This is a genomic window from Maridesulfovibrio sp. (assembly GCF_963666665.1).
In the GTDB taxonomy this organism is placed as follows: Bacteria; Desulfobacterota; Desulfovibrionia; order Desulfovibrionales; family Desulfovibrionaceae; genus Maridesulfovibrio.
Genome location: NZ_OY762999.1, coordinates 47501 through 105171, shown reverse-complemented (window position 1 = coordinate 105171; position 57671 = coordinate 47501). Strand labels below are relative to the sequence as shown.

Annotated in this window: 48 protein-coding genes and 2 rRNA genes (1 of these 50 cut by a window edge); 16 read left to right on the top strand and 34 right to left on the bottom strand. The window is 47.2% G+C overall.

What is annotated here, in order from left to right; all coding sequences use genetic code 11:
• Positions 1–9: 9 nt before the first annotated feature.
• Genes folE2 through ACKU40_RS00430 form a run of 3 tightly spaced genes read right to left on the bottom strand, consistent with a single transcriptional unit; the run spans position 10 to position 1891 of the window.
• Positions 10–780, bottom strand: a complete 771-nt coding sequence (gene folE2 / locus ACKU40_RS00440) for a GTP cyclohydrolase FolE2 (RefSeq protein ID WP_320174575.1) — start codon at positions 778–780, stop codon at positions 10–12.
• A gap of 1 nt (position 781) precedes the next feature.
• Positions 782–1201, bottom strand: a complete 420-nt coding sequence (gene nikR, locus ACKU40_RS00435; protein ID WP_319778624.1) for a nickel-responsive transcriptional regulator NikR — start codon at positions 1199–1201, stop codon at positions 782–784.
• A gap of 18 nt (positions 1202–1219) precedes the next feature.
• Positions 1220–1891: a class I SAM-dependent methyltransferase gene (locus ACKU40_RS00430; protein WP_320174574.1), complete on the bottom strand. Its 672-nt coding sequence runs from the start codon at positions 1889–1891 to the stop codon at positions 1220–1222.
• A gap of 258 nt (positions 1892–2149) precedes the next feature.
• On the opposite strand from ACKU40_RS00430, the gene gcvH (ACKU40_RS00425) reads away from it, so the two are divergent.
• From gcvH (ACKU40_RS00425) to ACKU40_RS00405, 5 genes are all read left to right on the top strand, one after another.
• The gene (gcvH, locus tag ACKU40_RS00425) at positions 2150–2530 is read left to right on the top strand and encodes a glycine cleavage system protein GcvH (RefSeq protein WP_320174573.1); all 381 of its coding nucleotides are present in this window, start codon (positions 2150–2152) and stop codon (positions 2528–2530) included.
• 88 nt (positions 2531–2618) lie between these two features.
• On the top strand, positions 2619–3950 hold the full coding sequence (gene gcvPA, locus ACKU40_RS00420) for an aminomethyl-transferring glycine dehydrogenase subunit GcvPA (RefSeq protein WP_320174572.1): 1332 nt from the start codon (positions 2619–2621) through the stop codon (positions 3948–3950).
• A complete protein-coding gene (gcvPB, locus tag ACKU40_RS00415) occupies positions 3950–5395 on the top strand; it encodes an aminomethyl-transferring glycine dehydrogenase subunit GcvPB (RefSeq protein WP_320174571.1) in 1446 nt (481 codons plus the stop codon). Before gcvPA ends, gcvPB begins: the two co-directional genes overlap by 1 nt.
• Complete coding sequence (locus tag ACKU40_RS00410; RefSeq protein WP_320174570.1) at positions 5382–6770, top strand: FAD-dependent oxidoreductase; 1389 nt, start codon at positions 5382–5384, stop codon at positions 6768–6770. The genes gcvPB and ACKU40_RS00410 overlap by 14 nt, the downstream gene beginning before the upstream one ends.
• Positions 6771–6909: 139 nt before the next feature.
• The gene (locus ACKU40_RS00405; protein ID WP_320174569.1) at positions 6910–7665 is read left to right on the top strand and encodes a transporter substrate-binding domain-containing protein; all 756 of its coding nucleotides are present in this window, start codon (positions 6910–6912) and stop codon (positions 7663–7665) included.
• On the opposite strand, the gene ACKU40_RS00400 is transcribed toward ACKU40_RS00405, so the two are convergent.
• Entirely contained in the window at positions 7662–8840 is a 1179-nt protein-coding gene (locus ACKU40_RS00400) for an SGNH/GDSL hydrolase family protein (protein WP_320174568.1), read from the bottom strand. The two genes, ACKU40_RS00405 and ACKU40_RS00400, sit on opposite strands and share 4 nt — an antisense overlap.
• Positions 8841–8913: 73 nt before the next feature.
• Between ACKU40_RS00400 and ACKU40_RS00395 the strand changes: the two genes are divergently transcribed.
• Positions 8914–9537 carry an MBL fold metallo-hydrolase gene (locus ACKU40_RS00395; protein WP_320174567.1) on the top strand — a complete coding sequence of 208 codons (624 nt, stop codon included), beginning with the start codon at positions 8914–8916 and terminating at the stop codon, positions 9535–9537.
• Between the two features lie 152 nt (positions 9538–9689).
• Here ACKU40_RS00395 and ACKU40_RS00390 read toward each other — a convergent pair whose 3' ends face one another.
• Both ACKU40_RS00390 and ACKU40_RS00385 read right to left on the bottom strand, forming a co-directional pair.
• Positions 9690–10757, bottom strand: coding sequence for a phosphotransacetylase family protein (locus tag ACKU40_RS00390; protein WP_320174566.1), 1068 nt, complete (start codon positions 10755–10757; stop codon positions 9690–9692).
• A 16-nt stretch (positions 10758–10773) separates the two neighbouring features.
• On the bottom strand, positions 10774–12855 hold the full coding sequence (locus ACKU40_RS00385; RefSeq protein WP_320174565.1) for an acetate--CoA ligase family protein: 2082 nt from the start codon (positions 12853–12855) through the stop codon (positions 10774–10776).
• A gap of 55 nt (positions 12856–12910) precedes the next feature.
• On the opposite strand from ACKU40_RS00385, the gene rnc reads away from it, so the two are divergent.
• Positions 12911–13615, top strand: coding sequence for a ribonuclease III (rnc, locus tag ACKU40_RS00380; protein WP_320174564.1), 705 nt, complete (start codon positions 12911–12913; stop codon positions 13613–13615).
• A 217-nt stretch (positions 13616–13832) separates the two neighbouring features.
• On the opposite strand, the gene ACKU40_RS00375 is transcribed toward rnc, so the two are convergent.
• The 6 genes from ACKU40_RS00375 to fsa all read right to left on the bottom strand — a co-directional run bounded on the left by ACKU40_RS00375 (position 13833) and on the right by fsa (position 21780).
• The gene (locus ACKU40_RS00375) at positions 13833–14705 is read right to left on the bottom strand and encodes a flagellin (RefSeq protein ID WP_320174563.1); all 873 of its coding nucleotides are present in this window, start codon (positions 14703–14705) and stop codon (positions 13833–13835) included.
• Positions 14706–15221: 516 nt separating this feature from the next.
• Entirely contained in the window at positions 15222–16871 is a 1650-nt protein-coding gene (locus ACKU40_RS00370; protein WP_320174562.1) for a flagellar hook protein FlgE, read from the bottom strand.
• A 73-nt stretch (positions 16872–16944) separates the two neighbouring features.
• Complete coding sequence (locus ACKU40_RS00365) at positions 16945–17673, bottom strand: flagellar hook assembly protein FlgD (RefSeq protein ID WP_320174561.1); 729 nt, start codon at positions 17671–17673, stop codon at positions 16945–16947.
• A gap of 42 nt (positions 17674–17715) precedes the next feature.
• The gene (locus tag ACKU40_RS00360; protein WP_320174560.1) at positions 17716–19476 is read right to left on the bottom strand and encodes a flagellar hook-length control protein FliK; all 1761 of its coding nucleotides are present in this window, start codon (positions 19474–19476) and stop codon (positions 17716–17718) included.
• 136 nt (positions 19477–19612) lie between these two features.
• A complete protein-coding gene (locus tag ACKU40_RS00355; RefSeq protein ID WP_320174559.1) occupies positions 19613–21025 on the bottom strand; it encodes a glycosyltransferase family 9 protein in 1413 nt (470 codons plus the stop codon).
• A gap of 110 nt (positions 21026–21135) precedes the next feature.
• Positions 21136–21780: a fructose-6-phosphate aldolase gene (fsa, locus tag ACKU40_RS00350; protein WP_320174558.1), complete on the bottom strand. Its 645-nt coding sequence runs from the start codon at positions 21778–21780 to the stop codon at positions 21136–21138.
• A 402-nt stretch (positions 21781–22182) separates the two neighbouring features.
• Between fsa and trpB the strand changes: the two genes are divergently transcribed.
• Entirely contained in the window at positions 22183–23394 is a 1212-nt protein-coding gene (gene trpB / locus ACKU40_RS00345) for a tryptophan synthase subunit beta (protein ID WP_320174557.1), read from the top strand.
• Positions 23395–23541: 147 nt separating this feature from the next.
• Here trpB and ACKU40_RS00340 read toward each other — a convergent pair whose 3' ends face one another.
• Together ACKU40_RS00340 and ACKU40_RS00335 are read right to left on the bottom strand one after the other, a co-directional pair.
• Positions 23542–24300 (bottom strand): YkgJ family cysteine cluster protein, encoded by a 759-nt coding sequence (locus ACKU40_RS00340; protein ID WP_320174556.1) that lies wholly within the window; start codon positions 24298–24300, stop codon positions 23542–23544.
• Entirely contained in the window at positions 24284–25228 is a 945-nt protein-coding gene (locus tag ACKU40_RS00335) for a bile acid:sodium symporter family protein (protein ID WP_320174555.1), read from the bottom strand. Before ACKU40_RS00335 ends, ACKU40_RS00340 begins: the two co-directional genes overlap by 17 nt.
• 149 nt (positions 25229–25377) lie before the next feature.
• Between ACKU40_RS00335 and ACKU40_RS00330 the strand changes: the two genes are divergently transcribed.
• Positions 25378–26400, top strand: a complete 1023-nt coding sequence (locus ACKU40_RS00330; RefSeq protein WP_320174554.1) for a DUF2156 domain-containing protein — start codon at positions 25378–25380, stop codon at positions 26398–26400.
• 15 nt (positions 26401–26415) lie between these two features.
• Here the strand turns inward: ACKU40_RS00330 and ACKU40_RS00325 are convergent, their stop codons facing one another.
• The 5 genes from ACKU40_RS00325 to ACKU40_RS00305 form a co-directional block, all read right to left on the bottom strand.
• Complete coding sequence (locus tag ACKU40_RS00325; RefSeq protein WP_320174553.1) at positions 26416–26733, bottom strand: Hpt domain-containing protein; 318 nt, start codon at positions 26731–26733, stop codon at positions 26416–26418.
• A 3-nt stretch (positions 26734–26736) separates the two neighbouring features.
• Positions 26737–29103, bottom strand: a complete 2367-nt coding sequence (locus tag ACKU40_RS00320) for a response regulator (protein ID WP_320174552.1) — start codon at positions 29101–29103, stop codon at positions 26737–26739.
• A 16-nt stretch (positions 29104–29119) separates the two neighbouring features.
• The gene (locus ACKU40_RS00315) at positions 29120–30040 is read right to left on the bottom strand and encodes a BMP family ABC transporter substrate-binding protein (protein WP_320174551.1); all 921 of its coding nucleotides are present in this window, start codon (positions 30038–30040) and stop codon (positions 29120–29122) included.
• A gap of 109 nt (positions 30041–30149) precedes the next feature.
• Positions 30150–31655 carry a [FeFe] hydrogenase H-cluster maturation GTPase HydF gene (hydF, locus tag ACKU40_RS00310; protein WP_320174550.1) on the bottom strand — a complete coding sequence of 502 codons (1506 nt, stop codon included), beginning with the start codon at positions 31653–31655 and terminating at the stop codon, positions 30150–30152.
• A 215-nt stretch (positions 31656–31870) separates the two neighbouring features.
• Positions 31871–33562, bottom strand: a complete 1692-nt coding sequence (locus ACKU40_RS00305) for a glutamine--tRNA ligase/YqeY domain fusion protein (RefSeq protein WP_320174549.1) — start codon at positions 33560–33562, stop codon at positions 31871–31873.
• Between the two features lie 388 nt (positions 33563–33950).
• On the opposite strand from ACKU40_RS00305, the gene ACKU40_RS00300 reads away from it, so the two are divergent.
• Positions 33951–34409: a chemotaxis protein CheX gene (locus ACKU40_RS00300; protein ID WP_015852887.1), complete on the top strand. Its 459-nt coding sequence runs from the start codon at positions 33951–33953 to the stop codon at positions 34407–34409.
• A 38-nt stretch (positions 34410–34447) separates the two neighbouring features.
• On the opposite strand, the gene ACKU40_RS00295 is transcribed toward ACKU40_RS00300, so the two are convergent.
• Together ACKU40_RS00295 and ACKU40_RS00290 are read right to left on the bottom strand one after the other, a co-directional pair.
• The gene (locus ACKU40_RS00295) at positions 34448–36805 is read right to left on the bottom strand and encodes a diguanylate cyclase (protein ID WP_320174548.1); all 2358 of its coding nucleotides are present in this window, start codon (positions 36803–36805) and stop codon (positions 34448–34450) included.
• 90 nt (positions 36806–36895) lie between these two features.
• Entirely contained in the window at positions 36896–37213 is a 318-nt protein-coding gene (locus ACKU40_RS00290) for a helix-turn-helix domain-containing protein (RefSeq protein WP_320174547.1), read from the bottom strand.
• Positions 37214–37406: 193 nt separating this feature from the next.
• Between ACKU40_RS00290 and ACKU40_RS00285 the strand changes: the two genes are divergently transcribed.
• The 3 genes from ACKU40_RS00285 to groL all read left to right on the top strand — a co-directional run bounded on the left by ACKU40_RS00285 (position 37407) and on the right by groL (position 40280).
• Positions 37407–38051 carry a S24 family peptidase gene (locus ACKU40_RS00285; RefSeq protein WP_320174546.1) on the top strand — a complete coding sequence of 215 codons (645 nt, stop codon included), beginning with the start codon at positions 37407–37409 and terminating at the stop codon, positions 38049–38051.
• A gap of 185 nt (positions 38052–38236) precedes the next feature.
• Positions 38237–38524: a co-chaperone GroES gene (gene groES / locus ACKU40_RS00280; RefSeq protein WP_320174545.1), complete on the top strand. Its 288-nt coding sequence runs from the start codon at positions 38237–38239 to the stop codon at positions 38522–38524.
• An 85-nt stretch (positions 38525–38609) separates the two neighbouring features.
• A complete protein-coding gene (gene groL / locus ACKU40_RS00275) occupies positions 38610–40280 on the top strand; it encodes a chaperonin GroEL (protein WP_320174544.1) in 1671 nt (556 codons plus the stop codon).
• A gap of 102 nt (positions 40281–40382) precedes the next feature.
• Here groL and lipA read toward each other — a convergent pair whose 3' ends face one another.
• The 5 genes from lipA to ACKU40_RS00250 form a co-directional block, all read right to left on the bottom strand.
• Complete coding sequence (gene lipA, locus ACKU40_RS00270; RefSeq protein ID WP_320174543.1) at positions 40383–41258, bottom strand: lipoyl synthase; 876 nt, start codon at positions 41256–41258, stop codon at positions 40383–40385.
• Positions 41259–41368: 110 nt separating this feature from the next.
• Complete coding sequence (gene gcvH, locus ACKU40_RS00265) at positions 41369–41758, bottom strand: glycine cleavage system protein GcvH (RefSeq protein ID WP_320174542.1); 390 nt, start codon at positions 41756–41758, stop codon at positions 41369–41371.
• A 45-nt stretch (positions 41759–41803) separates the two neighbouring features.
• Entirely contained in the window at positions 41804–43228 is a 1425-nt protein-coding gene (gene lpdA / locus ACKU40_RS00260) for a dihydrolipoyl dehydrogenase (protein WP_320174541.1), read from the bottom strand.
• 24 nt (positions 43229–43252) lie between these two features.
• Positions 43253–43681, bottom strand: a complete 429-nt coding sequence (locus ACKU40_RS00255; RefSeq protein ID WP_320174540.1) for an OsmC family protein — start codon at positions 43679–43681, stop codon at positions 43253–43255.
• A 418-nt stretch (positions 43682–44099) separates the two neighbouring features.
• Complete coding sequence (locus tag ACKU40_RS00250; protein ID WP_320174539.1) at positions 44100–45092, bottom strand: hypothetical protein; 993 nt, start codon at positions 45090–45092, stop codon at positions 44100–44102.
• Positions 45093–45361: 269 nt separating this feature from the next.
• Here ACKU40_RS00250 and ACKU40_RS00245 point away from each other — a divergent pair, with 269 nt between their 5' ends.
• From ACKU40_RS00245 to ACKU40_RS00235, 3 genes are all read left to right on the top strand, one after another.
• Positions 45362–46597, top strand: coding sequence for a M48 family metallopeptidase (locus ACKU40_RS00245; protein ID WP_320174538.1), 1236 nt, complete (start codon positions 45362–45364; stop codon positions 46595–46597).
• A gap of 82 nt (positions 46598–46679) precedes the next feature.
• Positions 46680–47333 carry an L-fuculose-phosphate aldolase gene (locus ACKU40_RS00240; RefSeq protein ID WP_320174537.1) on the top strand — a complete coding sequence of 218 codons (654 nt, stop codon included), beginning with the start codon at positions 46680–46682 and terminating at the stop codon, positions 47331–47333.
• Positions 47334–47335: 2 nt separating this feature from the next.
• Positions 47336–47947, top strand: coding sequence for a MarC family protein (locus ACKU40_RS00235; RefSeq protein ID WP_320174536.1), 612 nt, complete (start codon positions 47336–47338; stop codon positions 47945–47947).
• Here the strand turns inward: ACKU40_RS00235 and ACKU40_RS00230 are convergent.
• From ACKU40_RS00230 to ACKU40_RS00195, 8 genes are all read right to left on the bottom strand, one after another.
• A complete protein-coding gene (locus tag ACKU40_RS00230; protein WP_320174535.1) occupies positions 47944–49929 on the bottom strand; it encodes a response regulator in 1986 nt (661 codons plus the stop codon). The two genes, ACKU40_RS00235 and ACKU40_RS00230, sit on opposite strands and share 4 nt — an antisense overlap.
• A 297-nt stretch (positions 49930–50226) precedes the next feature.
• Positions 50227–50775 (bottom strand): chemotaxis protein CheW, encoded by a 549-nt coding sequence (locus tag ACKU40_RS00225; RefSeq protein WP_320174534.1) that lies wholly within the window; start codon positions 50773–50775, stop codon positions 50227–50229.
• A gap of 92 nt (positions 50776–50867) precedes the next feature.
• Positions 50868–52892, bottom strand: coding sequence for a methyl-accepting chemotaxis protein (locus ACKU40_RS00220; RefSeq protein ID WP_320174533.1), 2025 nt, complete (start codon positions 52890–52892; stop codon positions 50868–50870).
• Between the two features lie 175 nt (positions 52893–53067).
• A complete protein-coding gene (locus tag ACKU40_RS00215) occupies positions 53068–53412 on the bottom strand; it encodes an Hpt domain-containing protein (protein WP_320174532.1) in 345 nt (114 codons plus the stop codon).
• 47 nt (positions 53413–53459) lie between these two features.
• Positions 53460–55256, bottom strand: a complete 1797-nt coding sequence (locus ACKU40_RS00210; RefSeq protein WP_320174531.1) for a glycosyltransferase — start codon at positions 55254–55256, stop codon at positions 53460–53462.
• 66 nt (positions 55257–55322) lie between these two features.
• Entirely contained in the window at positions 55323–56456 is a 1134-nt protein-coding gene (locus tag ACKU40_RS00205) for a diguanylate cyclase (protein ID WP_320174530.1), read from the bottom strand.
• Positions 56457–57049: 593 nt separating this feature from the next.
• Positions 57050–57164, bottom strand: a 5S ribosomal RNA gene (gene rrf, locus ACKU40_RS00200).
• Between the two features lie 83 nt (positions 57165–57247).
• Positions 57248–57671 (bottom strand): 23S ribosomal RNA (locus ACKU40_RS00195) (it continues 2512 nt past the right edge of the window).

Here is a 57671-nt window from a genome sequence, read left to right as displayed (position 1 = left end):
AGTAAGCACTTATTCAGGTTTGGCAATACTTGCAAAGGCACAATGATTGTGAATTGACTCAAAGCTTTCCACATCTACTTGATACCAATGAATTTTAGGATGTTTTTCCAGCCCCATAGCGGCATTGCGAACCACATCTTCAACGAAGGTTGGATTTGAAAAACTTTTTTCAGTTACGTGTTTTTCGTCCTCACGCTTAAGCAACGAGAACACTTCACACGACCCGGAAGCTTCTGCAATCTCCACCAGATCCTCAATCCAGACAAAACCCTTGGATTTTGTCCTGATGTGGACCACTGCCCTCTGGCTGTGAGCTCCTTCATCGCTGATGGCCTTGGAACAGGGACAGACAGTCATAACCGGAACTTTCACCCCGAGGGTGAATTCCAGATTATCACCGACCATTTCCCCTTCAACTGTGCATTCATAACTCATGATTCCCTTACGACCGCTGACCGGGGATTTTTTTTGCAGGCAGTAGGGAAAACTGAGTTCTGCATGAGCACGTTCAGCTTCAAGGCGGCGCAGGATATCACTGAGCAGATTGTAAAAGCTATGATAGTCCAACTCTTCGGACCAATCTTCGAGCGCTTCTACAAAACGGCTCATGTGGGTGCCCTTGAAATGCGCGGGCAGATCAACGGATAAAGCAACTTTAGCCATGGTGCTCTGGCTTCCGGATTCACGGTCACGCACCACAAGGGGGAGAGTCAAATCCCGCACACCGACCCTGTCGATGGACATAGCCACTTTCGCGGGACTGTTCTGTACATCTTCCATTTTAAACGAGTTCCTCACCGGTAGTGGTCAGGCCGAGCTTTCCGTGCTTTACGCCTTTGGTAGAAATAAGACGGTGAGCCAGTTCCTTGATCTGCTTGCCGTCTCCTTTGAGAACCATGACTTCAAGGCAGTTGTCGTGGTCAAGGTGCACATGCAGGGTGGACATGATCAGGTCATGACTGTCATGCTGCAGTTCGGTGAGCCGCTGGGAAAGACCGCTCTGGTGGTGATCGTAAACGAGAGAAAGGGTTCCGGCCATTTGACCTTCAGCCTCATCCCATTCCTTTTCCACAAGCATGTTGCGGATCAGGTCACGAATAGCCTCGGAACGGGTCTGATAACTTTTCTCGTCACAAAGCTTATCAAATTTCTCAAGAAGATCGGAATCAAGGGAAACCCCGAAACGTATAGTTTTACCCATTTCAAACCTCCGTAAAAATCATATGGATTTGCCGGGAACAACTTCCCGGATATTAACTGTCATTTCAGTATTACAACAGGCCGCCTTTTCAGTCAGGGGCAAAGCTGTTTTCCAACCTAAGGATTCAAGTTTTTCCCAGACCGGAACAGAAACATCGCGCCTTGGCTCGGCCATCCAGATGGTTCCGCCCGGTTTGAGCACCCGCCGGAACAACTTTTCCAACGGATCAAAAAATCTTTTTTCGTAGAGGATATCCCCGCCCCAGATAAAATCAAATGACTTCTCGGCAAGAGCAGGTTCCCGCCAGTCCATCTGCAGCCAGAGCGGCTGGGAGGTGTTATTGCAGACAGCGTTATCTTTTGCAAAATAGAGTGGTGGCAATTCATAATCAAAAGCCACAACATCAGCTCCAAGTGACTGCCCGATAACGGCTGTCAGCCCCAGTCCGCAACCGAGATCGAGGCACTTGCGTCCTTTGATCAAATTCGCATTGCGATAAAGCCATTCACCAAGTAAAACACTGGCCGGCCAAAGTTCCGCCCAGTAGGGAAGCCGTTCGTCATCACCGAATTCGTCTTCACCTATTTCATCCCAGAGGGTTTCAAGATCAGCTGTGCGCTCAATCTTCCAGACCCTTCCGGCGGTCTTCACTTCTATCAAGTCCCGTTCACCGGAAACATAATCTTTCAATGCAAAGCACTCCTGTTTGTTCTTCTGCGTATGCTTTTTTTCGCCAAAACACAACCTTGCGTAACACGCACTCATACCCTGCAAAATCATTAAATCATTCATTTTTAAGTTATGGATAATTTTACAGAATATTTTTCTGCAAATTAGCCTTGCAGAAGCCTTTTATTTCTTAAGCAGGAATGCTATCAGGAGCGAGTTATCCATAAAGACACGGTCTAACAACAAAACAACTCAGTCTATCCATAAAAAGGAGGCCCCATGATTCCGCAGGAACTTCTTTACGCCAAATCTCACGAATGGCTCAAGGTTGATGGTGAAAACGGTGTTATCGGTATCACCCATTTTGCTCAGGAACAGCTCGGCGACCTTACTTTCGTCGAACTCCCGCAGGAAGGCGACACTTTCGCTGCAGGCGACGAATTCGGTTCCATCGAATCCGTTAAAGCAGCCAGCGAAATCTACGCTCCGGTTGATTGTGAAGTAGTTGCAGTTAACGAAGCGCTGGAAGACGCACCCGAAAAAGTCAACGAAGCCCCTTACGGTGACGGCTGGCTCATCAAAGTAAAAATCACCGGTCCTACTGATGCTCTTCTTGATGCCGCAGCTTATGAAAAGGTAACTGAAGAAGAAGCTCACTAATCAGGAGCCGTTCTTTATTTAATAGTACACAAAATTCCCCGCCGACCGCTTAAGTCAGCGGGGATTTATTTTTATACCGGAGGACATAATGCCTTACGTACCCCATTCCCCGGAAGAAGTCCGGGAAATGCTTGATGTTATCGGCGTGAACTCCGTGGAAGACCTCTTTGCCGAAATTCCGGCCGAACTGCGCCCCAAAAGCTTTAACCTGCCCAAAGGTAAAAGCGAAATGGCGGTTCTGCAGCAGCTGGAAAAAATGGCCGCAAAGAACACCACGGACCTGACCAGCTTCCTCGGAGCAGGTTTCTACGACCATTTCATTCCCACAGCGGTTGATGCCCTTTCCTCCCGCAGTGAATTCTATACCGCCTACACTCCTTACCAACCCGAATCTTCCCAGGGAACCCTGCAGGCGATCTTCGAATACCAGACCGCCATGGCCAGACTTCTGGACATGGATTACGCCAACGCCTCTGTATACGACGGCGGCTCAGCGCTCTACGAAGCCTGCCTCATGGCTGTACGCAAGACCAGACGCAGGAAAATTATCGTAAGTGAAGCACTGAACCCGATCTACCGGGTTATGCTCGACTCTTACACCACCAACCTGAACATTGAACTTGTCACCGTGCCCCACAACCATGGCCGCACCAACGTCAAGTCCATCACCGCAGCAGTAGATAAAGACACCGCAGCGGTAATCGTGCAGAACCCCAACTTTTTCGGTTCAGTAAACGATTTCACTGAAATGTTTGCAGCAGTGCACGAACACAAGGCATTGGCAATCATGTCCACCTACCCGGTCATGCAGTCCGTGCTGAAGACTCCCGGACAGATGGGTGCTGACATTGCAGTTGCAGACGGACAGTCCATCGGTCAGCCCCTTTCCTTCGGCGGACCCTACCTCGGTATCATGACCTGCTCCAAAGAACTGGTCCGCCAGATGCCCGGACGTATTGCAGGCCGCACCGAAGACGAAGACGGCAAGACCGGTTACGTTCTGACCATTCAGGCCCGTGAGCAGCACATCCGCCGCCAGAAAGCGACTTCCAACATCTGCTCCAACCAGGCCCTCTGCGCCCTGCGCACCCTGATCCACCTCTGCCTGCTGGGAGAGGAAGGTCTGCGCCGCACAGCTGTCCTTTCAGTTGAACGCGCCCACTACGCCGCGGAACGCCTCACCGCCATTGACGGTGTTGAAATGTTTACTAAGGGTCCCTTCGGCAACGAGTTCGCAGTAACTCTTCCGGTTAACGCTTTCGAAGTCATCGACAAGCTCACCGAACGCGGCATCATCCCCGGTTTCCCTGTGGGACGTTACTACGAAGGACTGGAAAACGTACTGCTGGTGGCCTGCACAGAAAAGACCACTGAAGAACAGATCGGCATCTTTGCTGAAATTCTGCGGGGGACAATCTAATGAAGACAGTATTTGAAAAATCCGTTCCCGGCCGCGAAGGCTGCTGGCCTGAAGAACCCAAGTCCAAAATTGAGGATTTCATTCCCGCAGACCTCCTTCGTAAGGAAGCAGGAATGCCTTCCCTGTCTGAACTGGATGTGGTTCGCCACTTCACCCAGCTTTCCCAGAAAAACTTCGGTGTAGATTCCAACTTTTATCCCCTTGGTTCCTGCACCATGAAATACAACCCCAAGTTCACCGAACAGGTGGCAGCAATGCCCGGATTCGCCAAGCTGCATCCGGTCATTCCCCAGCTCAAGGGAGCAGGCCACCATTGTCAGGGCGCACTTGAGGTTATCCACGAAACCGAATCCCTGCTTTGCGAACTGACCGGTATGGCTGCATTCACCATGCACCCCATGGCCGGAGCTCACGGCGAGCTGACCGGGGTTATGCTCATGGCCGCTTACCACCGCGACAAGGGCAACAAGAAGACCAAGATAGTCTGCCCTGACTCCGCGCACGGCACCAACCCTGCATCCGCCGCAGTAGCCGGATACGATGTTGTTGCAGTTGAATCCAAGGACGGCATCATCACCCCTGAAGCGCTTGCCGAAGTTCTTGATGATGAAGTTGCAGGCGTAATGATGACCTGCCCCAACACTCTCGGTCTTTTCGAAACCCATCTGCCCGAACTGGTCAAGATGATCCACGAGAAAGACGCCCTGCTTTACTATGACGGCGCAAACATGAACGCCATCATGGGCAAGCTGCGTGTCGGCGATGCCGGATTCGATATCGTGCACCTCAACCTGCACAAGACACTCGCCACCCCGCACGGCGGCGGCGGTCCCGGTTCCGGTCCTGTAGGCGTAAGTGAAAGAGTTAAGCCCTTCCTGCCCATTTCCCGTGTGGAAAAACTGGAAGACGGCCAGTACTACCTTTCCTACGACGAACCCAAGTCCATCGGTTATGTTGCTCCCTTCTACGGCAACTTCGGCGTTTACCTGAAGGCATACGCATACATGCTCCGCCTCGGCGGTGAAGGTCTGACCCGCGCCACCGAAGGTGCAGTCCTCAGCGCGAACTACATGCGCAAACGTCTCGAAAACCATTACGAGATTCCCTACAACCGCATCTGCATGCACGAATTCGTTGCATCCGCAGTTGAGCAGGCCAAGAACGGCGTACGCGCTCTCGACGTAGCCAAAGCTCTGCTGGATAAGGGACACCATGCTCCGACCATTTACTTCCCGCTCATCGTGAAGGAATGCCTGATGATCGAGCCCACCGAAACTGAAAATAAAGAAACCATCGACCGTTTCATCGACGATCTCATTGAGATCGCGGAAATGGCGGAAAAGAACCCCGAAGCGCTGCAGGCTGCACCGGTTACCATGTCCGTAAAACGACTGGACGAAACCAAGGCTGCACGTTCCATGGTGATTACCGATGACGTTAAATAGTCTCCCGACAGAAACACGCTCCTACGACCTTGTGGTCGTAGGAGCCGGTCCGGGCGGTTTTGACGCGGCTCTCGAAGCTGCGGAAGAAGGCATAAAGGTCGCGCTGGTCGAAAAAGACCTGCTCGGCGGAACCTGCCTTAATGTGGGCTGTATTCCCACCAAGATGTACCTCGGCGCAACTTCCCCGGTGGAGGAGCTTGCCGCCCAATCCAAGGCGCGCGTTGCCAAGGGAGAAATCGAGATTGATTTCAAAGCCCTGTGCACCAAGAAAGATCGTTTTATTGCTGCGACCCGCAAGGCCATGGCCCAGAGAGCCAAAACTCTGGGTATCGACATTTACCCCGCAGTTGCCAAGGTAATTGAGCCGGGCAAAGTTGAAGTTTCCCACCCCGAAGAACAGTCTGTACTCGAGTATAAAAACCTGATCCTCGCTACGGGTTCCCACCCGACCGTTTTCCCCGGACTGGAGCCGGACAACGAAACCATTCTCGATAACACCGGATTCCTCGCTCTGGAAGAAATGCCCACCTCACTGCTGGTCATCGGAGCAGGATTCATCGGCCTCGAAATGGCGCAAATTGCCCACCGCACAGGATGTAAAATCACTGTTGTGGACGCCCTTGACCGCATTGCAGTTTACGAGGACCCGGAAGTTTCCAAAGCTTTGCAGGGTGTATTTAAACGTCATAAGTGGCAATTCAATCTCGGTGTAAAGGTTAAATCCGTTACCGCTGAGAACGGACAGGCTGTGCTGCGCACCGAAGACGGACAAGAGTTCACCGCCGAGAAAGCTCTCATTGCTATCGGGCGCCGTCCCAATTCTGCTGACCTCGGTCTGGAAGCACTGGGTGTGGAAATCGCAGGTCCCGGCTTCGTGAAGATTAATGAAAATCTTGAAGCCGCAGATAATGTTTACGCCATCGGCGACCTGAACGGCAAAATCCTGCTCGCCCACGCCGCCAGCCATCAGGCTGGATATGTGGTCCGCCGCATTGCTGGAAAAACAGACGGTCCATACGAACACGGACCTATCCCGTCCATTCTTTACGGTTCCCCGGAAACCATGCGTGTGGGACTTATGCCCGCCGACCTTGAAGATCAGGGTGATGTTAAAGTCTCCTCCTTCCAGTTGGTGGCCAATCCCATTGCTCAGGCCTATGCTGCTACACAGGGCTTTGTAAAAGTTGTCTGGCTTGACGGCAAAGTTGCCGGAATCACCGCTGTGGGACACCATGTCTCCGGTTTTACCACCGCTGCTGCCATGATAGTACAGGAATCGTGGACAAAGGATGACATCCACAAAGTGGTATTTCCCCATCCATCTCTGGATGAGGCTCTGCTCGGGGCTCTCAAAGCAGATCAAATTGATCCCTAGTAAGAAAAATATTAATAAAGTTAAGAAAGCCCCCCTGTTTATCCAAACAGGGGGGCTTTCTTATGCTCCATTTGCTACGTCTTCCTGCACATGCTAGTATACTCATAAATTCTCCTTTTTCCTGAAACACGGAGGGACAATGTCCAAATTGGCATCCATTTTAATCTTGCTGATTATTGCTATGTTTCCAAGCGATTCGGCAGCACGCATGGAAATTACTTTTGCCACTCAAGACTTCTTCCCCTTTTCATATCTGGAAGGCAAAACAGTTGCTGGCCCGGGAGCAGATATTATCCGGGAGGTATGCGAAGAGATTGAGGTAGAATATAATATCAAACTTTTTCCGTGGCGCAGATCACTGGCGATGTGCGACAAAGGGCAGGTTCAAGCTCTTTTTATGGTAGGAAAAAACAAAGATCGTGAACAGGAATTCCACTTCAGTCCACCTTTAATTGCAACCGAATACGGTTTCTTCGAATGTACGGAAAAACCGATAAATTATAATGGAGTCGAAAGCCTTCGCAACATGACAATCGGGACTTACGGCCCATCAAACACATCGTATAACCTTGAGAAATTTACCATCGATTTCAAAAGCAATATAAATATCGACATAACCCCTGATGACCTTACACAATTCAAAAAATTGTCTCGATGCAGGGTTGATGCGGTTTATTCGAACAGGGATGTCGGTCTAGCTGCAATTAAAAGATTAAAGCTAAACAACATATCCTACGCAGGGACAGAAAAAAACCTGAATTATTACATAGCATTTTCCAAAAAATACACACCATCCGTGCTTGTGAGAAAATTCAATCTTAGCCTGTCTCTGATGAAAGAATCAGGGCGCTTACAACAAATTCTGCTAAAGTATAACCTTAAAGCAGCCTATTAACCGCCGAGTACAAAGCGCTCGATCTCATCAATACGCTTTAAATAATCTTTTGTATAAAGCGGGCCATTGGCTGTAAATAAAACAGCTGCATTACGATGAACCTGACACCAGTGAGCTAAAACAGGATTAGGCCAGATACGGGAATATGTTTTGATCATATGCAATGTATTATGACAGACCGGGGTAAATTCTGCAGTACGTGCCAGCAGCTCAGTGTAATCCTTGCCCAAATCGAGGAAAAACGAGCCGACTGCCCGTGCGCACTGATAATTTGCTCCGGAGGACAGCATCTCGATAAGTTTGTCCTCGGGAAATTTTTCCGGCTGCCATGGACGCATCCATTCATCAGGAACAACCTCTTCATCCGAATATTCTATGCGCCCTTCTTTCAGAAACTGCTCTATTTTACCAGCCAGCACAGGCCACATGGAACCGATATGCTCCACATCACGGCTGGCATGCAGCCCGGTAATGGTATTATTCTCTTCGGTGAGCTTGAATTTGAGAAACGGGCAGTGTGCTTCGATCTTCTTCTCTGACCCTGACCATATCCCGGCAAAAATGCGATCCAACTCAACTACATTCAGATTATCAATTTCACTTTCCCAGCTATTAAGAACAGGTTTTGCCGTACGCCAAATATCCGACCAGCCATCAAGATAGGAGTAAGGATCGGGACCAAAAGCCGGATAATGAGAAAGCCGGGAAACAACAATGATAGGCACACTCGAAAAACGTTCACGAAGATTGCCGAGCATTTCCCGGTAACGCTTCAGGTAACTGCCAGGCCTTGCCTGCACCATACCGCAATTACCTTTCATCCATGATTCGAATTCCGGGTGCTCATTCCACGCCTCTGGGTTAACGAAAAAAATGTATTTGGATTCACCATGCACAAAGAGCGGACTGTTTTCATGAAACAGGTTCATCACTATAAGTTGCGGCTGAGGATCATCAGGAGCAATCATCTGGAACTGGTGAACCAGCTTCCGGTCATGGTAATATTTTTCCAGCCCGAATTTAGCATCCATGGCTGCCAGTTCCTCTGGGATAATTCCCGGCGAACTGTTATATGTAAATGGGGAAGCCAGAACCCGGTAGATACAGGGGTAACCATATTTTTCTACTGCCCTGCCGAGGAAATCCATTTGACAGTTCCCCAAAAAGTAAAGCATTCTGACTCCTTGATTATTATTGTTAACCATTGGATTTCACTCTATTGCAGACTTACAGTCAAGCCCCGGAAGAATGAAAGAAATACAGGTTGAAACATTTGTGCTCGGTCCCCTTGAGACCAATTCCTATCTGCTTACCGCCGGTTCTGAGGCAGTGGTTATTGACTGTGGAATGGAGCCGGCCCCCATGCTGCAGGCCATTCGAGAGCGGCAACAGAATGTTCACTCCATTTACCTGACCCATATGCATCTTGATCATGTCGGTGGTGTCGGAGCGCTGCAAAAACAGACCGGAGCCACGGTCTACGGCAACCACAAGGATCTGTACCTGAACGATATTCCAATTAAAAACGGCGGTTCCCTTGAGTTTAAGAAACTGCTCGGTTTTGAAATCACAGACTTGAAGCAGGGTCGCAAAACCATTCTCGATAATCCGGTAATGATCATCGAAACCCCGGGACACACTCCCGGAAGTCTGTCCTACTTCTTTCCTGCTATGGGCTGCATCTTTGTTGGCGACCTGCTGTTCATGATTTCAGTCGGACGCACCGACCTACCCGGAGGCAACAGCGACGAACTGCTAAGCTCCATCAGCAACAGAATTTTCATCCTGCCCGGTGAAACCAAAATATTTTCCGGACACGGTCCAATGACTACCGTCAAACACGAATTGCGAAACAACCCTTTATTTGTTTAGAGAAGCCTCCAGCGGCCCTCCGGGAGCCGGAGTAACTTTTTGAAAAAATTTCTCTAGAATCTTCAAAAACTTTTAATAAGCTTCGCTAAAAAAAGAGAAACAACCTTCAGGTCGTTTCTCTTTTTCATTCTAATTAATTCCTAGAGAAGAATCTAATATTTCAAACCAAGCTGCTTTTTCAGGTAAGTGAAGTCGATGTGTTTTTCCACCAACTCAACACCGTGTTTAATTTTGGCTGACTCACGCAGCTTATGACGGGAAAGAATATCTTCCATTTTCTTGGCAACGGTAAAAGTGTCGTCACGAACCACGATAATGGGTGTTTCCAGCACTTCTGAACGAGTCAGGATGATGTCATTCGGATAAAGGTTACCGGTCAGCACCAGACAGGGACATTCCCCTTCAAGGGCTACAAGCTGAACATCTGAACGGTCACCACCGACGATAACTGCAGAGTTACGGTGCCTGCGGAAGTGAGTCATGAAGTTTTCCACCTGCATGGTACCGATGAGAAAACTTTCCACGGGCTGATCTGTGCGGTTGTGGGCAGTGATAATCTTCCCGCCGAGACGGTCGGCAAGATCGCCTACTTTGATTGTTCCCATGAGCGGGTCCTTAGGAATTACGCCGAGAACTTTAACGCCCTTGCGCTCAAGAAACGGTTTGATCAGGGTAGTAATCTCGTCCATGAAGGTCGGTGGGATATCGTTAAGCACAACTCCCGCAAGATTATCGCCCAGAGCTTCCTTGAGCACGACCAGATAGTCGTAATTGAGTTCCTTCTGGAAACGGTCAATGACCACGCATTTGATGCCCAGCTTCTTAACCAGATGGATTCCGTCAACCCCGCAATATTTGCCGGAGTACATGGAACCGGACCCTGCAACCAGAGTCAGGTCTTTGCCTGCACTGATCTTGTCATAACTGTCGATAATGGGCTGAACATGGTCCTCAACCTTGCCGTTGAATGCCTGAACCTTGAAATCGTGGGTCACCACCACCGGGGTAACAACATTCGGGGGATTGGAAACGCCGAGAACATCCTGAATAAAGAAGGCATCTTCATCACCGAGTCTGCCATCAACCTCAGCAGGAATCGCTCCCACAGGCTTCATGTATCCAAGGCTGACGCCCTGTTTCTGAAAATGCAGCCCCAACCCCATGACAATCATGTTCTTACCGGAATACCCGCTAGTAGAACCAATATATAAACCGGACATAATGTCCTCCTTGTAACTAACTTACTGTCATCCTCATGTTGGCAACAACAGCACCATCCGGGCCGGCGATAACCGGATCAAACTCAGCTTCCTGAATCTCCGGAAGATCGGAGGCCATCTGGGAAACCATGAGCAGCACATCTTCCAACGCGCCGAGATTTACCGCCGTGCCGGAACGAACTCCCCGTAAAATAGGATAGGCCTTGATCTCGCGGATCATTTCCTGAGCATCATTAAGTGCCAGAGGAGCCAACCGTGATGATACATCACCAAGCAGGTCCACGTGAAGCCCCGCAAGGGAGAAATTTATAAGCGGACCGAACTGTGGGTCTCGCTTGAAAGTGACCACGATTTCATGGGCATCCTTCGGCCCCATAGCCTGAACCAGACACCCGGTAATGTAGGCATCTTTGCACCTTCTGGTCGCCCGGGTGGTGATCTCCAGAAAAGCTTTACGCAGATCCTGCGGAGTCTGGATATCAGTGATAACCAAGCCAAGTTCCTGCTTGCGGGAAATCTGGGGCGAAGCAACCTTAAGCGCCACAGGATACCCGATCCTCTTAGCGGCCTTGGCAGCCTGGTTTGAAGTGCGGGCCAAAACAGTTTCAGGAACCGGAAGCTCATAGGCGGAAGCCAATTGCTGAGCGTCCAATTCAACGAGTTCGGTCAACCCGGTCTTACGGCAGTTCTCTACAATGGACTTGGCCTTGGAATAATCACGCCTGAAACAGACATCAATGGGCCAATCTTTTTTCTGCCAACGGTAACAACGGGTCATGGCATCGAGAGACCGAACCGCTGTTTCGGGAAATTCATAACACGGAATTCCGGCTGCCCGAAGCATCCTGCGAGCTTTTCTGGTCGAATGATCACCCATAAAACAGGTAATGATCGGCTTATCACATGTTTTTTCCAGCTCAATAATATCTGCGGCAGCTTTTTCCACATCCTTAAGGATATTCGCCGCCGGAGTCAGAATTACCAGAATGGAATGGAAAACATCATCCTCGGCAACGGCTCTCAGTACTTTGTGATACGTATCAGCATTTGCATCCCCAAGCATATCAATAGGGTTGTACAGAGAAGCATAACGAGGAAGAATTTCCTTCATCTTCTCAAGAGTCGCCGTAGAAGGACGGGAAATATTCAAAGTGCCCTTCTCTGCCATATCGGTGGCGAGAATTCCGGGCCCGCCGGAATTGGTAACAATTGCTACATTGGAGCCGCTGGGCAGAGGCTGGCAGGAAAATGCATGGGCAAGGTTGAACATATCTTCAATGTCCACAGCCTGCATTACACCGGTCTGATTGAATGCTGCATTATATGCGGTGGTAGCCCCGGTCAAATGTCCGGCATGCGCTGAGGCGGCTCTTGCACCGGAAGGGGTTTCCCCTGCCCGCAGCAAAATGAGAGGCTTTTTGAAAGTGGTATCGTATGCCGTGCGGAGGAAATCCTGTCCGTCCTTGAGTGTTTCGCAATAGCCGACAATAACTTTGGTATCTTCATCGTTAGCAAGATAATTAAGCATGGTGGCTTCGCCAAGCACAGCCTTATTGCCGAGACTGATAAATTTCGAAAACCCAACCCCTTCGCTGTTGGCCCAGTCTAAGGCAGTGCTACACATGGCACCGGACTGGGAAAGAAAAGCTATATTGCCCTTAAGGGTAAAATCCGGATCAAGACTGGCGTTCATCCCCAGGGCAGTATTCATTAGGCCCATACAATTGGGACCGAGAATAATCATATCGTGATTTTTAGCTGTCCTTGCCAATTCCCTCTCCAGACGATAACCTTCCCGTCCGGTCTCGCCAAAACCGCCACTGGTGACTACGGCAGCCCGGACAAGAATTTCTGAAAGATCGTCGACAGCCTGGATAGATTCAGCTGGCGGCAGGCATATCAATGCCAAATCGATCCCACGGGGTAATTGGGAAACCGAAGAGAACGCGCCAAGTCCGTGAACTTCGGCTCCTTCCCCATTGACGGGGAATATTTTTCCCTTATATCCAGAGGCAAGGAGGTTGGCAGTAATTCTGCTGGCCTTATCCTGAGGATCGGCAGAAATTCCGATTACGGCAATCGCTTTGGGCTCAAACAAGGCCTTTAAACATGAATATGAGTACATTCGTTAATATAAATTCAAGCAGGTTTGTATGGTAGAAGATTTTTCTCGCCTCCAGCAAGGTATCCACTATCGATTTTCTCAAGTCAAGCATTTAGCCACAGCACTTACTCACAGTTCATGGGCAAATGAACAGCCTGAGCCTGTTGAAGACAACGAAAGACTGGAATTTCTGGGTGACGCAGTGTTGGAACTCTGCGTTACAGAAGAGCTGTATAAAAGGTTTAAGGGAGCCCATGAAGGGCAGCTGACCAAGATCAGGTCAAAACTGGTCAAAGAAAAAAGCCTTGCCACAATTGCCCGTGAACTGGATATCAACGATTTTTTAAAACTCGGACGCGGAGAGGAAGCACAAGGCGGCCGCAACCGTTCCTCCCTGCTGGCAGATGCCATGGAAGCAGTTATCGGGGCCGTATTTCTTGACGGTGGCTATGCCGAAGCCCAGAAATTCATAATGCGGATATTTGAAGACAAATGGCCTGAAACTTTCAAGATAGAAAGTTCCAAGGACTTCAAAAGCAAATTGCAGGAAGTGACACAGGCCAGATTCAAAGAACGCCCGACCTACGTGCTGACCGGAACCAAAGGCCCGGAACATGAAAAAATATTTATGGTAAACCTGAATCTCCCGGACGGGAAATCATTTGATTCGGAAGGATCAAGCCTGAAAAAAGCCGAACAAACCGCTGCGGCCAAGGCTCTTGATTATCTCACTGAAAACGATAGCCCATCTTAAATAATCCATTCTATTCAGGGTGGCGAGAAAGTGCCAGATGCGAGGCGCAAAAAAAAGGCTGGAACGATGCGTATACAAACATACGTGAGTTTCAGCTTTTTTTGCAGCAACGAAGCAGATGGTGCTTTCTCGACAGTCTGAAAATGTTCAAGGACTGGGAGGCGGTGATCAATCGCCTCCACAGTCCTTAATCTTCACCCGATTATCTCAAGCGGTTTTAGCCGCCAATGAGCTGCATTGCCATCTTCGGCAGTGAGTTAGCCTGCGAGAGCATCGCTACCGCGGACTGAGTGAGAATCTGGTTACGTACGAATTCGGTCATTTCAGTTGCTACGTCCACGTCTGAGATACGGGATTCAGCAGCCTGAACGTTTTCTGCCTGAATAGAGAGGTTGGTAATGGTATTTTCCAACCTGTTCTGCATGGCACCGAGGTTCGCACGAATCTTATCTTTTGAAATAATTGCCTGCTGGAGCTTATCCAGAGCAGCCTGTGCCAGAGCCTGAGTGGAGATTGAAGTCTGCACACCAAGGGCTGAAGCGGTGGATTCACCGATTGCGATGTAATAGTAGTCTTCTGCGGAATCGTTACCTGTTCCGAAGTGTACCTTCAGCGGACCGGTGGAGTGGAGTCCGTTACCGTTATGAGTGCCGGTGGCCCCTGAAAGGTTACCGTTAAGCAGGTGGATACCGTTGAAGTCGGTAGCATTTGCGATACGGGTAATTTCCGAGGCCATAGCCTGAAATTCAGAATCGATGATAAGACGCTGGTCAGAGTTGTAGGTACCGGTGGATGCCTGAGTTGCCAGCTCTTTCATACGGATGAGCTTTTCATCGATTACCTGCAGCGCACCGTCTGCGGTCTGAATCATGGAGATAGCGTCGTTGGCGTTTCTCATACCCTGGTTGAGGGACTTAACGTCAGCGCGCATAAGTTCACGAATTGCGAGACCGGCAGCATCGTCAGCTGCGGTGCCGACTCTCAAACCGGAGGAGAGGCGACGAGTTGAAGTGCCGAGGTTGCCGTACGCTTCCTGCAGGTTGCGCGAGGCATGCATTGCCATAAGGTTGTGGTTGATGACTAAGGACATATCTGAACCTCCTTGTAGTTCACAAAATTCCGTTTTTGTTAACCAACCTTAAGCAGAGCACGTGCCAAAATATTTTTTTCATTAAAATTCAGTATATTACTTATATATATAAAGTCTAGACTTCTTTATATTCGGCTGAAGAGTCAATTTTTTCCCGCCCTTTCAGCTCATTGACCGTCATTTTTCAGAACAAAGGGAAAAGCCATCCCTTTTCTACATAAGCATCTGTTATTTAATGCTTTAAAATCAAACACCCCATGTCAACTAGGCATTTACTGCCGCAGCACCCACAAACTGCATCAAAAAGAAATATCAAGAAACACAAACGGATTAATGAAAGGAAAAATCTTTCTTAAGAGAAACCGGAAACAAAAAATGAAAACCCCACTTCCGAAACGGCATATTCGGCAGCGGGGTTTCCGGGTACCTGTGCAGTCGGGGGAGTCAATCCCGACTGCGGAGGTTGTAGAAGGAGTTTTCCTATATATTCAGCATCATTAGGACACCTTATTCACGTTAGCGCTTGAGCTGGATGAGCTCGCCCATCATGGAGTCGGTTGTTGTGATAACCTTGGAGTTAGCCTGAAAACCACGCTGGGTTGTGATCATGCTTACGAACTCGACCGCAAGGTCCACGTTGGACATTTCAAGAGAGTTCGAGGCGATAGAACCCTTACCGCTACTGTTTGGCAAGCCGGTCAAAGCGTCTCCCGATTCTCTTGTCTGAGTAAAAAGGTTACCGCCTTCACGCCTCAGCCCCCAATCATTATTGAATGAAGCGATGGTCAATACGTAGAGTTCCTGAATCTGACCGTTGGAATAACGTCCGGTCAGAACTCCGTCCCTGCTGACAGAAGTACTCTGCAGGAAACCTGCGGTGTAACCGTCCTGAGACTGGAACAAAGTGGTGGAACCGGAGCTGTAACTGGTAGTAGCAAGTGCGCTCTTCTCAGCATCACCGAAGTTGGGGATATTACTGATGTCAGTAATGTTGGTGCCGAGCAGGCTCGCGTTTGAGACAGTTGCCCCACCCCAACCTTTAGTTGTTCCGGTACCTGAGAGATCTTTGTTGTTTAATCCGAAATTCATCTCAATAGTTACCGGATCATTGCTGGCATCAGTAAAACTTGCATTGGACCGTGACAGGAAGTTGGCTGTCAGAACCGGTAAGCCGTCTTGTGAGAATTCGGCCAGAGTCCATTCATCAGCATTCCTGAGGTCAGCTGCTGCGGTACCGCCGTTACTCTTAAGGGTAAAGGCCGATACACCGGTCAGGTCACCGGCTGCGTTGAAAGTCATGGTACCGGTCATGAGCAGTCCTGCTGCAGAAGTTCCGGCAAAGTTTACACCGTCATCGGAGATACGACCGTCTTCTTCCGGGTCGCAGGTTACGATAAATTCCCAGACCTTCTTACCGCCGGCGTTACTAAGGGTAACCTGGTCGAAATAAGTGGTCACGTTATGGGCAGAACCGTTAGCGTCATAAACCTTGATAGTGGACTGGTAGCCGTACAAGGAATCACCAAGAGGCGGCTCCGCAGCTCCGTCCCATGAATTAAAGAGGGAAAGATAGGGAGCGGTGCTGTCAGTTGAGCGGCTGGCTTCCTGTGAATCAAGGTTGGTGATCATATTAATGGTAGTGGTAGCCTTCGGTGCGGACTGAAAATTCTCCAGCCTGATATCGGTAGGCACACCAACGGTACGTACAGCATTACTAGTACTTACACTGGCGCCGGTGGCTACCTGTGAATTACTTTCATCCTGTACCTGCCAGCCTTGCAGCACATAACCGTGCGGGTCGGTAAGGTAACCGTCTTTGTCGAAACGGAAGTTACCGGCTCTGGTGTAGTAGGAAGTCTCTTCATCTTTGGGAGAGACTATGAAAAATCCGTCACCACCGATTGCGAGGTCGGTGGACTCAGAGGTTGTTTCAAAGGACCCCTGAGCGAAGTCGGCATAAATTGCCCCAACCTGCACGCCTCGACCTACCTGTGCAACACCGGTAGCTGTGGACATGTCCTGACTGATGGCGTCTTCAAAGTGCATTTTGGCACTTTTAAAACCGACTGTGTTTACGTTTGCGATGTTGTTACCAAGCACGGACATCTTGTCGCCGTGGGCCTGTAAACCTGTGATTCCTGAGAATAATGATGCTGATAAACCCATAAGAACCTCCTAAAGTCCTGTTGACTCGCGAATGTTTTCCTATCTCTTAAGCCGGGCCATGCCGTTGGCCTGATTAGCTTGAAGATGATTCGGATGATTCACTTGATGAATCAGAGACATCCGTCGGACTTACTACTTCTCTGATGTTGAGGAAGTTGATGTAGCGACCGTCTTTAAGGTGCAGGTATTGCTGCCCGCTCTCGGAAACAACTCCGGTGACTTCACCACTGACTTCCGTCTTTACCATTACCGGACTGCCCTCAGCGTCTTCCGCTGCCATGGCGATGGTGTAAACACCGTCCGGAACATCCTTGCCAGCCCAGTTCTTACCGTCCCATTCGAACTCAAAAGTCCCTTCAGCCTTTGAGCCGAGCTGAACAGTGCGGACAAGGTTTTTATCGTTATCGTAAATATTGATGAACGCATTTGCCACAGGCTCACCGAGACCGTAGAAGACCTTACTGATCTTTCCGTTATCGCGACTGATGGAATAACCTTCCGCTTTTACTTCTTTGCCGATGAAGCCAACTGCGGAAACCATCTGGTCCTGAGCATTGTTATCGATCATTGTCTTGATGTTGCTGTTCACCTGAGTAAGCTGTTCAAGACTGGAGAACTGTGCCATCTGCGCCATGTACTCTTTATCTTCCATGGGGTTTGCAGGATCCTGGTTCTGCATCTGGGTAAGGAGAAGCTTCAGAAAGTCGTCCTGTCCCAGCTGATTTTTATGCGTTGGCTGGTTGCTTGCTGCCAAGTCGGCTTCCGCCCTGCCAAGTATGTTACTGAACCCTACGTATCCCATGACTACACCTCTTAATTTTTGCTAAGCGGGGCTAAATTTATGTTAAGCCACTATATAAAGCCCGCTCTGGGAAATTTGTGCCTTCTGAGCTACAGTTTGCATTTCCCGGGCCAAAGAGGTTCCTTCTTGTCTCAAAGTATGCCAACGCTTACGCATTTCGGACATCATTTCCTGATATTGCGCAGCGTTATGATCCTCAGCATTTTTCCATGAAGAGTCCGTCTGGCTATCTGAAATACCGGTCTGGACTTCAAGTTTTTCCACTTTGAGGCCCTGCTCTTCCAATGCCTGCTTCACAACTTCAAGCTGCTCGGCAATAACTTTCGCCGTGTCAGGATTTTCCGCTCTGATGGTAGCCTGAACATCCTTGTTCTTTACCTGCAACATTACGTTTACAGTGCCGAGATTGTGAGGATTGAGCTGCAATGTGAGCTGCTTGCGACCCTGACCTAGATTCTTGAAAACACCTTCCTGAACCTGCTCCAATATGTTGGAGCGGGCAGTTTTTTCCCACATGGTATCAGTCTTACCGGCCTGAGCTGACTTGACTGCACTCTGCAGGGCACCAAATCCGTTACCGAAGATATTGCCGTTGAGATTTCCTTCGCCCTTCACAAAGGATTCATCAGAAAGCTTGCCGAAGAAATCATTCCAGCTATCCTGATCATCGGAATCTGAAAGAAGCTGCTCCAGCCAGTGACGGTTGGAATTCTTATTTTCAGTCTGTCCGGCATTCTGTTTACCGGCATTGGCATCGCCCTTAAAAGAGGCACCATTCTTGGAAGGATTGTTATCTTTCTGGGCAGGATTTTCTTCGTTCTGTCCGTTCTGTCCGTTCTGCCCATCCTGCTTAACACTCTCACTGACATCCTTTGCCGCTCCCATGGAGTTGCTAATCACCTCAGCCGAAGCCATGCGCATAGTACTCGGAGACTGATCGGAAGCTTTTTCCATGGCAGAATGCAGGGATTCAGCTACAGTCTTGACCAACTTGAGATCCTTTCCGTCCTGCTCGGCCTGCTGCTGAGCAAGAGCCGACTTAAGAACAGAAAAACCTTTTTTGAAATCACCGGCGGTAGCACCTTCTGCGGTTAACAGCTGGGTGATCTTCTTACCTGCATCGCCTTTCAGCTTGAACAGGTCGGTCAAGGTCTTGGTTTCATCTTCAGAAAGTTGAAGCTTTTCGGAGTCAGGCATAGCTGCCAGCTTGGCCTGCATTTTCTCAACTACATCACCAAGCTTACCCTGACGGATAGTAGCCAAGAGCCCCTTGGATTCATCCGGGGTAAAACCGAGCTGGGAAAATATTGAATTCAGGTTCTGTTCTTGGACCGGACTAAGCGTGATACCCTTCATGCCTTTCATCATGCCTGAAATTTCAGACACCAACTGGCCGTAGGTAATGCCGTTCTCGCTCATCACTTTTTGTTCAAGGTCGGCGATATCTTTCTTATCGAGACCGTACTCTTCAAGCTCTTCCTTAATTTCATTCCAGTCTTCGCGGCTGACCTTGAGATCCTGCGGCTGTTCTTCAACAGACTGCATGGCAACATTTTCCGCGGCTTCATCAATACACTTGGCTGCGTCTTCAGACTTAGTACGGGAAGTCGCGTCCTCATAAACGGATGCGGCTTCATTAACAATATTCTGAACAGGCTGGTATGCTGCCTGAGCCTCGGCCTGACTGGAATAAAGGAAATTGTCGAACATAGATGAGCGAAAAGTCTCCTCAGACAGTGATGTTCTGTCCAGAAGACTGCTCAAGCCCTGATTAGTTTGTTCGTGATGTGGAAGTATTTTCATATTCTGACTCCTCGACCTTTCTTTATTCACGAGGCGTGCCAAAAATAAAAATACATTATTTCAGAATATTAGGAGATAACAATCCCCTAACATGGTGGAAGATTCTTCCCTTTTAAGGAAAATTATTCAGTGCTGTTCAGTTTTTGCTAAGAATCGCAGCAAGCTGTTCATAATAAGAGAGAACTCTGATCCACGATTCGCGGCTGTAGTCATTGTTTTGCAGAAAAAGTTGAATAAAACCTGTATATTGCCTCAAGATCAAAGGACATGAATTCCAAAAGGAATCATCCAGCGGAGCACTTCGGGCCAGCCCGCGGCTGAACTCTTTACCCAGACGCGGCAGATGTGCCCCCATCTTAGCGGCAAGCTCCGGTTTCTGTGCAGCAAATTCAGCCCAGACCTGCTCTGAGCCATCAGCAGGCCACAAGCCGAACACAGCACCGAAATACTGCTGCCAGAACTGCCCCAGTAAATCTCCGGCCTGCGCCTTGCTACCGCTCAACTGGTTCAACCGATATAATCCATCGGCATTGCGCGCAGTTAAAAACATACGCAATCCGGGCATATTGATCTTCTGTAAACTGGCCCGGTCCTCTACAATCATACGCTTGGCAGCCACAGCTATACGGGAAGGCGTAAACGGGGAATGGCAATACAATTGATCGCGGGTGCAGGACCAGCACCCAAGGGCACAACTCATAGTGGAACGCAGGATAAAATGATCGTTCTGATACGGCCCGGTCTCCCACGGATTAACATTGCCCATGGAAAGGTTGAGTACCTTCAAACCCGACCATGCCGCCAGATGCATGGGGCCGGTATCCGGGGTAATTAAAAGTTGTAAAGACTGCCCCACGGCAATCAATTCCCCAAGCTTAAGTTTACCGGACATATCCAGAACAGGACCTTTACACAATCTGGCGACTTCCTGCCCCATTCCCTGCTCCATAGGCCCGCCGAACAATACAGGCCGAAGCCCCCTGCCCAGCAACTCCGAACATAAATCAGCCCAGAACTTGACCGAAGGCCGCTTGGCTTCTTCGCTGGCTCCCAGAAAAAGACCGATTCGATTGGAATCCTTATGCAAAGTGCGCGGAAGAGGCCATTTAGTGCTGGCTAGAGAGCTAAGAGGAACACAATCCAAAGCATTCAAATCAGCCCAATGAAAAAGATTATGGCGATTATTCTCGACCACGCTGGCCCGGTAAAGCTGCCAGTTCCCCAAGATGTGGGTTACCCCTCCCTTGAATGCCACCGGACCGAGTTTGGCTTCAGCCTGCAACTCCCCGGCAAGGGTTGCAGCTTGACTTCGGATACTAAGGTTAACAATCAACTCATACTTATTCTGACGCAGGACCTGAACACCTTCCCAAGGGAAATAGGTGACTCTCGGACTGATCGTCATGAGAGGACGGAAAAATTTTTCCTCGGCAACCACCCAGATAGGATGGCCGGGATAGGTTCTCTCCAACCAAAGAAAAAGCGGAAAAGAGAGGATTAAATCCCCCATGCGCTGCATTTGAAGAACAAGTATAGGACGTTTGGACATGGACGCAGTTTACAGTAATATTTTATAAAATTCTATGGTGAGACAGGTAGCAAAAAACCCCGGTCCTTTGTGTAAAGGACCGGGGTTGAAGTCAAAGATACTTACCAAAATTACTTGGTAAGCTTTTCCCAGTCAGCATTAAAAGCCGCCAGCCCCTTATCAGTCAGGGGATGGGCGGCCAGCTGGCTGATTACATTATATGGGATGGTGGCGACATCAGCACCGATCAGTGCAGAATCGAGCACATGCATGGGGTGGCGGATTGATGCCACCAGAATCTTGGTTGGAAAATCATAATTATCAAAGATAGTACGAATCTGACGAATAAGCTCCATGCCGTCATGGGCTATCCCGTCAAGACGCCCTACAAAAGGACTTACGTAAGTGGCCCCGGCCTTGGCTGCCAGAAGAGCCTGCAAAGGGGAGAACACAAGGGTCACGTTGGTATTTACACCCTTACGATAAAGGCTTTCCGTAGCCACCAGACCTTCGTTGGTCATGGGCACCTTGATAACCACGTTATCGCCGAACGCTGCAAGCTCCTCGGCCTCGCGGATCATTTCCTCGGCACTTTCGCCAACAACCTCAAGACTGACCGGACCTTCAACTTCCGCACAGATTGCTTCAGCCTGCTTCCGCCAGTCTCCGCCTTCTCGTGAAAGCAATGTCGGGTTGGTAGTTACACCATCCATCAAACCCTGAGCCTTAGCCTTCCTGATCTCCTCAAGATTCGCTGTGTCCAAAAAGAACTCCATGCACACCTCACAATTAACTTCTGATATTAATAGTACTTATCCATCAAAAAAACATTTTTTTACAACACGTATTGTCTTCAGCATAGCCCATTTTTAATCTGATAAAAAGAGCTATATTTAAAAATAACCGCGGTTTAACAGAGATAAATATAAAATAAGCTTCACAAAAGACTCCCTGTTGACAACTCTTCTGGTGCGGGGTAAATACTTTCTCACTATGAACGTTTCTTACTCCAACTTTACCCTTTATTTTTGGTGGTGGCGCAGCTAATGCGTCGCGGTTGGTTACGTTCAAAAAACAGGTAACGAATAAAAAATTTCATAGAACCGCGACAGTGAAAACTGATCGCGGTTTTTTTATGCCTGCACAGCACTGTCGTAGAAAAAATTCAGGAGAGAAAAATGACTGACAACGCAACTATCAATGCAGACGGCTTTTTTGGTGAATACGGCGGACAGTACGTTCCCGAACAGCTTCTTCCTATCCTGAACGAGCTGGCGGAAACATATGAAAAATTCAGAAAAGATCCTGAATTCATCAGAGAATTTCAGTACTATCTGGCAAAATATTCCGGACGTCCTACTCCCCTCTACCTCTGTTCCAACCTTACCGAAGAACTCGGCGGTGCTAAAATTTACCTCAAGCGCGAAGACCTCAACCATCTCGGCGCTCATAAAGTAAACAACACCATCGGTCAGATCCTTCTGGCAAAACGCATGGGCAAGAAAAAAATCATCGCTGAAACCGGAGCCGGACAACACGGCGTAGCTACTGCCGCAACCTGCGCGCTCATGGGCATGAAATGTACCATCGTCATGGGTGAAGTAGACATGGAACGCCAGAAGCTTAACGTTTTCCGCATGCGTATGATGGGTGCGGATGTTGTTGCCGCAAAATCCGGCCAGAAGACTCTCAAGGAAGCCGTTGACGAAGCACTTGCCGCATGGATCGGTGATGCAGAAAACACCTTCTACCTGCTCGGTTCCGCTGTGGGCCCCCACCCTTATCCGGTTATGGTCCGTGACTTCCAGTCCGTGATCAGTAAGGAAGCCAGACAGCAGTGCCTTGAAGACGAAGGACGCCTGCCCGATTACTGCATCGCCTGCGTAGGCGGCGGTTCCAACGCAATCGGAATGTTTGCAGAGTTTATCGCGGATGAATCCGTCAATCTTATCGGTGTCGAACCTTCCGGACGCGGACTTGAACCGGGTGACCATGCTGCCACCCTCTGCCTCGGAGAACCCGGCGTAATGCACGGCTTTAACTCCTACATGCTCAAGGATGAAAAAGGCGAACCTGCTCCGGTTTACTCCATTTCCGCAGGTCTCGATTACCCCAGCGTAGGCCCCGAGCATTCCCATCTTAAGGACCTCGGTCGCGCTGAATACGTCCATGCCTCCGACAAAGAAGCAACCGACGCATTCTTCAGACTTTCCCAGACCGAAGGCATCATCCCCGCACTCGAGTCCTCCCACGCTCTGGCCCACGCCTTCAAGCTGGCACCGCAGCTCGACAAGGACAAAATCATCATCGTCAACCTTTCCGGTCGCGGCGATAAAGACGTGGCTCAAATCGAAGACATGATCAGCAGAGGCGAACTTGAATTGCCTTAAACGACATGCCTCCGGCGGCTTAAACCCTTTTGCAAAAGGGTTTAAGAATCCCAAAAACTTTCATTAAGGCTTCGCCACCACATAATAACAAAGCGGCCTGTTTTTTTATGAAAACAGGCCGCTTTTATTGATATAGCTCTATATTACTCACATTTGCCCATTCAACTTTTCGCCTGTCAGCCATTTAGCGTATGAACCTTCGAAATCGGTCAAAATCTGAGCCATCATAGGCAGAAATGATCCAATACCGCCTTCAATGCCGAATCCTGCCAGATAAGCCGCCTGCCCGGTGAAGACCAAGTCCTTCTGGACCATGATCAAAGCATTCTGCGGAACTGTGACTTTATTTTTTGTATTGAAACTTTTTTTGCAGGCCTCAAGATCATTTGAAATCCAATTACGGCAAAGGATAGGTCGCACTTCATAAATGAAACACTGGCCTTCTTTTAAAAATGGGCAAGGCTGAAAATATTCTTGGGCAAATTCCTTAAGCTGACCGGAAACAAAATCACCGGCAGCGGCCAGACATTCCTCGCTAAGCCTTACAAATTCATCTTCAGGACAATTCTCCGCCAGATGGAGAGCAATACGAAAGGCTTCCTGCGGGGTCACTGTGATGTGGGAGGAACAGCAATAAGAGCATCCAGCTGTACAGGCTACCTTGAATTCAGAGTCCAGACTCTGGACCTGCCCCAACACGGCACTGAAATTTGCACCGAACAGGCTAAGCCCTTTTTCTGCCAGCAAAACAGGAAATTGCAGCATTTCGGGAGTAATACTTGCGCAATCAGCGCACACCGCCATACTCATATCCCGCAACAGTTTGATCATTTCCGGGTGCTCTTCAAAAAAGGGAAAGGTATGAGCAAGACCGCTGTCGATGATTTCATCAAGACTGTTTTTCATTCTTCTCTCCTGAAGAAATTACTCGGTTACGGTTCGCGAGCAATATCCCCGAAATATTGTGCCAGAGGCTGAACAAAGCCCCGGGCAAGGCACTCGCAATACCAAAATATTTAGTCGCCAAAGCCACACCAAGACCGGAATTCTGCATCCCCACTTCAATAGCGAGAGTAACGCTTTCGCGATGACTGAATCCGGCAAGCCTGCCGACCCCGTATCCGGCTCCCAATCCTCCGGCATTGTGCAGGATAACCGCAACGAAAACAAGAAGCGGAAAAGAAGCCAGCATACTCTGATTCAAACCGATAATGCAGGCGATCAACATGGAAATAACAATGATGGAGATGGAAGGGAAAATATGCAGCAGCGGATCCAGCCGGCTGCGCAAAAGTCTGCGCAACACTAAACCGTCTACCAGCGGGAAAATGACAATCCAGAATACGGATTTAACCATGGGCAGAAATGGAATTTCAATCTGCTGGTTAAGAAGAACATAGATAATTAGCGGAGTCAGGATCGGCGCAAGGCAAGTTGAGGCGAGGGTCATGGTCACCGAAAGAGCCACATCAGCCTTTGCCAGATGAGCAATTACATTTGATGCAGTCCCCCCGGGACAGGCCCCGACCACTATCATTCCGATCAAAGCTTCCTGCGGCAATCCGCATAGAGCTGAAATCCCCACCGCCAGGGCAGGCATGACTGTATACTGCAGCAGGATGCCGAGTCCTACCGCTTTATAATTCCGAATCGCCGCAGCAAAATCGCTGAAATCAAGGGTAAGCCCCATACCAAACATGATTATGCCCAGACTGAGGGCGATATGCGGCTTAAGCCATGTAAACAGAGCCGGCTCCAGAAAAGCAAGGCAGCTCAAAAGCACTGCCAGTAAAAGAAAATGTTTTTCTATAGCTCGACATAAAAAAAAAATCATCCCTACTCCCGCGAATCCTTAATTGAAAACTTTACCTTGCTGTAGAGCATAATCCAGCACCCCGCAAGCAAGTGCATGCACACCTCTTGAATATGATTCTAATTTTGATATATAATAAGATGAAAACCTTTAGCTTTATTTAGTTAGCCATGAATTTATACAAATCAGCACAATTTCGTTTCTTGCGCAGTGATGATCCGGGATGTGTCCAGACGCTACTGCCTTATCTGAAGATGTACGGCAACAGGTGCATGTCCTATTCGACGACCCAACCGGGACTTAAGCATGCACTGTATGAATCCATCGGCTATATTTCATGGCTGGAGGTAAGAAATTTCCTGCAGGGACGCAGTGCAGTGGTATTGTCGGACCCCGTAGCAGACTCAACCCACCAATTATTCCTGATAAAAAAACTTGAAGAACGTCTGGGACAAATAACTCTGGTGCAAATCAGTAAGACTTTGGCCGAAAAACTTTTTAATGAAAGGTACAGTGTTTACCAGATCGGGGTGGAAACCGAACTGGACATACAGACATACTCATTAAGCGGAAAAGCCAAAAGTTCGCTTCGCCAATGGAACAACAAAGGACAAAAATCAGGACTTATCGTAGAGGAAAAAGAACTATCAGAAGTGAACCGGAAAGAAATAAACAGACTTTGTCAGGACTGGCTCAGCAACAGAGGAGGAAAAGAATTTTCATTTCTGACCCGTCCCCTGCCTGAAAGCAATGAAGAGGGTGTTCGTTTTTTCTGGTCCAGAATAAACGGAAAACTACAGGCTCTCGCCGGATTCGATCCCATATACTCTGGAGGAAAGACCGTTGGATATTACCATAACTTCGACAGGTTATGTTCGGGAGCGGTAAACGGGACATCTGCATTCACCCTCCTGCAAGCCATGGAAAAATTCCGTTTAGAAGGCAAAGAATTCATAAGCCTTGGACTTTCCCCGCTGGCAGGTATGGAGCAAGGGTATAACCTATACGGGCCTTTGCAAAAACTTGCACGAATCTTCTACGAATTCGGGGAAAAAGTATATCCGTTCAAAGGAAATGACAGGCACAAATCGAAATTCTGCGGCAGAAGACAAAAAGTCTATGTAGCAAGCAATGCTGGCTGGTTCAGAACAATGATAGCGGCAACGACTGCGTGCGGACTGGAGCTGCAGTAATTAATGCAGAAGAGATCAGCTGACTTGAATTTTCAGTTCATCAAGGTAGAAACGGTACTTCTTTACCAAAGGCTCAAGAGCATCTTCCAAACCAAGCTTGGAAACATCCTGAATTGCCGTCCCCAGCCGGGAAAGTGGATCAAGGCAAAAATTGGCGGCTGCACCCTTCAGACTGTGTCCGAGACGCCCTACTTCTTTCAGATCTCCAGCCTCAAGACTGCTTTCCATCTGTTCCAACTCATCAAACTGATGGACTACAAAATGCGGGATCAATTCTCTGAGATCATCATTGATGATAAACAAGTCTTGTCCTGCGTTTTCTCCAGAAATCATTTTCTACTCCAGAATAATATCTTCAGGGAGATCCCCTTTAGCAGCAACCGCCGACACCGTGGACCTTATGGTATCCCATTTAACCGGCTTGGATATAAATCCGTCACAGCCAGCCTGCGCTGAATCCTTCCGGTTGGAACTGTATGCTCTGGCGGCAAGAGCTACAATTATAGATTTTGGTCTTTCACTGCCTAATTCAAACTCACGCATCCGCTTTACTGCCGAAATTCCATCCAGCACCGGCAGCTCCAGATCCATAAATACAAGGTCGTAGCTATTATCGTTAAAAAGCTGCACTGCCTGCAGGCCGTCCACAGCAACAGTTATCTCCGCACCGGTATCAAGAATAAAAAGTTCAAGAATCTTACGGTGGTTTTCATTATCTTCCACCAGCAGGACATTCAGTCCTTTTCCGGCTCTATGCCTGTCCTTGGAAGAGTCACCCACAGAAGCAAGGCAGCGGATCAGATCAGCATCAAAAACAGGCTTGATCAGTGTATAATCCGCTCCGACAAGACGGGCTTCCTGCCTGTCTTCTTCTGTACACCCGGCTGAAAACATCATTGCCACGCGTCCGGGAAGCAACCCTTTCTGCTGTGCTTTTGAAAGGAAGTCAACCCCCGTCATATCGGGCATATCACTATCTACGAACAATAAATCGTAAGCTTTATCGGTGGTCGCCGCAGCTGCAAGATACTCCAGCCCCTCAGGTCCACTTGAAGCCATAACAGCCTCAATTCCGAAGGATTGCATCCTCCTGGCCAGCACCTCGCGCACAGTATAATTATCGTCTACAAGAAGCACACGCGTGCCGGAAAAATCAGCTACGCTGCGTAATGGTTCGTACAAAGATTTTTTAAACGGGATAGAAAAATAAAAAATACTGCCTTTGCCGCTTTCGCTTTCAAAACGAATCTCACCATCCATAAGGACCGCCAGACGTGAAGCAGCCGCCAGCCCCAGCCCTACACCGCCGAACTCACGGGGAGTTAAACCGTCGGCCTGCACAAAACTTTCATAAATACTTTCCTTCCGGCCTTCTGGTATTCCGATCCCGGTATCACGGACAGTAAAAAGCAACCGTTCAAAGTCTTCCCCGGACTCTTCTGCACTAAGACGGACCTCAACCTCACCACTGGAGGTAAACTTCACGGCATTGGAAACAATATTCAGCAAGATTTGACGAACTCGAACCGGGTCACCCACAACCTGTGCAGGAACTCCCTGATCCACGTCACAGATAACTTCAATATCTCTTGCATGTGCGGAATGGGCCACACTTTTACATACGCTTTGCACATCACGGGAAGGATCAAATGGAACTGGGACCAACTCAATCTGGCCGGATTCAATCTGTACAAAATCAAGGATATCATTGATGATCTTGAGCAGCAGTTCTCCAGAACCCCTGAAAATTTCAACATAGCCCAACTGTTCAGGGTCAAGTTCAGTCCCAAGAAGCAAATCTCCCATGCCGAGTATGGCATTCATAGGAGTCCTGATCTCATGACTGATCATGGCCAGAAACTGGCTTTTAAACTGGCTGGCTTTTTCAGATTTCTCCTTTGATTTCTCCAGCTCCCGCACAGTAAAAGAAAGCTCCTCCAGAGCAGCATTTAAATCTTTTTCAGTACTGCGGCGAATTTCCACTTCATCTCGAAGCTTATGATTAATTTTACTAATATCGTCAGTACGTTCTCTGACCTTTTGATCTATTTCAGATTGGATTTGGATAAGTTTGAAATTAAGCTGTTCAAGAGAAGTGCTGAGAATTCCTATCTCATCATCTCTATCCTGCCCCTCAAAAACAACCGTCTCCCCATTTTCAGCACGTTTTGCCTGTTCCGAAAGCCTGATCACAGGAGAAACAACAGTCCTGCTGATAAACAGACGCAGGCATACCGCTCCGAGCAGTGCCGCTCCGAAAAGCAAAGGCAGCAAATAAGTCAGTGCAAAAGAAATATTTTTGGCGTGACTGTTATTCAAAGCACCAACACGTACATACCCCAAATATTCGCCATCTTTCAGAATACGTTTTTCAATATAAAAAATGTTCTTTGCTTCATCCATTTCCTGAAACTGACTGAGAACTGCACCGGACTGACTGTACACAGTGCAGGACACAATACTCTCCCCAGCACAGGCACTTTTAACCAACTCTTCAAGCTTATAATTCTGAAAGTTCAGTATTGCCTCACTGCTTGAAAAAGCAACCAGAGAAGCCACTGAACGCCCCTTGGACTCAATGGCACTTTTAATTTCCATCTGGTAAAGTTCGCTGAAGACATAACCGAGCGGCAATAAAATTGCTGCCAGCACTCCAACAAGACCCAAGGTAATTCTACGCTTTATCCTGAAAAAAATAGCCATCAAAAAACATCCCGCTTTACTGAGCTGAAGGTTCCACCTTGATTTTACCCGAAACAAGATCCTTCCTCAAATTTTCAAGAAGACGAAGAACATCATGAGAAATCAAATTCTTACTATATTTCATTTCAGTCAATCCGACAGCGCCGTCTGCAAGACCATATGCTTTACGCCCCGGAGTAAAGTTACCGTTCAAAACAGCAAGACATTCCTTGTATACGGCCACATCTAGCCTCTTCATCATACTGGTCAGGACAGTACCCTTAGCCAGGTGATCCTGATCGGAATCCACGCCCACAACCAGATTACCAGTCTCGCGAGCAGCCTGAATTATGCCGTTACCGGAAAGACCGGCTACAGCATAAATGATATCTGTCCCAGAACCATACATCTTCAAAGCCAAAGCATTAGCCTGCTGCGGATCTTCAAACCCTTTCTCGGAACTACCCCGGCGCACGAACTTGACATCAACTTCGACTTCCTTGCCGGAAAGTTCCACACCACGCTGAAACCCTTTCAAAAATTCCGTAATGACGGGCAGCTCATTTCCACCGATAAATCCTATTTTACCTGTTTTTGTCTGCCAAGCACATAAAGCCCCAACCAGACACGATCCCGAACCATGCGCGTAATTGATTGAAACAACATTCGAATATCCATCAATTGTAGAATCATTAAAAATGAAAACAACCTCAGGATGATCAAGAACTATTTCCCCGAAACGATTTCCGACAGGCATACTGTTGACCACAACAATTTCAGCTCCCTCGCTAATCGCGGATTCGACAGCCTCAGTAACGGAATCTACAGTAAACCCTCCTCTACGGACCACTAATTCAACATGTCTCTCTTTTTGAAGTCGCCGCAAACCAGCCGCGACCATCTCGTTGAAAGAATTATCATTAATGGTATCGCCGGAAGCTACAAACCCGATTTTCATGGTTTCAGCATGGCAAATAGAGATACTTCTTAAAGTGAAAACAGATATAAAAAGGAATAAAACCATTCCAATATATACTTTTGCCCTGCTCATGAACTTCACCTAATTATCAAGCTTCGTCATCGTCTGAATCAAGAAGTCCGCCAAGATCAGCGCCCAAGACACGTCCGGGCCATTTGTAAAAACAATATCCATGTTCTTCGACAAACTTTTTGATCTTCTGCTGGCCTCCTCGGGCAAAGGGCAAGGAGGCAAAACCGATGTGCTCCTTTGTAACCTCGATATCTCCGAACAAATACATCAGGTTAAACGGGACAGCTTTCTCAGGATGTATCTCAGCAGGAACAACCAGATGCATAGCCTGCGAATTGCTCCCCCTGAACACATTGATCTTGCCGGTCAACTCCTTACGCTCTTCAACTTCATCCTTATAAAAAGGTTCGATCAGACGCTTAAGTGTTCCATCCACCTTGGCAACGGCAAGCCCGTAGTTGGTAATGGGAACCTGCTGGCGATCACAATCCCTGATCCTTCTAAGCATGTCAGCCCTTTCAGCCATGCAGGCCCCGCAATGAACGACAAGCTTGTACTCAGAAAGATCAATGGGTAAACCGCACCCGGTCTTTGATTCAAAAATAATATTACGGTTTGTATACCCGGCAATTCTTGCGGGGATCATTTCTTTGCCAAGGTCCTCGGCTTTAGGGTGGTGAGGGCAGGCCTCAACAATGAGGACCTTATCTCCATCCTGAAGATGGTCTATCGCATTAGCGCCCTGTACCAACTGCTCCAGATTACCCTTATGGCGGGCAAAAAGAATCGGGAAAGTTGTCAAAGAGACATCGCGCGGAATCAAATCCATGACCTTCTTAATGGGTTCGGAATCGGCTATAACAAGGGCCGGACGCCTCTTATGACCGGAAATAGTCTGGTAAAGCTCTCCTTCCTTGACGATAACCGCAATGCCCCCGGCATCAAGAATTTCCCGCAGCACCTGCGACTTGGGCAGCCCCAGCCGGCCTTTGGGCGAGACAGGATCTTCAGAGACCACGCAGACCACAAAATCCCCCCGGCCCATAAGGTCACGGGCCAGCACGGGATCAAGCATATTCTCTTCCGGCGCAAGAGCCATGATCGACTTCTTGAGTCGTTCAATGCCCCGGCCATCAATAGTGGAAGTAGCAACAAAACGTACCCCGCGCGAACCGCAGAATTCCATATCAGCAAGGCTGGGCCTCCTGATGTCGGCCTTATTAAAAACCATCACACAGGGAATTCCGCGATCACGTAACAGATTGGTCAGCTCACGTTCTTCATCAAGAATACCTGAATCATCGGTAACAATTACTGCAACATCAACACTATACAATGCATCTTTGATGGCCCGGGCCCGGTCATCACCGGGAACATGTGCGTCGGTATCATAAATGGTTACCGGGCCCAGCGGATGAATTTCCGCTCTTGTAAGGGGATACATTTCATCTTCACTGGCCACAGGACTGACTTCGTCACTCTCAATCCCTGAAAGGGCACGTATTATGGAAGATTTACCTACATTACTTCTTCCGGCAATGGCTATGGCAAGCTTGGAACCGCTCTCTATTTCAGCAGTCATTCTTCGACCTCCGGTTCATATCTCGATCAATCAAAATAACAATTCGAAATTCAGTATTATTAGTTACTCAAGAAATAGCACTTTATACAAAACATTTCATCCCAATTATCCCGCACATATTTTTATGGGTGGGAAGTATACAGCGACGAAAAAAAAATGCGGGACCCCTAAGGACCCCGCAAAATTTTATCCGTACCCGTTAAGGTACGGTAATACTATTTCTGATTATTGGCAATTTTCTTCCAAGAGTCACGCAAGGTGACTGTTCTGTTGAATACCGGCTTTTCAGGAGTATAGTCAGTATCGGCACAGAAGTAGCCGATCCTCTCAAACTGGCAGCGGAAACCGGGTTCCACACTTGCAAGGGAAGGCTCGACATAAGCTGTACGAACTTCAAGGGAATCAGGGTTGATATGATCCTTGAAGTCGGAACCGTCTTTATTGTCCATGGGATTCTCTTTGGTGAAGAGATGTTCGTAAAGGCGGACCTCAGCCTCAACAGCATGGTCCACAGAAACCCAATGAATAGTTCCCTTAACCTTGCGCCCGTCATTGGACCAGCCACCGCGTGTTTCCGGATCATAAGTACAGCGGAGTTCAACTACTTCACCGTTCTCATCTTTAATCACATCAGTACAGGTCACGTAATATGCAGCACGCAGGCGAACCTCACGTCCCACTGAAAGCCTGAAGTACTTCTTGGGAGCATCTTCCATGAAGTCATCACGCTCAATATACAGGGTCTTGGAGAAAGGAATCTTACGGCTTCCGGCAGATTCGTCTTCTGGGTTGTTCTGAACTTCGAACTCCTCAACCTGACCTTCGGGATAGTTATCTATAACCAGCTTGATGGGATCAACGACGCCCATCACCCTGTTGGAGTGGGCATTAAGATCTTCACGTACGGAGAACTCAAGCAGGGCAAAATCCACCATGTTGGCAGCCTTTGCCACACCGATGCGTTCACAGAAATTTCGAATGGAAGCAGGAGAATAACCACGCCTTCTCATACCGGAAATTGTCGGCATGCGCGGATCATCCCAAGCTGAAACGTGGCCTTCTTCCACCAACTGAATAAGACGGCGCTTACTCATTACAGTATAGCTCAGGTTAAGCCTTGCGAACTCAATCTGCTGCGGACGGTAGACGCCCAGATTCTCAAGGGTCCAGTCGTAAAGCGCACGGTTGTTTTCGAACTCAAGGGTGCAGATGGAATGGGTAATCTTCTCCAATGAATCGGAAATACAATGGGTAAAATCGTACATGGGATAGATGCACCATTTATCACCGGTACGGTGATGGTGGGCCTTCCTGATACGATAGATGGTGGGATCACGCAGGATCACATTTGGAGAAGCCATGTCGATCTTAGCGCGAAGAACGTGTGTACCGTCTTCGAATTCACCGTTTTTCATACGTTCGAAAAGATCAAGGTTTTCTTCGACGGAGCGGTCACGGTAAGGGCTGTTCTTGCCCGGCTCAGTGAGGGTACCCCGGTATTCACGAATTTCCTCGGCACTGAGGCTATCCACATAAGCTTTACCTTCTTTGATCAACTGGACGGCAAAACCATAAAGCTTGTCAAAATAGTCAGAGGAATAGTGCAGCCTGTCCTCCCAGTCGAAACCAAGCCAGCGGACATCCTTCTCGATGGACTCCACATATTCAGTATCTTCCTTGACCGGGTTGGTATCGTCAAAACGCAGGTTGCAGGTACCCTTGTAATCCTTGGCAAGCCCGAAGTTCAGGCAGATGGACTTGGCATGGCCGATATGCAGGTAACCGTTGGGCTCGGGAGGGAAACGGGTCGCCACCCTGCCTTCGTATTTTCCTGTTTCATTATCTTTATCAATAATCGCGGTAATAAAGTTCTTACCTACATTGGACTCGGTGTTATTATCTGACATCTATCTGTAATCCTTGATTTTTATCTTCCAACTGCCCGGACAATAAATCAGCAGGCAAGCATCATTAACTAAGAATCTTATCTAAATACGAGAATTTATGCCTGTGGTCAAACATCATATAAGGCCCGGCAAGCCTGTTTTTACCTTTAACTGCGATTTCTCCATACGCCGACTGAAACAACCCAAAAAATAATGTCAAAACATTGAAAGCACTCTTAAAAAAATTGTTCATGATCTATTTTTCTGTTAAGGTGCTGAAAGCGCAACTGCATTGGAATAATTCATGACCTAAAACATGAAATAAAGGTAAGCCCGGAACAACAGGGGAGAATTTCTTCCGGATTACCACGCAAACATATATGCCAACTTTTTTTAAGGAGTCGCTATAATGAATGTAGAATTGGCAAAACCTTTTATCAAGGCCACCTCGGACATCCTGACAATGATGGCCATGATTACGCCTACAGCGGGTAAACCGTTTGTGAAAAAAGGTAATGTCGCCAACGGGGATGTAACGGGCATAGTCGGCTTTACAGGGTCAGTAAACGGAAGCATCTCAATTACTTTTGAAAAAGCCTGTGCCGCTCAGATCGTAAAAAACATGCTCGGAGATGACATTCAGGACATCATTCAGGATGTAAAAGATGCTGTCGGAGAAATAACTAACATGGTTTCCGGTCAGGCCAGGGCAGGATTGACTGAAATGGGATACAAGCTTCAAGGCTCCACCCCAACAGTCATTATGGGGGACAACCACACCATTGCCCATGTTACAGCCGGTCCGGTAATGGCGATTCCATTCACCACAGACCACGGCAAATTTACAATTGAATTCGGCTTCGATTAAAAAACAGGCCCGGAAGAAAAAACTTCCGGGCTTCTTCTTTAGCTACTCTGAACACCCTCTTCTTCTGATGAACCTTCCAAGGTTAACTGCACCTTGACCTGATTACGTCCAGCCTCCTTAGCCGCATACAAACCAATATCCGCCGCCTTGAGCAACTGCTCCAATGTCTTGGTATGTTCGCTGTATGTTGCCACGCCGATGCTTACAGTAATCTTTAATCCTCCGGAACGGGTATTCATTTTAGTGGATTCTATTTCTGCCCGCAGCCTTTCAGCAACCTGCATGGCACCATCAAGTCCTGTATCAGGAAGAAGAATGGAAAATTCCTCGCCGCCGATCCTTCCGAAGACGTCGATATTACGTAAAATTTTAAGACCTGTTTTTGAAAGACCTTTCAAGACATCGTCACCGGCATCATGGCCGTACATATCATTTACCGTCTTGAAATAATCAATATCCATCATCAATAATGACAGTTCACGCCCGTACCTGCGTGTCCGCTCCAAGGCATCCTCTGCACTTTCCATAAAAAAGCGGCGATTGCTGAGTCCGGTCAGGGAGTCGGTCGTTGCTAGCTTACGCAACTTATCCTCTGCTTCCTTACGCTCGGTGACATCCCTGAAGGTTCCTACCACCCACCACTGATCATCCTTGCGTAAAGGAGACAGAAGTACTTCAGCCGGAAAAACATCCCCTCCTTTGCGGCGGACGTTCACGGTAAATGAACCGTAACTTGAAAGCAGGCCTTCAATATAATTTTCGCCATTTCCTGAAGTTTCCGGTGACAGATTGTCCTCTGCATGAAAACAGCATTGCAGACTTTCACCGAGCATTTCATCTGCCCTGTAACCGAAAATTTTCTCTGCGGCCGGATTCCAAAAATGCACCAAACCTTTCTCATCCATAAGGACTAAAGCATCCTGAACAGAATCACTTATGCTCTGGAGCATATCTTCACGGTCCTGCAAGTCCTGCAAGGCTTTTTTCTGTGTGCTGATATCGGAAGTGGCACCGCGAAATCCGGTCACAACCCCTTCAGCGTCAAAGACCGGAACTCCGTTAAATTCGAGCCAGATCTTACGACCATCGCGGTTGACGAATCTAAAGACCAGCCCATTAAAAGTGTGACCGAACTGGGCAGCATCCAAAAATTCCTTGCGCACATCCCATGAAAATTCCTCATCCACAAAATCAAATGGAGAACGCCCGATAAGCTCCTCAGCACTATACCCAAGGACATCCTCAGCCCTACCGGTAACAAATACAAAACTCCCGTCCGGACCGGTCTCCCAGATAAATTCTCCGGCAGCATCAGCCACGTCCATGAATCTCTTCTCACTATCCTCCAGCGCCAGACGCATATCTTCGCTGGCAACGGTCACAGAAGCTTGCCTCCAGAACAGGTAACCAAGCATAAATACGAGAAAAGCCAACAAGATAAGCATTATATTACGACGCGGAACCACTAAGGAATCATTGGGAACCCGAGAAATAACTTTCCAGCCCTCACAAAACACGACATCTTGACGCAAGATATAATGAAAAGAATTGCTGCTTAAAGAATCAAAGGTATATAAACCGTCCGGACCAATAAATTGGCCATCATTCTTGTTATTTATATTATTCCAGATTTCAGGAAATTCCTGTTCAAGAAGGCCTTCCTTCGGTTTGAAAAGAAATTTCCAGCTATATGTTTCGTCCGGACCGACAATCCACCCCCCACTATCATTAACAAGGAACAAATCACCAAACGATTCAACTCCAGCTTCATTAAAAATCTTGAAAAGCTTATCGCCGGAAAAATTGATAACGAGAAACCCAGGTGCCATACCATCCGCATAAACTTTTTTTACTATCCTGATTACAGGGGTATAGGGAACAACGACTTTCCCGAATTCCATATTCAAGTCAAAACTGGATATATAAACTTCATCTTTGAGCTTTGCTGCATTCATTATATATGGGCGTCCGCTTTTGTCCTGAAGATAGTTTCCCGCAACCCTAAGCGGCCTTCCGGCATCGAAGTTAACCCTGACCAACTCCATCCCTTGTGACGAAAGATAGCGAAGCTGAACGCACCCCTTACACTTGGATCCGAATACGGAAAACAATTCCGCAATACGTTCACGTTTAACAGATGGTTCACCCGGAGCGTCAAGATGCTCCTCTACCAAGCCAGCGAGAATAGCGGTATATTCTATGTCGGATTCCAGCCATGAATTAAAAGCAGAAATATTACTTTTGACCAGATCAACCTCGTGATTCTCAACTATCTTAAGATATTGGGTCCGTTGAGTAAGCAAGGCCCACGCTGAAACCGCAAAAATGAGCACAGCGACTAAAGAAAATCGCTTGATAAAATATAAGAGAACACTGCTTGTTTTTTTTGTTTTCATAAAAATAGGTATCCGGACGAAAGTTCACTGCGAGAATAACATAAGCCGAGCAGGTATTTCTCAATAAAAATGCATTACCTCGACAAAATATTACATTATTTCGGAATCACGTTCAACGTAATTGGCAAAACTACGAATCCTTTGAGCAGTGCGCACTGAAACACCAAATCTCTCAGCCACTTGCGCAGTGGTAGCACCCCGATCATAAGCCTTGAGAATGCGCTCCCGCAATTTAAGTCTTTGCAGCTCATCCAAATCCGGAACTGATACCCTCGTTCCACCCCAACAATACATCAACCTCTCGGCAGCTTCCCTGCCCAGCACATTGATCAGGCCTTCCACTGACATTGCACGCCTTCCTTCCAAGTCAGGAAACAATACAGCACCTGAAAGATTCTCCCCCTCCATCAGCATACTCCTCTCTACGTTTTGATATTTACGATAAAAGAACCAATGAGGGACAGTTTCTATTACCAAAAAAATCTATTTGCAAGCCATTTTATAAATTTATAATACCAATTGGTAAATTATGATAAAAAATAGAAACTTATTAGGGACAATTACTTAAATTAAGTATACTAATTAGTACCAAGGAGGACATATGGGTTTCTACAATGATTTAGTCGAAGGACTGCGGAACATGATTGGCCAGAATCGCAAGTACGCCAATCCGACACAAATGGCCAAGGCATGCGGAGTGGCTCCAAACCAGATAATTAGATACATAAAACAAGAGCGGGGAAAGCACATTCAAGTACTGGCGAGAGTTCTTGATGAAGTCGGTGCCCGTATTGTTTTTCCGGAAGACAAGACCGCAAGCGGAGATAATTTCCGCACTCCCCAAACAGCCCTTGCCCGCGCAGACCGGGACGGCGAAAAGCTGAATATTGATAACAATGCACAAAGCATGCTGGCATTCAACACCGGCTGGATGGCAGAAAAAGGGAACGCTGATTCTATGAAACTGCTAACAGTCACCGGAGATGCCATGGCCCCGCGCATTGAAGACGGCAACTACGTACTAGTCGACGAATCACAGAAAGATTTTTTTGAGGGCCGCATCTATGCTGTCCGTATTGATGAAGAAATTCTTGTACGAAGAGTTGCACGGGAACCGGGAAAGATCCTGCTTCTTTCTGAAAATCAAGACATTTCCCCCGGACCGATAGTCCTTGAAAGCAATAATCCGGCTCACAACTGGGCCCCCATAGGCAGGGTCGTTTTTGTAGCCAAAGATCTGCTTTAAAAGTCACAATTTCATGATTTTCAAAAAAAAAGCAATCACGCTGTTGACAGTTTTTAATAATGACTTACTTTCATTCAATCCCTGCGGCAGGATTCTTTTTCCTACTTACTTATTAAAGACCGCAGCGGCCCACAGGCCTAGAGCCTGAAAGTAAAAAATAGTATCGAAATATTGGAGGAAAACTGATGAAACTTAAGCCGTTAGCAGACCGTGTACTGGTCAGACGCCTTGAAGTGGAAGAAAAAACCGTTGGCGGAATCATTATCCCCGACTCCGCAAAAGAAAAGCCCCTCAAAGGTGAAATCATCGCAGCAGGCCCCGGCAAGCTTGATGACAATGGCTCCAGAGTTACTCTGGGCGTAAAAGAAGGCGACGCTGTTCTTTTCGCTAAATACGCAGGGACTGAAATCAGCATCGAAGGTGTAGACTACCTGATCATGCGTGAAGACGACATCCTTGCTGTTGTCGAATAGTCAGACTGCTCCAGCAATCGCACTACGAACAACCCTAAGGCTGCATAATTGTATACATTTCTTTATCATAAGGAGATAACACCAAATGGCTAAACAGATTCTCTTCGACGCCAAAGCTCGTGAAAAACTGAAAATCGGCGTAGACAAACTCGCCAACGCTGTAAAAGTAACCCTCGGACCCAAAGGCCGTAACGTTGTTATGGACAAATCCTTCGGTTCCCCGGTCATCACCAAAGACGGTGTTTCCGTAGCCAAGGAAATCGAACTGGAAGACAAGTTCGAAAACATGGGCGCACAGATGGTTAAGGAAGTTGCTTCCAAAACCTCCGACATCGCAGGTGACGGTACCACCACCGCTACCATCCTTGCTCAGGCTGTTTTCACCGAAGGTGTTAAACTCGTTGCAGCAGGCCGTAACCCCATGGCTATCAAACGCGGTATCGACAAAGCTGTTGAAGCAATTATCGATCACCTCGAAACCCTTGCCAAACCCACCCGCGACCAGAAAGAAATCGCTCAGGTTGGTACCATCTCCGCAAACAACGATGTAACCATTGGTAACATCATTGCCGAAGCCATGAACAAGGTCGGTAAAGAAGGCGTTATCACCGTTGAAGAAGCAAAAGGCCTCGACACAACTCTTGATGTTGTTGAAGGTATGCAGTTCGACCGCGGTTACCTCTCCCCCTATTTCGTATCCAACGCAGAAAAAATGATCTGCGAAATGGATGAGCCCCTGATCCTGATCAGCGAAAAGAAAGTAACCAGCATGAAAGAACTCCTGCCCGTTCTCGAGCAGGTTGCTAAGATGGGCAAACCCCTGGTTATCATCGCTGAAGACATCGAAGGTGAAGCTCTGGCTACCCTCGTAGTTAACAAACTGCGCGGCACCCTCAACGTTGTTGCTGTTAAGGCTCCCGGTTTCGGTGACCGCCGCAAGGCAATGCTCGCAGACATCGCAGCACTCACCGGTGGCGCAGTTGTTTCCGACGACATCGGCCTCAACCTCGAAGCTGTTTCCCTCGAACACCTCGGTTCCGCAAAACGCGTTGTAATCGACAAGGAAAACACCACCATCGTAGACGGTGCAGGCGAAGGCGAACTGATCAAAGCCCGTATCGGCCAGATCCGCAACGAAATCGAACTTTCCACTTCCGACTACGACCGTGAGAAACTTCAGGAACGCCTCGCCAAGATCGTTGGCGGTGTAGCAGTTATCAACGTTGGTGCTGCAACTGAAACTGAAATGAAAGAAAAGAAAGCACGCGTGGAAGATGCACTCAACGCTACCCGCGCTGCTGTTGAAGAAGGTATCGTTCCCGGCGGTGGTACTGCACTCATCCGCTGCATCCCTGCTCTGGAAAACGTAACCTCCTCCGACGATGACGAATCCGCAGGTATCGACATCATCCGTCGCGCCATCGAAGAGCCCCTCCGCCAGATCGCTGGCAACGCAGGACTCGAAGGTTCCATCGTTGTTGAGAAAGTAAAAGAAGCAAAAGACGGTAACGGCTTCAACGCTGCTATCGGCGAATACGAAGACCTGATCAAGGCCGGTGTTATCGACCCCAAAAAGGTTACCCGTATCGCTATCCAGAACGCAGCTTCCGTTGCAGGCCTCCTGCTGACCACCGAATGCGCTATCGCTGAAAAGCCCCAGAAAGCAGCTGAAATGCCCGGCATGCCTGGCGGCATGGGCGGCATGGGCGGTATGGGTGGCATGGGCGGCATGGGTGGCATGGGCGGCATGTACTAAGCCAGCCTTTCCATCCGGATCACAAAGCCAATTAAAAATCCCCGGCAACCACAACGGTTACCGGGGATTTTTTGGTGCTCTCTATTTAGGAGGTAATGAGAACTATCTTTTCAACCCCGCAAACAGGGCTGCATTGTAGGAGGAACGCACAAGGGGCGCGCTGTACATATGCGGCACACCTTTCGCTATGCCGTAGCAGGCATATTCTTCAAAAACATCAGGATGGACATAGCGCAGCACTTCGGGATGCTTAAGTGAAGGTCGCATATACTGCCCGATAGTAACAATGTCACAACCGATGTTCGCAAGGTCATCTATTACCCCTTGCACTTCCTCATCATTTTCACCCAATCCGACCATTAACCCGGACTTGGCTATGGCTCCTGCCGACTTGACTCGCTTAATAAGCTCAAGACTCTGCTTGTAATCGGCCTGCGGGCGGATATCACTGTAATGAATAGGAGGAGTTTCCACATTGTGGTTGATGATATCCGGACGGGCTTCAATGACCAAATTCAATGCATCCTCATCGCCCTGAAAATCGGGGATAAGCACTTCAATGGAAGACTTCGGCAACTGTTCCCTAACCGCACGAATTGTAGCGGCAAAATGAGCGGCCCCGCCGTCATTGAGATCATCACGGGTAACGAAGGTAATTACCACGTGCTTGAGCCCAAGTCGTATGGCTGCTTCAGCTACCCGTGACGGTTCCGTGGGGTCTAGTGGCAGGATATCACCGCTCTCAATATTGCAGAATGCGCAGTTGCGGGTACAGGTGTCACCCATAATCAGGAATGTAGCCGTATGTTCAGAAAAACATTCAAACATATTCGGACACTTGGCACTCTGGCAGACAGTGTTCAGGCTAAGATCCTTAACCAGCTCCCGTGTGGCACTGTAAGTTTTGTTGCAGGGAATCTTGACCCGAAGCCACGGCGGAATGCGCAGATACGGCTTGGAAGGATCTTTAGAACACATGGCTTGCCTCCTGATATTTATAGAGCGGCCTGCAAAATAGCAGACCGCTCTTAGGTATAAGCTCCGTCTAAGGAGTGGATGTCCCGGGTATGGGGGCCGGGACAGGTGGCTTACTTAATTTTTTCTGCGTAATCTTCGTGATTCAGCAACTGGCTCTTATCTGCGTCAGCATCAAGTGTGATACGCAGCATCCAGCCGTCTTTGTACGGAGAAGTGTTTACATCTTCAGGAGCATCCTCAAGACCTTCGTTAATCTCTTCAACAGTGCCGGAAATGGGCATGTACAGGCTGCTCACAGCCTTAATGGATTCAACGGTACCGAACTCTTCACCGGCGTCGAAATGATCACCGGCGGAAGGCAGATCAACAAAAGCTACTTCGCCGAGCTGATCCTGAGCAAAGTCAGTGATACCGACAACAGCTGTGTTGTCATCATTGATGAGAACCCAAGTATGCTCGGGATGATAAAGGACTTCTGCGGGAAAAGTAAGTTCACTCATGATTATCTCCAAAAAGTTTATTGTTCTGAAAAGTTAATACCGGGATTAGCAACCGCGAAGCCAAGCTTCACAACACTCATAAAAACCTTCAGCAAGGGTCGGGTGGGCATGGATGGTATGGGCGACATCAGCAGCAGTAAACCCTTTCTTAATGGCCAGAGCGGCTTCGGCAATGAGGTCGGTAGCATGGGCTCCGGCAATATGAGCTCCAAGAATCTTTCCGCTCTCTTTTTCACAAATGATCTTGAACATACCTGCAAGTTCACCCATGGCCTGCGCCTTACCCAGTTCACGGAACTGAAATACCTGTGAACGGACTTCAATACCCTTGGAAATTGCTTCTTCCTCGGAAAGGCCGACAGTGCCGATCTCAGGGGAGGTAAAAATTCCGGAAGGAATTACAGAATAATCGAGAGCACGTTCTTTACCTAAACAGTTGTCCACCGCGCAAAGGCCCTCATGTGATGCAACATGAGCCAGCATAATCCGGGAAGGACCAAGAATATCACCGATAGCATAAATACCTTCAACGGAAGTCCGCATATTCAGGTCAGCTTTAATCCAACCGCGTCCATCTGTCTCAACCCCGGCTTCCGCCAGCTTAAGACCTTCAGTATTGGGAGTACGACCAACAGCAACCAGAACCACGTCGGCTTCAATGGTGGTATCATCACCTTTTGCGCCTTCAACAAAGGGAGAAGGTCCGAGTATGCACTGAACTTTGCCATCAACAACTTCAGCACTTTTCACTGTCTTAGCCAGCTGCACCTTAATACGGTGCTTCTTGGCTTCGCGCTGCAGAAGCTTACTCATATCCATATCAACAGAAGGAACGGGCAGAAGGCGATCCATGCCTTCCACAACAGTCACATCAGAACCGAAAGCACGGTAAATGAAGGCCAGTTCGCAACCGATAACCCCGCCGCCGACGATAACCATTTTCGCAGGCACATGGTCCAGATTAAGGGCATCATCGCTATTGATGATGTGCTTATGATCCACAGGCAGGGAAGGCAGGTCCAGAATACTTGAACCGGTAGCGATAATCACCTTATCACTTTTGATTTCCTCGGTACCTTCTGCTGTATGTACAAGGACAGTACGGTCTGCTGCCAGCTCTGCTGAACCACGCACAACACGGATATTCATAGAGGAACAAGTCTTTTCAAGACCGCCGCAAAGAACCTTGCGTACCCTTTCCTTACGGGCCACGACAGCTTCCATGTCAGCCTTGAATTCTACACCCTCAGCTCCACTCTCAACAGCGATACCGAATGCGTTAAGATTTCCTGCAGTCTCAAGGGCTTCAGCGGAAGATTTAATGGTCTTGGTAGGAATACAACCGGTATTCAGGCAGGTTCCGCCGATATCAGCTTTTTCAACCAGAGTAACCTCAGCTCCTCTGCGTGCAGCTTCAAAAGCAGCGATATGGCCGCCCGGACCTGATCCTATTATGATGATGGATGGCATGCTTAGCTCCTGTTTTGAAAAATCTTACAGTTCTTCGAGATGAAGATTGTAGGTCATGGGAAAAGCTTCATGAAGGGAGGCAGTAATCAGGCAGCCCTTACGCATGATCTTTTCAACACGATCAAATATAAATCCGTAATCTTCATCCATGTGTACGGTCACATCAAGGGTGATGCCGGTTACACGGGCACGCTTCTTATCATCGACACCGGTTTCAAGAGTAGCGGTTCCGGTAATGCGTTCGTACTCCGCACCACGGGTCTCCAATGCTTTGGCAAGAGAACCGCAAAAACAGTGCAGTGTAGAAGCTGCAAGAAGCTGCTTGGCAGTTCCGCCACGCTGATCAGCCGGAATCTCTGAGTAATCAATAGCGATTTCGCCGAGAACCTTGGAATTTGTATCAATAACCTGTTTATCGCCTGCGCGATCGTATGAAACAGTAAGTTGAGCCATCTATATTCTCCTTTGTGATTTTTCAGACAAACTTATTTCTCGCCCCCTAAGCTCCATTCATGCCAACCCCAATTAATCTAATATTTTCATAGATATAACCACACAGCAGCAGCTTTAACGACACAAATTGCTATTAAAATCACAAAAATTTACGACATGGATGTCGTATTGATTCAGCAAACAATCTATGCATTGCCTTAAATTCAACAACTTCATAAAAACGACAACTATGTCGTGCGACAACGTATAAACCCGGCAAGTTTCCTTATATCCCTGTAAAACCGGAAACTATACTGTCAAAGTATATTTTTCAGAAGCAACGACACATTTGTCGCTCAAACTCTTTTAGTAAAAATTTGCAAATAAAAAAGGCCGCGTAAGCGGCCTAGTAAAAAACTGGGAATAAAATAAATTAGCCTTAAAAATCAAGCTTGATTGCTTTGGAAGCTGCTGGCTTTTTAGCGGGAGCTTTTTTCTTTGCAGCTTTTTCTTTTTTACCAGCAGAGGAACTGCCGTCGAGGTTAAAAGACACACTCTCTTTGTTACTTTTGGCACCACCGCCCGAAGATTTAGCCTTCATATCACTGACGGTAGCTCCCGGAGTGTATCCACGCCCGAAAATCTTGGGACCCAACTTATCCGAGATCTTCTTAGCCTCACGGTTAAGGGGGTTGACCTTGAGAGCTGCGGCAGCCGCATCATAGGCTTCCGTATACATGCGCTTTCCTAAAAACAGTTTAGCCTGACGGATAAAAATGCTCTCATTGGCTCCAAACCGGCGAACAATATCCTTAATGACTTCAAGAGCCTTGTCCTGCTCAGTCATCATTTCATAAGCCAAGAGAAGCGAAATATAAGGCCTGCTATCCGATGGAGTCTTTTCAATCGCCCGCTCAAGATACTCTACGCCGTCAGCCGCAAAACCTGATTTAACAAGCCTGCTGCCAACATCCTGCAGCAACCCCCTTTCTTCTGGAAAAGCATCGGTAATTTTGCGGAAATATTTTTTGGCTTCCTTGACGTTCTTCTCCATTAAGAACTTCTGTCCGGCCAGTACAAATTTATCGATCTGATTTTTCTGTTTACGGACCTTCTCAACGGCAGCCTTTTCAAGTGCATTTTTGATGGTGTTATGAATCTTCATCAACATGGCAGCAAGTTTTTTCTCCTGCCCTTTGACATATTTCAAACCACGGGGAAGTACTCGTTTAAGCTCTTCCATGGCTAAAAGCTGTCGGAAAACTTCATCAATGAGAATACCTATTTCAAATTTCTCACGCCCGAAAACCTGACTTGATGCAAGCTCATCAAGGGAAAGGCTCAGCGCATGTAAACAACGCATGTAATCCTTACGCTGTCCGTAAGACTTTGCGCGGGCAATATTTTCTTTAATGCTCTTTGGCGAACTCATTCAGTAAAACTCCCTCTCGAACCATCATCAGCATAAAAAGCACATATCCGACAAACCTAGAAACTAATTTCTTTATTTTAATATATAATTGTTGACTCTATACCATTTATTGTCAAGTTCAGAGCTCTTTTTGAATATGGCAATAAATTAATCCATAGATGCCTGCATTGACGAGGTTAAGACCAAGAGGTAGTTATACGCCGTAACATGTTAATGCCCCGCGCCCCCAGCGTCATTCAATTTAAACAATCCAAAACCACCATATTTAAATGAACATCTACCTATTCATTATCATATTTTCCCTCGCCGGTGCCTGCCTGCTGGGCATATTTGCCCGCCAGCTCAACCGCAAGGCTCTCTCCCCCGAGCTTCCTGCTGAATTCAATACCACTTTTGATGCAGACGACTACCGTAAATCTCAAGATTACACCAAAGCAGGAATCGGCTTCGAAAACATCTCAAGTTCAATCAGTACGCTGATCACTATCCTGTTCATTGTCCTAGGCGGATTCAACACAGTAGACCTTTGGGCCAATGGTTTCGGCTACGGGGAGATTGTCACCGGGCTGATTTTCTATGCCGGATTAGCGATACTCAGCGACCTTGTATCCCTGCCATTTTCCCTCTACAGCACTTTTGTCATTGAAGAAAAATTCGGGTTCAACAAAACAACCCTCAAAACTTTTTTCATGGATAAACTTAAAGGCTATTTGATTGGCGGTATCATCGGCGGAGCAATTCTCGGTGGCGTTCTCCTTTTCTTCAATGCTGCCGGATCGCTTGCATGGCTCTGGTGTTGGCTTTTTACCGTGCTGGTCACCCTTGGTGTGCAGTACATTGCCCCCACATGGATTCTGCCCCTGTTCAACAAATTCACCCCGCTTGAAGATAGCGAACTGAAAGAAAAAATCGAACAATTCGCAGCTGAAAACGGATTTGAACTTTCCGGCATTTTCATGATTGACGGTTCCAAGCGTTCCACCAAAGCCAATGCATTCTTTACCGGATTCGGCAAAAAGAAGCGTATCGCCCTTTTCGATACCCTGATCAACAATCTTTCCGCCGATGAAATCGTAGCCGTGCTGGCCCATGAAATAGGGCACAGCAAGCTCGGACATGTCCGCAAAATGATGACCATGAGCATCATCAATACCGGAGTAATCTTCCTGCTCATGTCTTTTTTCCTCGGTAACAGGGAACTCTTTGCTGCGTTCGGCATGCAGAATATTTCCGTACATGCCGGCCTGATATTCTTTGCCCTGCTATACACACCCGTATCAATCGTGCTTTCCATCTTCAGCAATATCCGCTCCCGAAAGCACGAATTTGAAGCAGATGCTTTTGCTGCGGAAACCACCCACACCCCGAAAGCTCTCATCGAAGCACTTAAAAAGCTATCGGTAAGCAACCTCTCTAACCTCACACCGCATCCCTTTTACGTCTGGCTGGAGTATAGTCATCCTCCGGTGTTAAAGAGGATTGAGGCGCTTCGCGCATTTAATTAACTAGCATTTTGCCTTCGGCGACCCTGCCGGGGGCCTTAAACTTTTTTAATAAGGCTTCGCCTCTTTGTAAGGGACATTAGATATGTTGTTGCAGAATGAAAGAGAACTTGTTGTTGAATATGGGAAAAAAATGCTTGAATCCGGCCTGACAACCGGAACCGGCGGCAACCTGAGTGTTTATAACCGCGAACTGGGCTTGGTAGCTATCAGCCCCAGCGGTCTGGATTACCGTCTTTCCACTCCCGAAGATATTGTGGTTATCGATCTGGAAGGAAATATTAAAGATTCAGAACGCAAGCCTTCCAGTGAGTACGGTTTCCATACCATCCTGTACAAAAACAGGCCGGATGTTAATGCGGTGGTTCACACCCATTCAGTTTATGCCACCACCGTAGCCTGCCTGAATATGGAGCTTCCGGCAGTGCACTATCTGGTCGGTTTTGCGGGCAAAAAAGTTCCTCTCGCCCCCTACGCAACTTTCGGTACTCCTGAATTGGCAGAAAACGTGATCAGTACCATCGGTAACTACAATGCAGTACTGCTCGCCAATCACGGCCTGATCACTGTTGGAAGAACCCTCGGCAACGCCTTCGATGCTGCAGAGGAACTGGAACTGGTTGCCAGAATTTACATTCAGGCCCTTTCAGTAGGTAAACCTGTTATTGTCCCTGACGACGAAATGGACAAGGTTATCGATAAATTTTCGACCTACGGACAGGCCGGAGGCAAGGACTAATCATGGAAACAAGTCAGCTCAGCACAATTGTCGAGATAGCATTTCCCCTTTTCCTGATCATGGATCCGCTGGGAAACCTTCCGGTATGCCTGTCCATGCTCCGGGAGTACTCCCCCTCAAGACAACGCAGGATTTTGCTTAGGGAACTTATATTTGCGCTGGGAATCACTATCTTGTTCATGTATCTGGGCGCGGGACTCATGAAAATGCTCAACATCCACCAGTCCACATTACGTATAGCCGGTGGAGTAATCCTGTTCATCATTTCCATGAAGATGATTTTCCCGAAACCGGAAAACGCTGCCGATGACTCTGAAAAAGACCCGTTCATTGTGCCGATTGCGGTTCCGCTCTTCGCCGGGCCGTCCCTGCTGGCAGCAGTTATGGTTTACGGCTCAAAAGGCGATGCCGGGGTGAATGTACTTTCCGGTGTGCTGATTGCCTGGGCTATGAGCTTTATCATTATGATGACAGGACCTACCATGGCCCGGATACTGGGTAAAAGAGGACTCAAGGCCTGTGAAAGACTTATGGGTTTGATTCTTATCCTTTTATCCGTACAGATGCTGGAAGACGGGATTGCCTACTACATCACCAATGTTCTTTCGCGCTAAGTTCGACGGGAGCTAAAACTTCCCAGCTCTAGAAGACGTGCCAAGGCTTTTTCCAGCTCTTCTGTGCTTACAGGCTTTGCAATATAGTCATTCACGCCTAAATCCGACATCTTCTTAAAATCGCTTTCCCGCCCATAAGCGCTCATTACAATAATGGAAAGTTCACGAACTTGGGGCTTCCCATTTCTGATAAAAGAAATCGCATCAAACCCGTTCATTTCAGGCATTTGCAAATCCATAAGAATCAGATCGAACTCTTCATTCTCAATATGATTTAAAACTTCAACTCCTGTACTGGCAGTCCGAACTGAATGCCCCCAGCTCTCAAGCTTTTTGCGCATGAAAACCTGACTACTTATATCGTCTTCCGCTAGAATAATTCTCAGACTCTGTATTGGAACTAATTCCTGCTCAGCAGCTTTCTTTCCCGCAGGAACTTTTATCCTGAATCCCAACTCAGCAGTGCTCCCATCCTCAAAATACAATTCACCATCAAGAACTTTTGCATTTTGCTCAAGGCAATCGGAATAAGATCCACCACTTAAGACCGGAACACATCCGTCACCGGAGACATAAAACGTGAGAACCGAATAATTATCTACTGAAGGTACTAACTTTATGCCGGCGGTAATATCTGAATCAGGAAAAATATCCAGCCCACTATTTATTAGGCAAAACAACATCTGGCCAAGAACCTTACGGTTGCAGATGATGGCATCAGGCAAGTCCAACCCGATTGAAAGATTAATTTTTCTATTCTGAATGGATGCTGCCGGCAAAAAAAGATCCACGGACTTTTCGAGGATGGCCGCAGGATCCAACGATTCAAACTTTCGCGGATCATGTTTTCCCGAAAGGTCACTCAGCGAATTATTGACCACATCCTTGAACCTTTCAGCAGAAACCACACATTTATGGACATATTCCTTTGCTTCAGGAGCAAGATTCATCTGATCAAGGACGTGTAGACTACCGATAATTCCGGCCAATGGAGTTCGCATCTCATGACAAATAGCCTGCATCAAGATTTCGTCACCTTCGCCCTTTACAGTTTTAATATCCATATTTCTATTATCAATCCTACGGGCGCATCCAACTATGGCTTCCGGTTCGCCATTGTCATTGCGGATAAGAAAATGTCGAATATCAAGATGCAATCTCTCTCCCCGCGAATTAATAGCCGGAATCTGGATGGCAAACTCACTTCCACCGGCTGCAATATCTTGGACTCTTGCTAACAATTGATCCGCAATCTGTGGAGCAAGATAATCATAAATGCTTGTTCCGATACACATCTCGGGAGCAATTCCGGCAAACTCAGCAAATTTTTGACCAACCGTAATAAAAGTACCCTCAAGATCATGGAGGAACATTGTTCCAGGAGCACAATCTAAAGCAGCCTTCAGATAACGCTGCAATCTTGCCGACTCATCCCGATATCTTTCCTGCTCGGAAATATTACGAACAGTACCGGCAAATCCGCTGATATTGCCCTCAGGGCAATAGGTATGCTGCAAAACGTGGCATAGCCGGACCAGCTTTCCATCCGCAGCAGTCAGGTCCATCTCAAATCGATAAGCTCCGTTACCGGAAAAAATCTCCCCGCTGATACTTTCCAAACCTTTCTCTGAATGAAAATGTTGCAAAATCCTTGAAAGTTCAGCACCTCCTGCCCTCCCGAAAATATCTCGCGCAAGGTCACGGCAGGAATCATCACAGAACACTAGATCACCTTGCTCATCAGCAGTATAAAAGCAGATTCCGCTGTGTCTCAATATAGCGGCTGTTTGTTGAATCTGTTTAAGTTGTTCTTCAACATAGTATTTTTTTAACTTGTATACAGCTGTAGCCATCACTACCAGCCAACTGGCAAAGAGACTTAACTTCATCACCCAGTTTAAACCGGATAAAAAAAGTCCCGTGCTAAAAAGCAATACAGATGCACAACCACATAGTAAAACAAATCTTATATTCTTAGACATAACCATTCGAGATCTGCCTCATTCTTCATTAAAAAAATAGCCTAAACCAACAGGCCGCAATAACAAGATGAAGCATAGGTTTACTCATATTTTTAAAACATCACAACTAATGTCTCAATAATGTGATTCAAATCTTTTTTAGAAAATAGTCTTCTGCCTGATAAGCAGAAGATATCAAGGCTCAGACACACCTTGCATTATTATTGAGAAAACAGAACAAAGCCCGCTTCCAGTAACAGAAGCGGGCTTTAGCGTATTTTATTATTTTCGGGTAGATCAAACCACCACTCACAAAGATTACAAACTCAACGTCATTCCTTGATCGGAATTAATCTCCGATGCAATTTCAGGCGAGGAAGAATCCTGCTGTACATTCTTGAGCATGGCCAGCTCTTCGACAGACAGTATTTTGTTAATATCCAGAATGATAACAAATTCATCATCCTGCTTGCCCATCCCCCGAATGAACTCAGTCTTGATTGTGGTCCCCATTCTGGGCGGTTCTTCAATCATATTTTCGGTAAGCTCGATTACTTCCCGAACCGAATCAGCCAGCGCACCCATCACCGTACTTTCACCGTCAAAAGAAACCTCTACAATGATAATACATGTATTAATGGTATCCTCAGTCCGGCTCATACCGAATTTAAGGCGCATATCAACAACAGGGACGGCGTGCCCCCTCAAGTTGATCACTCCCCGCATAAACTTGGGTGTTCTGGGAATTCTGGTTATAGGCGTAAGTTCCAAAACTTCCCGTACACTGGCTATATCCAACGCATAAATGTCCTTGTTCAAGGTAAACGTCAGATACTGATTGGTCGTACTATTTATCTCAGCGTTCATTATTCCACCTACCTCAATTTGATCATCCCTGTATAAAAAACTACCAAATTGCTACAACTATATATCAAGCGAGCAAAAACAACCAGTGCTTATCAGAATTTTTCAAAATCATTGTCGGAAAATTCACTTCCCATGTCCAGAGACACACCACTGATTTTTTCTGTTTCGGGCTGGTGCTGTATTTTTGAGGTAGAAACTTCCCTGACCCGGGCCTCAGGAGCCGAAGCTTTATGGGCGGGATTAGAGCGCATCACAGTCCTTGCCGGAGGCAAAGCCTGCGCTCTGGTTCTAGGTTGGTTTCTGACCCTGAAGAAACTCATAACCTGCTGCAACTGTTCGGCCTGACTGGACAATTCTTCCGATGTCGAAGCCATTTCTTCAGAAGCCGAAGCATTCTGCTGAGTCACTTGATCAAGTTGCTGCACTGCCTTGTTGATCTGCTCCGCCCCGGAGAGCTGTTCACTGCTTCCAGCTGCAATCTCCTGCACAAGCTCTGCGGTTTTCTTGATATCAGGGACAAGCTGGGTCAACATTTGGCCGGCCTTTTCAGCCACACTTACAGTGCTTGAAGAAAGTTCACCGATCTCTCCAGCAGCAGCTCCGCTTCGCTCAGCAAGCTTACGAACTTCTGCAGCAACAACGGCAAACCCCTTGCCGTGTTCTCCGGCACGAGCAGCCTCAATTGCGGCATTCAATGCAAGGAGGTTGGTCTGACGGGCAATCTCCTCAATAATGGAGATCTTCTCAGCAATATTTTTCATGGCATCAACAGCTTTGGTAACAGCTTCTCCACCCTCTTCTGCCTGCTGAGATGATTGCAATGCTATCTGCTCAGTTTTATGAGCATTCTCTGCATTCTGCCTGATATTGGCAGTCATTTCTTCCATTGAAGCAGAAACTTCTTCAACGCTGGCTGCCTGCTCTGTTGAAGCCTGAGACAAACTCTCTGCTGTAGCTGAAAGTTCCTCACTGCCGGAAGCAACATTTTCCGAAGAAATGCCGACTTCACCAACAACCGCTGACAGCTTAACCACCATATCGTTTAAGGCAGCGGCCAGAATACCTATCTCGTCACGCTGATTAATATCCAGAGTTCTGGTAAAATCACCTTGAGCCATATGTTCAGCAAAAGATACTCCTTCGCGAATAGGGCCGGTAATTATGCGGGTCACAGTAATCGAAATTAATGCCCCGACAACCAGTGCCAGTGCCAGTCCGCCCAAAATCATAGAGAATGATGAAGTAATCACTTCGTGTGCAGACACCTGCTGCTCATCCATCAACATCTGACTAAGGCTTAGAGCCTCTGCTCCAACCTCTGCCATAGCCTTCAACTCTGTTCCTTGAAGATCAACTTTCTTGACTATGAAATTAAACCCGTCGAGGTATTCACGGGCGGCCCTTTCAAGGCCACTTACATCCAGATCAGAATTGGAGGCAACCCAGCTGTTCCCGCGAAAATTATCGCACTGGTTAATCACTGAATTCAACAAGGAACGGGTCTGCTTTGCATATTCATCCTTACCAGTGCGAAGATAGTTGGAAAAAGAAAAACGGCTGGTTATAAACTTTTTCTCCAAATCAGAGATGGTTGAATAAGCATCAAACAAACTGGCCATATCCAGACCGGCAACGGCTCCGCTCATACCCTGTTTCATAGCCTTGCTTGCGCGCGCCTCAATTCTGGATACCGCGGTATCGAGGTTACCAACGGCCGCCACACAATTACTTATGGCCTCATCTTTTTCATGCTGATACTGAGCATAGCGCTCAAAAATCTCACTATACTTTTTAGCCTTACCGGCAACGCCAGTAACATCCTTAAGTCCTTTACCTAAAAAAATATTTGTATTGGCGGAAATGTTCTTTTCTATTTCACCAATAGAATTGTTAAATTTCTCTTCATATTCAACAGTTCCCCGCAGGGTATAATAAAGAACCATCAATCTTGAGTTATACATATCAGCGACGGCCTTACTGACGACATCAGTTCGCTTGGATTCGTCTGCAACTTTAGACAATCCATACCAACCAACAATACCCACGACTACTGTCAGCAAAAGAACTACAACAAATCCCCCGCCAATTTTCCACCCGAGTCTCAAATTCTTAAACATCTGATGTCTCCTCTTTTCCAGATCCAACCATCTTTTAACTGCGATTTTAAAAATAACGTAACCGCTATTGCAATTTAACTATCGCATGCCCCTCAGTATATTCTGTTTACAGCACAAAATTGGCATATAAGTTACAATTTGCATTATATTCACGAAACAACATTAACCACAAGCACTACTTAGATAGATGTTCCTGAACAGCTGCAAGGACTGCATCAAGCTCCAAGTATACTTTAGGCATTAAACTTTTTGCTCTGTCCAAATCGCCTTTACGTGAAAACATCTCAATTTTCTCGGCAAGCAAAGCAATAGCAGTAGCTCTGATAGTTGCGGAAATTCCTTTCAATGCATGTGAATATTTTACAGCAAGCGCCTGATCACCATTTTTAACAGCTTCAGCTAAGGATTCGGTTCTTGCAGGAGCATCCACCATATATACTTTTAATATTTCACTCGCGAGTTCACGGTCACCACCTAGGTGACGATAGAAAGCCTGCTCATTAAAAACGACTTCAGACATGGACGCCCTCCGCTATAGTAATAATTCCCGACTTGCTTCTAGCATGTTCAAGACCAATTAACCAATTTATAAAACTGGGGAATTTCCAGCTCAATTTTGCGCTTAAAAAAACGGGTCTGACCGGCCATGTAAGCAAGTTCTTTTGCATTTTCCAACTCCCGAAGCCCCTCCTGAAGCCTGAAAACCTTTAAACTGGTGACAGCGACTTCAGCACTGATTCGCCAATCTTCAGGATAGTGAAGTGAGAGATGTGAGAGGAATCCAAGCCTGGTGGGTTCTCCTCCTTTAACTCCATTAAAAATCGAATCCAGTCTTCTGTAGATCTCTTTGTCTGATGGGTCCTTGTGAAGAGCTGCAAAAAAACAATCAGAAGCACATGATGGAATGTCTTTAACTTCATTGAAAGCGACACCGGAACGTATGCGCAACCCTTTTTTAAATGAAACATCACCCCAAAGCTTCAAAATGTGAACCTCATTTTCCGGCCTTACCACCGTGTCTGGTCGGGATGAAGCATGCACGGAATACCAAAAATGCTTTGCAACTTCCCACAGTCCCAGCTTTAGAGCACCGAGAGAAGCACTCATATTGAAATAACAATCGACAGAACTAAGGCTTTTATCAAGATAAGGACGGGCAATGCCCATGAACAAATCACTCATTCCTGATCTGGCAAAAATTCTCAGTAATGCAACGTCGCGCATTTCACTTCGGCCAAGGCCAAGAAATCTTTTCAGCAAATGATCCCAATCAACTTTGTAACCACCTGATTCACTCAACAAGAATTCACTCATACACAACAAGAGTTCAGCACGCTCTTCAGGAATACTTCGGACAGTTGTCTTTTGAGCAATGTCGCGGACAACAGCAGCTCGAGAGTCAGGTCGATGATCTTTTAAAACACGGGCGTAGGCAGCCATGCCAAATGAGCCGCTAAGAGATGGATCCTTCTCAAAACGATCAATGATGTCCTTCAATTCAAGGACATCATTATAGACCGCAATTTCTTTTCCAATTTCAAACAATTCCCCTAGCCCGCCGCCGACGTCAGGAGTGACAACAGCACACCCGCATGACGCAGCCTCAAATAAACGAAAATTAACTTCACCGAAAAGAGCTTCATTAGGAGCAATTCTGGTATTCCTGTATAGCTCCATCATTTGCTGATAATTCAAGTTATCTTCAAAATTTAAATTGTAATGGGACTTTAAAAAATCAACAAACCAAAGACGGGACCGTCTATGAGAAGAAACCCGACCTACAAAGCTTAAATCATGTTCCCGCCTACTATGCGGAATAATTCCCCCTCCAGCAATTCCAACCCCTGAGAGATTGCCCAGCCAAGGCAACCATTCCACCCTGGTCTCACACAGCTTGCGGAGCTCTGGGATATATTTTTTCTGCGTAGTCAACAGGCAATCAAAAAGGTCAGCATAGTATCTATGCCAGAAAAAATTCATATGAGTATCAATTGACCAAAATATTTTAACGCAATTTAACTTATGAAGACCGTTTAAAAATAACCGCCTTCCTAATGATTCCTGTTGTAAAATTAAGTCCGGGTCAAATTGACGGGCGTTAAGCATGGCAGGAAGATCAAGAGTTCCTTCCTGTACATAAACCTGATCAACTTCAAAACCCATTTCAACGAAAGCTTTTACGAGCGAAGGAGTGCAATTAATTAAAAAAAGTTTTTGCATGTGGAAGATATACGCTAAGCATATGCATCTTGAAAAGATAAAACCGGCTTGAGTCTTTCTACTGTGGCTAAGACAGCCTAAACAGAAGTTGAGTTTCAAAATCAGTACAGCAATATAAACGTAGTCACAAGTAAAATTTTCCATCTTTCCAACTACAGCTTCACATGAAACAAGCCGCAGCTTCCAGATGGAAGCTGCGGCTTAGTTGCTCTAAGTGCAAGCAATACTGCCCGCGCCTTTCATCTTGGCCGCTTGCAGTAATCTCTCCGCACCGGAGATCATTTCTTCTAATGATTCAGAACTACTGGTATTAACACCAATTGAAACTGTAACCTTGATTTTATACTCGCCAATATCGAATGTCTCCTTTGCGATATTAGCTGCCAAATCCTTGAATACGGACTCAACATAATCAAGTTTCATATCTGCACATAAAATGCAGAAAGAATCACCGCCGTAACGACTGACGACATCGCCCTTTCTGAAACGGTTACGAAGAATTTCAGCTACAAACCTGATTACTTCATCGCCAACCAACTGACCATAAGTTTCATTGCAAGCCTTAATGTTATCAATATCAATCATTACAGCAACCAATGAGGCCTCAGAACGTTTCTGCTGAGCAAATAACTTTTCACCATACTTAAAGAGAGCACCACGGCTAAACACATCTGTCAGTACATCATTGTCAGAAATTCGCTTAATTGTCTTAACGTACTCAGCACTGTCGAGAGTGTTGTTCACCCGGCAGTAAAATTCCTCAGGTTCAAAGGGCTGCCTGATAAAATCATTTGCTCCACTCTTTAAAAATTCTGCCGATGATCCTGACCCTCCCTCGCGGGAAAAGCCAATTATGGGAAGATCTGCTTTCGAATGAGTTTTGCGTATTTCTTTAATAGTAGCAGGCCCATCCATTACAGATATTTGATCTCCGGTTATTATGAGATGAACATCTCCATTATTCACAAGCTCCAGCGCCTCATTTCCATTTGAAGCTTCAAGGACCTGAAAATTATTAACCAGCAACAAATCACGGAAAAGAGCGCGGGTGTCATTTAAGTCATCCACGATAACTGCTTTTCTAGAAATATTCTTTCTTAGTCTGTCAACAAGGCTCACGACATGCTGAATGTCATCAAAATTTACTTTCTGGACATAATCAACAATCCGCTTGGTCCACATTGTGGAGCGCAGCTCCTCACTTATTTCACCCGTAAAGACAATCGACGGAATATTATATGATACAACTAAATCGGTAATCTCCCCATTTGGAGCATCAGGTAGGACAATATCAAGAAGGGCCACAAAAAATTCTTCGCTGCTGTGTTCAAGGTGTTCCAGCACTAGCATAGTCGCTAAATAGCATTATCTCGACGTTCAATTTTGCAAGTATGCTTCTTTTTAAAATACCAGCAAAAGTAATGCTGTCTTCGACAATTAAAACTTTACTAGGACGGGTAACCCCGGATGATTTACTCTCTTGGGACATATTCGCCTCAATATTTTTTTTGAAAGCCAATTGTGCTGAGGTGCTCTAGCCAACTAATCCATGGAGGAATACCTTAATATTAACACAAAAGGGCAATTCCATTCTAGAACATTTATTAATGCCCTGAATCAGAACAGTCAATTAACGGTAATAACAAGTTGAAAGTAGATTGGAAGACAATATCGACATTAACACTGCGCAAACAAAAGACCAGACATATTATATTACTCACAGTTATACACATTAGCGTTAATTATATTCAGCTGATAGCCAGACATTCCGAACATACTGCGCAGCTAAATTCTAACGTCTATAGGATTATGCCTTTCCTTCTTCTCCCCCTCACAAAACCACCCCCGCCCCCTCAAGTAAGATAACACTCGAAAACAACCATCCCCCAAAACAAGTAAAGCCCCCTTGAGTTAACAAGGGGGCTTCGAAATAAAAAAGCTTGCGGCGACCTACTTTCCCACTAGCTACCTAGCAGTATCATCGGCGAAGGAGAGCTTAACTTCCGAGTTCGGAATGGGGTCGGGTGTGACCTCTCCTCAATGGCCGCAAGCAAATTTAGCTTGCTTTTGAGCAAAAATATATGGTTGAAATAGAGAAGATTAACCTTAACTATTTAAAGTTAAGGGAAGAGAAGAAAAATAAGTCGCACGATTTATTAGTACTGGTCAGCTGAATGCATCACTGCACTTACACCTCCAGCCTATCAACCAGGTGGTCTACCTGGAATCTTTAGATGCTAAAGCATAGGGATAACTAATCTTGAGGCAGGCTTCCCGCTTAGATGCTTTCAGCGGTTATCCCTTCCGAACTTAGCTACCCTGCAATGCCACTGGCGTGACAACAGGAACACCATAGGTTCGTCCACCCCGGTCCTCTCGTACTAGGGACAGACCCTCTTCAATTATCCTACGCCCACGGTAGATAGGGACCAAACTGTCTCACGACGTTTTAAACCCAGCTCGCGTACCACTTTAATCGGCGAACAGCCGAACCCTTGGGACCTGCTTCAGCCCCAGGATGTGATGAGCCGACATCGAGGTGCCAAACCGCATCGTCGA

Bases quoted from the DNA above. Each gene is read 5' to 3' on its own strand.
- folE2 (WP_320174575.1), bottom strand. From the start codon at position 780: ATGGAAGATGTACAGAACAGTCCCGCGAAAGTGGCTATGTCCATCGAC.
- nikR (WP_319778624.1), bottom strand. From the start codon at position 1,201: ATGGGTAAAACTATACGTTTCGGGGTTTCCCTTGATTCCGATCTTCTT.
- gcvH (WP_320174573.1), top strand. From the start codon at position 2,150: ATGATTCCGCAGGAACTTCTTTACGCCAAATCTCACGAATGGCTCAAG.
- gcvPA (WP_320174572.1), top strand. From the start codon at position 2,619: ATGCCTTACGTACCCCATTCCCCGGAAGAAGTCCGGGAAATGCTTGAT.
- gcvPB (WP_320174571.1), top strand. From the start codon at position 3,950: ATGAAGACAGTATTTGAAAAATCCGTTCCCGGCCGCGAAGGCTGCTGG.
- ACKU40_RS00410 (WP_320174570.1), top strand. From the start codon at position 5,382: ATGACGTTAAATAGTCTCCCGACAGAAACACGCTCCTACGACCTTGTG.
- ACKU40_RS00405 (WP_320174569.1), top strand. From the start codon at position 6,910: ATGTCCAAATTGGCATCCATTTTAATCTTGCTGATTATTGCTATGTTT.
- ACKU40_RS00400 (WP_320174568.1), bottom strand. From the start codon at position 8,840: ATGCTTTACTTTTTGGGGAACTGTCAAATGGATTTCCTCGGCAGGGCA.
- ACKU40_RS00395 (WP_320174567.1), top strand. From the start codon at position 8,914: ATGAAAGAAATACAGGTTGAAACATTTGTGCTCGGTCCCCTTGAGACC.
- ACKU40_RS00390 (WP_320174566.1), bottom strand. From the start codon at position 10,757: ATGTCCGGTTTATATATTGGTTCTACTAGCGGGTATTCCGGTAAGAAC.
- rnc (WP_320174564.1), top strand. From the start codon at position 12,911: ATGGTAGAAGATTTTTCTCGCCTCCAGCAAGGTATCCACTATCGATTT.
- ACKU40_RS00375 (WP_320174563.1), bottom strand. From the start codon at position 14,705: ATGTCCTTAGTCATCAACCACAACCTTATGGCAATGCATGCCTCGCGC.
- ACKU40_RS00370 (WP_320174562.1), bottom strand. From the start codon at position 16,871: ATGGGTTTATCAGCATCATTATTCTCAGGAATCACAGGTTTACAGGCC.
- ACKU40_RS00365 (WP_320174561.1), bottom strand. From the start codon at position 17,673: ATGGGATACGTAGGGTTCAGTAACATACTTGGCAGGGCGGAAGCCGAC.
- ACKU40_RS00360 (WP_320174560.1), bottom strand. From the start codon at position 19,476: ATGAAAATACTTCCACATCACGAACAAACTAATCAGGGCTTGAGCAGT.
- ACKU40_RS00355 (WP_320174559.1), bottom strand. From the start codon at position 21,025: ATGTCCAAACGTCCTATACTTGTTCTTCAAATGCAGCGCATGGGGGAT.
- fsa (WP_320174558.1), bottom strand. From the start codon at position 21,780: ATGGAGTTCTTTTTGGACACAGCGAATCTTGAGGAGATCAGGAAGGCT.
- trpB (WP_320174557.1), top strand. From the start codon at position 22,183: ATGACTGACAACGCAACTATCAATGCAGACGGCTTTTTTGGTGAATAC.
- ACKU40_RS00340 (WP_320174556.1), bottom strand. From the start codon at position 24,300: ATGAAAAACAGTCTTGATGAAATCATCGACAGCGGTCTTGCTCATACC.
- ACKU40_RS00335 (WP_320174555.1), bottom strand. From the start codon at position 25,228: ATGATTTTTTTTTTATGTCGAGCTATAGAAAAACATTTTCTTTTACTG.
- ACKU40_RS00330 (WP_320174554.1), top strand. From the start codon at position 25,378: ATGAATTTATACAAATCAGCACAATTTCGTTTCTTGCGCAGTGATGAT.
- ACKU40_RS00325 (WP_320174553.1), bottom strand. From the start codon at position 26,733: ATGATTTCTGGAGAAAACGCAGGACAAGACTTGTTTATCATCAATGAT.
- ACKU40_RS00320 (WP_320174552.1), bottom strand. From the start codon at position 29,103: ATGGCTATTTTTTTCAGGATAAAGCGTAGAATTACCTTGGGTCTTGTT.
- ACKU40_RS00315 (WP_320174551.1), bottom strand. From the start codon at position 30,040: ATGAAAATCGGGTTTGTAGCTTCCGGCGATACCATTAATGATAATTCT.
- hydF (WP_320174550.1), bottom strand. From the start codon at position 31,655: ATGACTGCTGAAATAGAGAGCGGTTCCAAGCTTGCCATAGCCATTGCC.
- ACKU40_RS00305 (WP_320174549.1), bottom strand. From the start codon at position 33,562: ATGTCAGATAATAACACCGAGTCCAATGTAGGTAAGAACTTTATTACC.
- ACKU40_RS00300 (WP_015852887.1), top strand. From the start codon at position 33,951: ATGAATGTAGAATTGGCAAAACCTTTTATCAAGGCCACCTCGGACATC.
- ACKU40_RS00295 (WP_320174548.1), bottom strand. From the start codon at position 36,805: ATGAAAACAAAAAAAACAAGCAGTGTTCTCTTATATTTTATCAAGCGA.
- ACKU40_RS00290 (WP_320174547.1), bottom strand. From the start codon at position 37,213: ATGGAGGGGGAGAATCTTTCAGGTGCTGTATTGTTTCCTGACTTGGAA.
- ACKU40_RS00285 (WP_320174546.1), top strand. From the start codon at position 37,407: ATGGGTTTCTACAATGATTTAGTCGAAGGACTGCGGAACATGATTGGC.
- groES (WP_320174545.1), top strand. From the start codon at position 38,237: ATGAAACTTAAGCCGTTAGCAGACCGTGTACTGGTCAGACGCCTTGAA.
- groL (WP_320174544.1), top strand. From the start codon at position 38,610: ATGGCTAAACAGATTCTCTTCGACGCCAAAGCTCGTGAAAAACTGAAA.
- lipA (WP_320174543.1), bottom strand. From the start codon at position 41,258: ATGTGTTCTAAAGATCCTTCCAAGCCGTATCTGCGCATTCCGCCGTGG.
- gcvH (WP_320174542.1), bottom strand. From the start codon at position 41,758: ATGAGTGAACTTACTTTTCCCGCAGAAGTCCTTTATCATCCCGAGCAT.
- lpdA (WP_320174541.1), bottom strand. From the start codon at position 43,228: ATGCCATCCATCATCATAATAGGATCAGGTCCGGGCGGCCATATCGCT.
- ACKU40_RS00255 (WP_320174540.1), bottom strand. From the start codon at position 43,681: ATGGCTCAACTTACTGTTTCATACGATCGCGCAGGCGATAAACAGGTT.
- ACKU40_RS00250 (WP_320174539.1), bottom strand. From the start codon at position 45,092: ATGAGTTCGCCAAAGAGCATTAAAGAAAATATTGCCCGCGCAAAGTCT.
- ACKU40_RS00245 (WP_320174538.1), top strand. From the start codon at position 45,362: ATGAACATCTACCTATTCATTATCATATTTTCCCTCGCCGGTGCCTGC.
- ACKU40_RS00240 (WP_320174537.1), top strand. From the start codon at position 46,680: ATGTTGTTGCAGAATGAAAGAGAACTTGTTGTTGAATATGGGAAAAAA.
- ACKU40_RS00235 (WP_320174536.1), top strand. From the start codon at position 47,336: ATGGAAACAAGTCAGCTCAGCACAATTGTCGAGATAGCATTTCCCCTT.
- ACKU40_RS00230 (WP_320174535.1), bottom strand. From the start codon at position 49,929: ATGTCTAAGAATATAAGATTTGTTTTACTATGTGGTTGTGCATCTGTA.
- ACKU40_RS00225 (WP_320174534.1), bottom strand. From the start codon at position 50,775: ATGAACGCTGAGATAAATAGTACGACCAATCAGTATCTGACGTTTACC.
- ACKU40_RS00220 (WP_320174533.1), bottom strand. From the start codon at position 52,892: ATGTTTAAGAATTTGAGACTCGGGTGGAAAATTGGCGGGGGATTTGTT.
- ACKU40_RS00215 (WP_320174532.1), bottom strand. From the start codon at position 53,412: ATGTCTGAAGTCGTTTTTAATGAGCAGGCTTTCTATCGTCACCTAGGT.
- ACKU40_RS00210 (WP_320174531.1), bottom strand. From the start codon at position 55,256: ATGGAAAATTTTACTTGTGACTACGTTTATATTGCTGTACTGATTTTG.